Below are 46,920 nucleotides of genomic sequence, written 5' to 3' on the forward strand. Positions count from 1 at the left end.
GGGTGGGCCGGGCATTGGGCAGCCGGTAGCGGGCCTCCCAATGCCAGTCGCAGGCCGGGGTGGGCCGGGCATTGGGCAGCCGGTAGCGGGCCTCCCAGGACGTCAGTCCCATGGCCTCGAGATACTGCCGGCGCTGCGGCTCGGGAGTCACGAGTTGCTGCCGCCCCGGCAGTTCGGCGACGCCGGCCGCTCCTCGCCACGGGCCTGCCACTCGTCGGGCGTGTAGAGGTGCAGGGCCAGGGCATGGACCGGGCCCGCGAGCTCGTCGGCCAGCAGGGCATAGACCTGCTGGTGGCGCTTGACCGGCATCAGCCCCTGGAAACGCCCGGACACCAGGGTGACCTTGAAATGGGTCTCGGAATCGGCCGGCACGCTGTGCATATGGCTCTCGTTCTCCACCGTGAGGACGGTGGGATCGAGGGCCTGCAGCTTCTCTTCGATGATGGCCTGGGTGTGCATTGCGGCTCCTCGATGGCGAATGATGAGGCCATTGTACTCTCTCAGTCGGGCCGCGACGACGCCGCCCCGGCAGCGGATCCACGGCACCCGACCCGGGCCTTGCCCGCCGACGACACCCGCGCGAGGCTGGCGACGAGCGCCAGCAGGCAGGCGCCGCCGCCCACCCACAGCGTGGCTTGCACCGGGGCGCCGGCGGCGAGGAAGGCCCCGACCAGTGCCACCCCCAGCGACTGCCCCACGGTACGGGTGGTGCTGAGCACCCCCGAGGCGCTGGCACTCAGCTCGCGGGGCACACTGGACATCATCTCGCGGTTGTTGGGGGGCTGGAACAGGCCGAAGCCGAGCCCGCACAGGCCTGTCCGCCACAGGCCGTCGACCACCCCCGCCCCGGCATCGAGCAGCGCCAGCGAGACCAGCCCGAGCAGCAGCAGGACCAGCCCGGCACTGGCGAGCAGGCTCGGATTGACCCGGTCGGCGAGCCGGCCGGCCAGCGGCCCCACCAGCATGATCGCCAGTGGCCAGGGGGTGAACAGCCAGGCGGTCTCCAGGGGCGAGAATCCCTTCTCCTGCTGGTAGAGGAAGGAGAGCGCCACGAAGGCGAGCCCCTGGCCGATGAAGGCCAGCCCCGAGGCCGAGACCGCCATCGAGAAGCGCGGCTCGCGGAACAGCGACGGCGGCAGCAGCGGATGGCTGGCGCGGCGCTGGCGACGCAGGAAGAGCACACCGGCCACCAGGCTCGTCGCGAGCCAGGCGAGGACCTGCCAGACGGGCGTCCCATGGCCGACCCCGTCCATGGCGAGGAAGAAGGTGCCGAGCATGGCCACCGACAGCAGCGCTCCGCGGCCGTCGAAGCCGCCCACACGACGCGGCTCCCGCGGCAGCGCCCGCCAGGCCAGCACCAGGGCACAGAGCCCCAGCGGCACGTGCAGGGCGAACAACCAGGGCCAGTTCGCCACGGAGAGCACGAGGCCGCCGATGGTCGGGCCGGCGGCATAGCCGCCGGCGACCACCAGGGCACTCAGCCCCAGGGCGCTGCCCAGCAAGCGGGTGGGAAAGATCGAGCGGTAGAGCGAGGGCCCGATGGAGAGCGCCGCCGCCGCCCCCAGCCCCTGCAGGGCGCGAAAGACCAGCAGGACCTCCAGGCTCCGGGACACGGCGGCCCCCAGCGAGGCGAGCACGAACAGCGCCAGCCCGGCGACATAGAGCCGGCGCCGGCTGACCAGTTCGCTGACGGCGGCGAAGACCAGCAGGAAGGCGGCACAGACGATCTGGAAGAGGTTGGTCACCCAGACGGCACGCGCCGCGGAGACCTCCAGGTCACGGGCGATCGTGGGGAGCGCCAGGTTGATCATGGTAGTGTCCACCACCGCCGCCAGGGTGCCGAGAATCAGTGCCAGCACCGCCAGCCGCCGCTCGGGGCCCGGCAGGCCGTCGTCGCCGGGGCGTGTCGCGAAGAGTCGACTCATGTCAGGAATCCGGAACGAGGAAACCGGCCGTAGCCGGTTTCTCGAAGTCATCGCCGGGCAGCGGGACACTCAATCCTGGTCGGTCTCCAGGAGCAGGCTATCGTCGACCTCGGAGATCTCGAGGGCCGCCTCGTCGTCCAGGTCGATGGCGAGATAGCTGTGCTCGACCTGCAGGAAGCGCTGGAACAGCGCCCAGTCGAGGGCTTCGGGCCACTGGCGTTCGTCCTCCTCCCAGGCCCGCAGTTCGGTCTCGAGGATCTCGAGGTAGCGCTCGCGCACGAAGGCCTCGAGGGCCTCGGGCGTGTCCATCTCGGGAATCAGGTAGACGGTGCTTTCGCGTTCGACGTCGGCCAGGGTCAGGTCGTCATCCCCCATCGTGGGTTCCAGCGCATTGATCCATTCCACGAAATGCCGGGTCGGCCTGACGCTCAGGGCAGAGCGGTTGAGCAGTTTCATCGTGGTCTCCTCGACGTCGAAACGCTGACCATTATGGGCGCTCGGGGCGCCCCTTACCAACTATTCCACCGCCTCGGGCCGCATGGCCGGGAAGAGCAGCACATCGCGGATCGAGGCGCTGTCGGTGAACAGCATCACCAGCCGGTCGATGCCGATGCCCTCGCCGGCGGTCGGCGGCAGGCCGTACTCCAGGGCACGCACATAGTCGGCATCGTAGTACATCGCCTCGAGGTCGCCGGCCTCCTTCTCCGCCGCCTGGGCGCGGAAGCGTTCGGCCTGGTCCTCGGCGTCGTTGAGCTCCGAGAAGCCGTTGGCGATCTCGCGGCCCCCGACGAAGAACTCGAAGCGCTCGGTGACGAAGGGATCGCTGTCCTTGCGCCGCGCCAACGGGCTGACCTCGGCCGGGTACTCGACGATGAAGGTCGGCTGATCGAGCCGGTGCTCGGCGACTTCCTCGAAGATCTCGGTATGCAGCTTGCCCAGCCCCCAGCTCTCCTTGACCTGGATGCCCAGGCGCTCGGCCACCGCCACCGCCCCCTCGCGGCTATCGAGATCGGCGTCGTCGATGCCCTCGCCATGCTCGAGGATCGCCTGGCGCATGGTCAGCCGGCGGAACGGCTTGCCCAGCTCATAGGTGGTGCCCTGATAGACCAGCGTGGTGGTACCCAGGACCTCCTTGGCGACGTTGCGGATCATCTCCTCGGTGATATCGAGCAGGTCACGATAGTCCGCGTAGGCCCAGTAGAACTCGAGCATGGTGAATTCGGGGTTGTGGCGGGTCGAAAGCCCTTCGTTGCGGAAGTTGCGGTTGATCTCGAAGACCCGCTCGAAGCCCCCCACCACCAGGCGCTTGAGATAGAGCTCCGGGGCGATGCGCAGGTACATGTCCATGTCCAGCGCATTGTGGTGGGTGATGAACGGTCGCGCCGCGGCACCGCCGGGGATCTGCTGCAGCATCGGCGTCTCGACCTCCATGAAACCGCGCGCCTCGAAGAAGCGGCGGATCGAGGCGATCACGCCGGCGCGCACCTCGAAGGCCTGGCGCGATTCCGGGTTCATGATCAGGTCGACGTAGCGCTGCCGGTAGCGTGCCTCGAGGTCGGTCAGGCCGTGGAACTTGTCGGGCAGCGGCCGCAGGCTCTTGGTGAGCAGTGCGGCCTCGGTCATCATCACGTAGAGGTCGCCCTTGCCGGATTTGTGCACCGGGCCACGAGCGGCGACGATGTCGCCGATGTCCCAGCCCTTGATGTCCTCCAGCACGGCCGCCGGCAGCCCCTTCTTGTCGACGTAGAGCTGGATCTGCCCCGAGACGTCCTGGATGACGATGAAGGGGCCGCGCTTGCGCATGATGCGCCCCGCCACCGCCGCCTGGCGGTCGAGGCCTTCCAGCGCCTCCTTGTCGTGCTCGCCCAGCTCGGCATCGAGCTCGGCGGCCAGGCTGTCGCGGCGGAAATCGTTGGGAAAGGCGCTGCCGCCGCGCTGGGCGGCCAGCTCGCGGCGTGCCGCCAGCTTGGCACGCCGCTCGGCGATCAGATGGTTCTCGTCGTGTTGCGGGTGATTCGATGAGGCGTCGTGGTCGGCCATGTCGTTACCTGTAAAGAATTGGCTATGGGCTGCGAGCTACGAGCTGCGAGCGCAAGCGGGCTGGCTACCGCTCGCGGCCCGTGGCTCGAAGCTCGAGGCTACAATCCTTGCTTCAAGCTGGCTTCGATGAACTGGTCCAGATCGCCGTCGAGCACCTTGTCGCAGTTGCTGGTCTGCACGCCGGTGCGGAGGTCCTTGATGCGCTGGTCGTCGAGCACGTAGGAGCGGATCTGGCTGCCCCAGCCGATATCGGCCTTGGAGTCCTCGGCCTCCTGCTTGGCGGCATTGCGCTTCTGCATCTCGTGTTCCCACAGCTTCGCCTTGAGCTGCTTCATGGCGAAGTCGCGGTTGGCGTGCTGGCTGCGCTGGCTCTGGCAGGCCACCACGATGCCGGTCGGCTCGTGGGTGATCCGCACCGCCGAGTCGGTGGTGTTGACGTGCTGGCCACCGGCGCCGCTGGAGCGGTAGGTATCGGTGCGCAGATCCGCCGGATTGATCTCGACCTCGAAGCTGTCGTCGATCTCCGGCGAGAGGAACACCGAGGCGAACGACGTGTGACGACGACCGCCGGAATCGAAGGGGCTCTTGCGCACCAGGCGGTGTACGCCGGTCTCGGTGCGCAGCCAGCCGAAGGCGTAGTCGCCCTGGACGTGCACGGTGGCCGACTTGATGCCCGCCACCTCGCCGGCGGAGGCCTCGATGATCTCGGCCTTGAAGCCATGATGCTCGGCCCAGCGCAGGTACATGCGCAGCAGCATGTTGGCCCAGTCCTGGGCCTCGGTGCCGCCGGAGCCGGCCTGGATGTCCAGGTAGGCGTTGTTCTCGTCCATCTCGCCGGAGAACATGCGCCGGAACTCGAGCTTCTCGAGGCTCTCCTTGAGACCATCGAGCTCCTTCTGGACCTCGGCCACGGTCTCCGCGTCCTCCTCCATCTCGGCCAGCTCGAGCAGGTCGCGGCCATCCGCCAGGCCCTGGTCGAGTTCGTCGATGGTCTGGACCACCAGTTCCAGCGAGGCACGCTCGCGGCCGAGCTGCTGGGCGTAGTCCGGATCGTTCCAGACGTCCGGGTTCTCCAGCTCGCGGGAGACTTCCTCTAGCCGATCCTTGCGTTCGGCATAGTCAAAGATACCCCCTCAGGACGTCTGTCCGCTCGGACAGGTCCTTGATGAGGTTGTGGATGGGGTTGGTTTCCAGCATGGGGCTCGCCTGCGTCTGCAGTGGAAAATCGGCCGCCGGGGCGCTGGCAATCGAGCCAGCGCCCCGGCGGCGCGGAAAAGGCAATTATTGTAGCGAATGTGCTGCCTCGTCGCATCCATCGCGCGGCGCCAGACGAAGGAACCCGGCCAAGGCCGGGTCCCGGGCGGCCTGGCGACCAAGGGGTCGCCACGCTCAGAAGCGATAGGTCAGTTGGGCACCGAAGCCGTGGGCCTCGTTCTTGTAGTCGGCGGAGTAGGTCGCCCCACCGATGCCCTGCAGCTGGTCGCTACGCTCCTGGCTGACCCGGGTGCCACGCTCGGTGAGGTAGGAGTAGGCGACATCCACGGTCAGGTCGGGAATCGGCGTCCAACCGGCGCCGATGGAGAAGATGCGGCGATCGTCGGAGGGAATCCGCACGCTGCGGAACTCGTCGTCGGTCGGCGTGTTATCGATCGTCACCCCGGCGCGCAGCGCCAGCTGCGGGTTGAGCCGGTACTCGCCGCCCACGGCGAAGGCCCAGGCATTGGAGTAATTCTGCTCCTCCCGGGTGATGTCCTGCCCCTGACTGCCGGTGACCAGGATCCTTTCGAAGTGACTCCAGCGTGTCCAGGAGGCGCCGGCCATCAGCTTGAGGTTGTCGCTCATCTGCTGGGTGATCGAGAAGTTGACGGTCTCCGGCGTGGTCAGGTCCAGGCTGGCATCGTCGGCCATGACGACGTTGCCGGCCGGATCGGTGGCCCGAAAGTCGCCGGTCAGGGTGTAGTCCACCTTGGAGCGATAGGTGAGGCCCAGGCTGGTTTCGGGAACCGGTTGATAGATCACCCCCAGGTTGTACCCCCAGGCCTCGTCGTCACCCTCGACCCGGGCATCGATGTCATTCTCGGGATTGAACCCCGGCTCGGTGGGCAGTTGACGGCGCAGCTCGCCATCCACCCGGTTGTAGGTGATACCCGCGCCCACCGACCACTGGTCGTTGAAGCGATAGGAGAGGGTCGGCTGGGCACTGATCACCCGCACCTCGGTATAGTCGCCGAAGTAACGGCCCTGGAAGCCATCCTCATAGTCGGTCTTGGACCCGAAGGGGGCATAGACCCCGAAACCGAAGGCGAGCCGGTCGTTGAGGGGCTGGGCGTAGAAGGCGAAGGGCACTAAGGTACCCGGCACCATGTCGCCGTCGCTGGTGCCCGGAATGTCACCGATGGGTACCTGCATGCCAATGGGCGCCCCACCCTGGGCCACGCCGGCATCCAGGGTGCGCTGCGCCTCGACGTTCTTGATGTCGCTCTTGACGTTCAGGTAGGTGCCCCCCGCCGTCACCTGGGCCCGATCCAGAAACGACATCCCCGCCGGGTTGCCGAAGACGATGGTGGCATCATTGACGTTGGAGCTGCGCCCGGCGTGACCGTAGCCCTGACCGCTGACGCTCTGCTCGTTGACCTGGTACCCACCGGCGTTGGCCTGGCTGGCGAAGGCGGCAGCGGCGATGGCCACGGCGATGGAAAGCTTGTTGAACTTGTTGTGCATGGTCTCGACGTCCTTTTCCAGATTCGTGCTGGAGCTGGTTGTGTGGCGCACCCTCGCCGGGGTGCTGATGTGCTGCTCACGTTTTCGCCCATCGCGCGCCACGGTTCAAGGCCAAACGTTCGTTTTAATGCTAAAATTGCTAATACTTTGGTCGCACGAATGTTTGAAATCCTGAACTTTCATCGAGTTAAGCAACACATTGAGAGTGTCTCCAGGTGAGCCTCTCCCGGACTTTGCCCATGGCTATCCCAGGATCTTGCACCCGAGCAGCCGATGGTCCGGCACAGACGGCGACCTGCTAGGCTGAAGGCAAGGAAGCCATCGCCGGGAGGTGACCATGCCCAAGCTCAACGGCGTACTGGAGACCGCGCTCTACGTGGAGAACATGGATCGCGCCAGGGCCTTCTTCGAGGGGGTGATGGGGCTCGAGCCCTTCAACGCCGACCATCGCTTCACCGCCTATGACGCCGGCGCCGGCTCGGTACTGCTGCTGTTCCTGCGCGGCGAGACGCTGGAAACCGTGGTGCTGCCGAACGACATGGGTACCATCCCCCCCCATGACGGCGCCGGCCGGATGCACCTGGCCTTCGCCATCGCCGCTCGCGAGCTCGACGCCTGGGAGGCCCAGCTCCACGACCACGGCGTGATCATCGAAGGCCGCACCCACTGGCCCCGCGGGGGGAAAAGCATCTACTTCCGCGACCCCGACGGCCACCTGGTGGAGCTGGCCACCCCCGGCGTCTGGCCCAACTATTAGGGAGCGTCGGTGTCTTGCTGCACTTGCGACAGAAAGTGGCAGCCCTCGATCAGTGTTCCCGTTCGGCGTGCTCGATCATCAACTGCAGCGACTCCCGCCCCCGCCAGCGGTTGCGGTTGAGCTTGTAGGCACAGTGCAGCCGGTCGCCGACACCGAAGGCCGGTAACTCGCCGGGCGTGAGCGCCCGGAACCAGATCGCCCGGGTGGTGGCGGCACCGGCGGAGAGCTCGAGCATCAAGTGGCTGCCGTCGGCCCCGACCGGGCGCAGGGCCTCGATCAGGAACTCGCCCTCGAACAGCGGCGCCTCGAACTCCCGCCCGTAGGGGCCCAGCACCTCGAGCTCGTCGAGGGTGGCGAGGCTCAACTGGTGCGAAGCCAGCTCGCCGTCGGTGAAGACCCTGGGGTAGAGCTCGGTGTCACCGAGCTGCTCGGCCACCGCCTGCAGGAAGGCCGCGCGGAACTCTCCCAGCCTGTCCACCGGCACCCCGACCCCCGCCGCGCCACGGTGGCCGCCGAAACGCGGCAACGCCGCCGGGGCCAGCTCGGAGGTGCGTTGCAGGGCGTCACGCAGGTGCAGCCCCTCGATGGAGCGTCCGGAGCCGGTGAGCATGCCGGGCGCCGCGGCCGGCGTCAGCACCAGGGTCGCCCGGCCGAAGGCCTGCACCAGCCGTGAGGCGACGATCCCTTGTACGCCGGGGTGGCCGCTCTCGAGAAACACCACGACGGCCGGCTCATCGGCGGTGAGTGGTGCCAGGGCCAGGGCCCTGGCCTGCTCGGTCATCTCCGCCTCGATGGCCTTGCGCGACTGATTGTCCTGATCGAGCGTCTCCAGATGGCGATGGGCCATGGCGTCGTCTTCGGCGAGCATGAAGTGCAGCGCCGCATAGGGATCGTCGAGCCGCGAGCGGGCATTGATCCGTGGCCCCATCTGGAAGGCCAGGGTCTCGGCGTCGAAGGGCACACTGTCATCGCCCAGCCTGGCCGCCATGGCACGCCAGCAGGCGGCGTCCATGCGGTTGATCAGGGTCAGGCCGTGACTGACCACCGCCCGGTTGGCCGCACTGCCGCCCAGCGACACGCAGTCGGCCACGGTGCCCAGCGCCACGTAGGAGAGCCAGGGCGACAGCTTGGGCGTGGACGCCGCCAGCACGCCCCACTCGATCAGCACCTGCCGCGCCAGCGACATGACCAGCCAGGCCACCATGCAGCCGGCGATCGTCGGGTCGGGGTAGTCGCAGTCATCACGGGTGGGATTGACGGTGGCGTAGGCCGAGGGCGGCGGCCCCTCCACCGGCAGGGCGTGGTGGTCGCTGACCACCACCTCGATGCCGGCCGCCTTGAGCCGGGCAATACGCGGCTCGTCGCTGCTGCCGCAGTCGGCGGTGATCACCAGGCTCGGCCGCGGCGAGAGCGAGAGGGTGCGCTCGACCAGCGGCAGGCTGATGCCGTAGCCGTCATGGATGCGGTGACCGATCAGGCTGTGCAGCCTGGCCTCCGGCACCCCGAACAGCTCGACCAGGGTTCGCCGGATCACCACATGGGAAGTGATACCGTCGACATCGTAGTCGGTGAGGATGCCGATATGCTCGCCATCCACCACCGCCCGGGCGATACGCTCGGCGGCACGACGGGCATCCGCCAGGCGCTCGGGATGCGCCAGGTGGCGCAGGCTCGGCGAGACCAGCGGCGCGAGCTCCCCGCGGTAGCCGGCCAGCCGCCCGGCCAGCACCCGGGCCTGCAGCTCGGTCAAGCCCGCCTCGCGGGCGCGGGCGTAGAGAGACTCGTCGCGGGGGCGCGGCTGGATGCGTGGCTTCAGCCGCTCATGCAGGTCGGTGGGATCGGTCACGGCGCCCAAGCCTGGCTCCTCTTTATGACTTGCGACGACAATGAGGGCAGGTCCCTGTGGGGGCAGCCCCCTGAGGGAATTTCTCCCGACGCTGGCGGCTGCTGCGCTGGGGTCTGACCCCGTGCCCGACAGGAGCCGCCGACCCGGCCATGCTCGCCGACCTCGACGTCCTGGGGGTCAGACCCCTGGGGGGAGTTTCCTCCAGCGCTGGCGGCTGCCGCCTTGGGGTCTGCCCCTTGGGAGCGGCTTCGGCGCCTTTGTCGCCGAAAACCTCGCCTGCGCCAACCACCACCGCCAGGAGCCTCAGCGCCGATTTTCGGCGACGAACCGCTGCACCGCGGCCAGCTCGGCGGGCAGCACGGTATAGCGCTCCTCGCGCTCGAGCAGGTCGTCCATGTGCGGCGGCAGCGGCACGCCCGGGAACCCCGCCTTGACCACCGCCTCGGCGAACTTGGCCGGATGCGCCGTGGCCAGGGTGATCATCGGCGTCGCGGCATCGGCCCGCACCCGCTCGGCGGCACGGTAGCCGGTGGCGGTGTGGGGATCGAGAATCTCCTGGGTGCGATGATGCGCCTCGCGGATCACCTCGAGGATGGTGGCGTCATCCACGCTGTGGCTGGCGAACCTCTCGCGCAGACGCGCCAGGGGCGCGTCGGCCAGCGCCGCCGGCTCGGCCTGGAAACGCTCGAGCAGGGCGCGCACGGCCTCGCCGTCGCGCTCGTAGGCCTCGAACAGCAACCGCTCGAAATTGGACGACACCACGATGTCCATGGACGGCGCCAGGGTCGCGACGAGTTCCTTCTTCGAGAAGTCGTTGTCGGCGAGCGTCCGGTGCAGGATGTCGTTGGCGTTGGTGGCGATGATGAACTGCTTCACCGGCAGCCCCATGCGGTAGGCCATGAAGCCGGCGAAGACGTTGCCGAAGTTGGCCGACGGCACGCAGAAGCTCACCGGGCGGTGCGGCGCCCCGAGGGCCACGGCGGCGGCCACGTAGTAGACGATCTGGGCCATGATGCGCGCCCAGTTGATCGAGTTCACCGCCACCAGGCGAGTGCCGTTCAGGAACGCCTGATCGGCGAAGCTCGCCTTGACCATGGCCTGGGCGTCGTCGAAGTTGCCCTCGATGGCGATGTTGAAGACGTTGTCGGCGAGCACCGAGGTCATCTGGCGACGCTGCACCTCCGAGACCCGCTGGTAGGGGTGGAGGATGAAGATGTCGAGGTTGTCGCAGTGACGACAGCCCTCGATCGCCGCCGAGCCGGTATCGCCGGAGGTGGCGCCCATGATCACCGCACGCTCGCCGCGCTTCTGCAGGAAGTGGTCGAGCAGGCGACCGAGCAACTGCAGGGCCACGTCCTTGAAGGCCAGGGTCGGGCCGTGGAACAGCTCGAGCAGGAAGTGGTTGGCGTCGAGCTGGTTGAGCGGCACCACGGCATCGTGGCTGAAGGTGGCATAGGCATCGCGCACGATCCCGCGGAAGGTCTCGTCGTCGATCTCGCCGTTGACGTAGGGCCGCATGACCCGGAAGGCGATCTCGGCATAGGAGAGCCCGGCCATGGCGGCCAGGTCGTCATGGGAGAGCGTCGGGACCTCCTCCGGCACATAGAGGCCGCCGTCGCTGGCCATGCCGGTGAGCACGACCTCCTCGAAGGAGAGCGCGGGTGCCTGCCCGCGGGTACTGATATAGCGCATGGGATTCACTCCGTGAGCGTCGAGCAGCGCGCCACGGGCTTCGAGCATCCTCCTGCCCGTCGCCCGAGGCTCGCAGCCGATGTTATTCCTGCTCGTCCAGGCTTTCTACGCGAATGCGCGTCACCGGGCCGGCGATGTCGGCCAGCGACTCGATGTGCCGGATCGCCTCGTTCATCTGCTTCTCGCGGGTGCGGTGGGTCAGCAGGATGATCGGCACCAGCTCGCCCTCGGTGGCCTCCTTCTGGATCAGGGCCTCGATGGAGATGCCCTGCTCGGCGAGGATGGTCGCCACCCGGGCCAGCACCCCGGGGCGATCCACCGCCAGCAGGCGCAGGTAGTAGGCGGTGACGATGTCTTCCATGGGCATGATCGGCATGTCGCCGTCATCCTCGCCGATGCCACTGAAGGCCAGATAGGGCACCCGGTAGTGGTGGTCGGTGGCGATGTCGCGCGCCACGTCGAGCAGGTCGGCGACCACCGCCGAGGCGGTGGGCTCGGCGCCGGCACCGGCACCGTAGTAGAGGGTCGGGCCCACGGCGTCGCCCATGATGGCGATGGCGTTCTTGACCCCGTGCACATTGGCCAGCAGGCGCTCGGTGGGAATCAGGGTCGGATGCACGCGCAGCTCGAGCCCGCTGTCGGTGCGCTTGGAGATCCCCAGGTGCTTGATGGTGTAGCCCAGGTTCTCGGCCTGCTCGACGTCCTCGGCGGTGACCCGCGAGATGCCCTCGGTATAGGCCTTCTCGAACTGCAGCGGCACCCCGTAGGCGATGGAGGCGAGGATGGTCAGCTTGTGGGCGGCATCGATGCCCTCGACGTCGAAGGTCGGATCGGCCTCGGCGTAGCCCAGCGCCTGGGCCTCGGCCAGCACGTCCTCGAAGGCCCGCCCCTCGTCGCGCATGTGGGTGAGGATGTAGTTGCCGGTGCCGTTGATGATGCCGGCGACCCACTCGATGCGGTTGGCCCCCAGGCCCTCGCGCAGCGACTTGATCACCGGAATGCCGCCGGCCACGGCGGCCTCGAAGGCCACGATCACCCCCTTCTCGTGGGCCGCCTTGAAGATCTCGTTGCCGTGCACGGCGATCAGTGCCTTGTTGGCGGTGACCACGTGCTTGCCGTTCTCGATGGCGGTGAGCACCAGTTCGCGGGCCACTTCGTAACCGCCGATCAGCTCGACCACCACGTCGATGTCGGGGTTGGTGGCCACCTCGAAGACGTCGGAGGTGGTCTTGATGCCGGTGATGTCACACTCGGGATTGGAGCTGCGGTAGGCGACCTGCTCGATGACGATCGGACGCCCCGCGCGACGAGCGATCTCGTCGGCATTCCGCGTCAGCACATTGAAGGTCCCGCCACCGACGGTCCCCAGGCCACAGATTCCCACTCTCACCGGTTTCAATGTCTTTCCCCTCTTTGTCGTGCAAGTGTCGCAGCGTAGATCGAGCGGCCTTCGCCGGGCCGCCCGTGATGTGTCGTCGCGGGCCCGGTCACTCCTCCAGGCCCAGCATGGCGGCCAGGCGCTCCGCCGGCACGTAGCCAGGCACCAGGCGGCCGTCGGGCAGCACGATGGCCGGCGTGCCCTGGACGCCGAGCTCCATGCCCAGATGATACTGTGACTCGACCGGATTGTCGCAGTCGCCGGCACCCGAAAGGCGCTCCTCCCGCTTGGCCGTGCTCATCGCCTCGGTCGGGCTGTCGGCGCACCACACCTGACGCATCACCCGCGCGCCCTCGCCATTCATGCCGGTCCGCGGAAAGGCCAGGTAGTGTACCTCGATGCCCAGCTCGTTGAGCCGCGGCACCTCCTCGTGGAGCTGGCGGCAGTAGGGACAGGTGGTGTCGGTGAACACCGTGAGCGTGGCACGGCTCTCGCCAGCGCCGCGGAAGATCACCCGCTCGGCGTCGGGAATCTGCGCCAGGCGCTCGGCGCGCTCGGCATTGCGCCCCTGTTCGCTGATATTGACCAGGCCGCTCTCACCGTTCTCGTAGAGGTCGCCGACCAGGAAGTGACGCCCCTCGGCGTCGCTGTAGAAGCTCTCGCCGGTCTCCAGGCGCACCTCGTAGAACCCCTCCAGCGGCGTTTCCCGGACGCTCTCCACCGGCATCGGTTGGCCATTCACCGCCAGGCGCTCGGCCAGTCGGTCGGTCGGGTCGGCCTGGGCGAGCGGCAGGCCGGCCAGAGTCGCGGCAAGCAGGCCGCCAAGGAGTGTCTGGAAGCGTATTCTCATGATTCAGCCTCGCGGATGATGGTCGGCATGCAGGGCTTCCAATCGCACCTGCGCCACATGGGTATAGATCTGCGTGGTCGAGAGATCGCTGTGACCGAGCAGCAGCTGTACGACACGCAAGTTGGCCCCATGATTCAACAGATGGGTGGCGAAGGCATGGCGCAGGGTATGCGGCGAGAGCGGCCGGTCGATGCCGGCGGTCAGCGCATGAACCTTGATGCGGTGCCAGAATGTCTGGCGCGTCATCGCGCGATCGCCGCGCCCGGGAAACAGCGCCGGCCGCGTGACATCGGCCATCAGCGCCCCGCGGGCGGTGCGCAGGTAGCGCTCGAGCCAGGCCACCGCCTCCTCCCCCAGCGGCACCAGGCGATCCTTGTCACCCTTGCCGCGCACCCGTACCACGCCCTGACGCAGGTTCAGGGCATCGGTGGTCAAGCCCACCAGCTCCGAGACCCGCAGGCCGGCGCCGTAGAGCACCTCGAGCATGGCCCGATCGCGCACGCCCAGGTCGGTGGCCAGGTCCGGCGCCTCGAGCAGCCGCTCGACCTCGGCCTCCTCGAGGGTATTCGGCAGCGCCGGTCGCACCCTGGGCAGCCGCACCTCGGCCAGGGGGTCCGCCTCGATCATGCCCTCCGCCAGCGCCCAGCGATAGAAGCGCCGCAGGCTCGACAGCATCCGGGCATTGCTGCGCAGCTGGTACCCGGCCCCGCGCCGCTCGTCGATCCAGGCCGACAGGGTTCGGGGCCCCGGGGCCAGCAGGCGCTCGCCCTCTCCCTCGAGCCGCTTCCCCCAGGCCACCAGGTCGCGACGGTAGGCGGCCAGGGTGTTGTCGCTCGCCCCCTGCTCGAGCCAGAGGCCATCGAGGAAGGCGTCGATCAGTGTGCTCGCGTCATCGCCAGTCGGCATCCGACCTCCCGGGTGTCCGGCCCTCTACAACGAAACCCCGCCCCGCGACAGCGGTGACGGGGTTTCGCGATCGGCGCGGGGCGTCAACCCCGGCACCGCAAGCCGGCAGGCCTCTGCCTCAGGCCAGCTTTTCCTTGATGCGGGCGGACTTGCCGCTGCGCTCGCGGAGGTAGTACAGCTTGGCCTGGCGAACGTCGCCGCGGCGCTTGACGCTGACCGAGTCGACCAGCGGGCTGTAGGTCTGGAAGGTACGCTCGACGCCGACACCGTGGGAGATCTTGCGCACGGTGAAGGCGGAGTTCAGGCCGCGGTTGCGCTTGCCGATGACCACGCCCTCGAAGGCCTGCAGACGCTCACGGTTGCCTTCCTTGACCTTGACCTGCACGACCACGGTGTCGCCCGGGGCGAATTCCGGTACCTGCTTGCTCATCTGCTCGGCTTCGAGCGCCTGGATCACCTTGTTCTTGCTGCTCATGACAATGACTCCTCGATAACGTGACTCGCCGGATCCGGTTCGTTGCCGGCGAATCGTGATCCCGGCGCCCGAGCCGAGGCTCGATGGCGCGGGAGATTGATGGGTGACACAGGTCCGCCCCTCAGGGGTTGGCGTCCTGCACCTCCGCCCTGACCTACCTGGTGGACAGGGCGTATTCCTCGATGAACTCCGCGAGCAGCCGCTGCTGCTCGTCACTCAACGACCGGCCCTCGAGCAGGTCGGGGCGGCGCTGCCAGGTGCGCCCCAGGGCCTGCTTCAGCCGCCAGCGCCGGATGGCGCCGTGGTTGCCGCTGAGCAGGACGTCCGGCACTCGCCGCCCGTCGATCACCTCGGGGCGGGTATAGTGCGGGCAGTCCAGCAGCCCGTCGTTGAAGGAGTCCTCGACCGCGGAATCCTGATGACCCAGCACCCCGGGCACCAGCCTGGCCGCGGCATCGATCAGCACCATGGCCGGCAGCTCGCCGCCGCTGAGCACATAGTCGCCGATCGACCACTCCTCATCGATGTCGCCTTCCACCACGCGCTCATCGATGCCTTCATAGCGCCCGGCCACCACCACCAGGGGGGGGCCAGAGGCCAGTTCCCGCACCCCTGCCTGATCGAGCCGGCGGCCCTGAGGCGACAGGTAGACCACCCTCGGGCGCTCGCCGGTGGCGGCGCGGGCCCGCTCGCGGGCGGCATGGATGGCCGCGCGCAGGGTATCGACCTTCATCAGCATGCCGGGGCCGCCGCCGTAGGGGCGATCGTCCACGGTGCGGTGGCGGTCGGTGGCGTAGTCGCGGGGGTTCCAGAACTCCAGCGCGATACGCCCCTTCTCCACCGCCCTCCCGGTGACGCCGTGACGGGTGACCGCCTCGAACATCTCGGGAAACAGCGACACGACACCGATCCACATGCCCTGCTCACTCCCCGTCCCCGGGGCGTCCGAGGCCAGGCCGGGACTCAAAACTCGGGGTCCCAGTCGACGCTCATCACGCCGGCCTCGAGATCCACCTCCAGCACCACGTCATCGGGCAGGAAGGGCAGCAGCCGCTCGCGATCGTCGACGGCGCCCTCGCCCTGTCCCTTCACGACCATGACGTCGTTGGCGCCGGTCTCGAACAGGTAGGCGATGTACCCGAGCACCACGCCCTCGCGGGTCACCACTCTCAACCCTTCCAACTGATGCCAGTAGTAGTCATCGCCGGAGAGTTCGGGCAGTGCCGCCTTGGGCAGCAGGACCTCGGCACCGGTCAGGGCCTCGGCCGCCTCGCGGCTGTCGACGCCCTCGAGCTGGGCCACCAGGCCCTTGCCGTGCCGGCGCCCCTGGACCAGCCGCCGGCGAACGAGCCGGCCGTCGTGGCGCAGGACCCACTCGGCATAGTCGAGGATGCCCTCCATCGGGCCGGTGTACGAATACACCTTGAGCCAGCCCTTGACACCATAGGGGCTGGTCAACTTGCCCAGCACCACATGATCGTCGCTCGGCTGCGCTTGCGCGTTATCGCTCATCGACGACCCCGTGACGGACCTTCAGGCAGACAAGTCAGGCCCTTCAGGCCTGCTTGCGCGCTTCCTTGACCAGCTCGGCGACGCGGCCGGAGAGCTGTGCACCCTGGCCCTGCCAGTGGGCGATGCGATCCAGGTCGACGCGCAGGCGCTCTTCCTGACCACGGGCGATCGGGTTGAAGAAGCCCAGGCGCTCGATGAAGCGGCCATCGCGGGCGTTGCGTGAATCGGTCACGGTCAGGTGGTAGAAGGGACGCTTCTTGGCGCCACCACGTGCCAGACGAATGGTAACCATGGCGTAGTCTGTCCTTCGTTGCGGTTAGGGTTTTAGCTGCTCGGGAAGCCGGGCATGGGCCCCGCTTCGGGCATTCGGTCATGGCGGCGGCCGCGACGAGTCGCGGTCCTGCCAGTGAAGACGCAGCATTCTACGGAAATCAGCCTCGCTTGGAAACCTTTTTCCGGGGCTTGGCTCAACGCCAGGGGAAGCCGCCGGGCCCTCCCATGCCACCCGGGCCACCGGGACCGCCTCCGCCCATCATGCCGGACATGCCGCGCATCATGTTCTGCATGCCGCCCTTCTTGCCCGCCTTCTTCATCATCTTCTGCATCTGCTTGTGCTGCTTGAGCAGGCGGTTGAGGTCGGGCACCTGGAGGCCGGCACCGGCGGCGATGCGGCGCTTGCGCGAGCCGTTGATGATCTCCGGCTTGCGCCGCTCCTGGGGCGTCATGGAGTTGATCAGCGCCTCGAGCTTGCCCAGCTCCTTCTCGGGGCCGGGCCCCTGGGCCATCTCGGCCATCTGGCCCATGCCGGGCAGCTTGCCGAGCAGGCCGCCCATGCCGCCCATCTTCTTGAGCTGCTGGAGCTGGTCGCGGAAGTCCTCGAGGTCGAAGCCCTGGCCCTTCTTGACCTTCTTGGCCAGCTTCTCGGCCTTCTTCTTGTCGACGGTACGCTCGGCCTCCTCGATCAGCGACAACACGTCACCCATGCCGAGGATGCGCGAGGCCACGCGATCGGGGTGGAAGGGCTCGAGGGCATCGACCTTCTCGCCCACCCCCATGAACCTGATCGGCTTGCCGGTGACGTGGCGCACCGAGAGCGCCGCCCCGCCACGGGCGTCGCCATCGGCCTTGGTCAGGATCACCCCGGTCAGCGGCAGGGCATCGGCGAAGGCCTTGGCGGTATTGGCGGCGTCCTGGCCGGTCATGGCGTCGACGACGAACAGCGTCTCCTGGGGGACCACGGCCTTATGCAACGCCTGGATCTCGGCCATCATCGCCTCGTCGATGGCCAGGCGGCCGGCGGTGTCGACGAGGACCACGTCATGGAACTGGATCCTGGCGTGCTTGATCGCTGCCTCGGCGATAGCCACCGGCTGCTGGTCGCTGCGCGACGGGAAGAAGTCGACGCCCACCTCGGCGGCCAGGGTCTCGAGCTGATCGATGGCCGCGGGGCGATAGACGTCCGCCGAAACCACCAGCACCTTCTTCTTCTCGCGCTCCTTGAGGTAGCGCGCCAGCTTGGCCACGGAGGTGGTCTTGCCCGCGCCCTGCAGCCCGGCCATCAGCACCACCGCGGGCGAGCCCTTGAGCGAGAGCCCCTCGTTGGCCTCGCCCATGACCGCCTCGAGCTCCTGCTGGACGATCTTGACGAACTGCTGACCCGGCGAGAGGCTCTGCGACACCTCCTGCCCCACGGCGCGCTCGCGCACCCGGTCGATGAACGCCTTGACCACCGGCAGCGCGACGTCGGCCTCGAGCAGCGCCCGGCGCACCTCGCGCAGGGTGTCCCTGACGTTCTCCTCGGTCAGGCGTGCCTGACCCTTGATCGACTTGAGCGTCTGCGACAGACGCTCGCTGAGATTCTGGAACATTGGCCTCTCCAGTGACGACGGCCCGAATATGGGCAACGATTATACGCGCTGTGGCCGCGAGTCTCCATGCGCGACACCGGCAAGCGGCGCGGTCTGTGCGCAACCCGGGGGATTGGGTATAGTAGCGGCACGCTGTTCAACCACCATCAGGCGCTCGCGAAGGCGCATGGAAAGCAATCGATGCAGGCGCTTCCCCTGGCCATCCTGGCCTTCATCCTCTATGTCGCCGCGGCCTCCTGGCAGGCGCTGACCCTGGCGCGCCGGGTGCCGTCGCGTCCCGAGCTGGTCCGCGGCCTGGGCGTGCTGGGGCTGCTCTGCCATCTGCCGCTGGCCGCCGGGCTCTTCGGCCAGGGCCAGGCATTGCTGCCGGGGCTCTCCACCAGCGCCATCGTGGCCGGTGCGGTGGCGGTACTGCTGCTGATCGTGGTCAGCCTCTTCAAGCCGGTGCTCAACGCCGCCGTGGGCCTCTTCCCGCTGGCCGGCGCGGCACTGCTGCTGGCCACGGGCCTGCCCAGCCCCGAACGCACGGGCGGCCTGACGCCGGGCATCGCCCTGCACGCCCTGAGTTCGGTGCTGGCCTTCGCCGTGCTGGCGATCGCCGCCGCCCAGGCGGTGCTGCTGGGCCTGCAGAACCAGGCATTGCGCCATCACCATACCCGCGGCATCGTCCAGGCACTGCCACCACTGACCACCATGGAGCGGATCCTCTTCGAGCTGATCTGGGCCGGCCTCGCCCTGCTGACGATGTCGATCGCCAGCGGCTTCCTGTTCGTCGACAACATGTTTGCCCAGCACCTGGCTCACAAGACGATTCTCTCGCTCGCCGCCTGGGTGATCTTCTCGGTGCTGCTGTTCAGCCATCACCGGCTGGGCTGGCGAGGCATGCGCGCGGTGCGCTGGACCCTGGGCGGCTGCGCCGTACTGCTGCTGGCCTACTTCGGCAGCAAGTTCGTACTCGAGGTCGTGCTGAACCGGGGCTGAGGCAGGACGTGCCGCCTTGACACTGCCTGGCCGCGTCTCGTCAAATCGAGCCTGATACGTCATTGAGGATCCTTCGACTTGAGCGACGACTTCCCGCTGGGATTGCTGTTCGGCCTGCTGTTCCTGCTCATCTGTCTCTCCGCCTTCTTCTCCAGCTCCGAGACCGGCATGATGTCGATCAACCGCTATCGCCTGAGCCATCAGGCAAGCAGCGGCGAGACCCGTGCCCAGCGCGTCCTCCGGCTGCTGTCCCGGCCGGACCGCCTGATCGGGGTGATCCTGATCGGCAACAACTTCGTCAACAACCTGGCGGCCTCCATCGCCACCATCATCGCCATCCACTATTTCGGCGAGGTCACCGGCCCGGCGGTGGCGACCTCCCTGCTGACCATCACCATCCTGATCTTCGCCGAAGTCACGCCCAAGACCTACGCCGCGGTGAAGCCCGAGCGCATCGCCTACCCCGCGTCCGTGGTGCTCGAACCACTGCTCAGGCTGCTCTACCCACTGGTATGGCTGGTCAACATCATCTCCAACGGCCTGCTGCGCCTGCTCGGCGTCAAGAACATCGACGGGAATACCGACAACCTGACCCGCGACGAGCTGCGCACCGTGGTCCACGAGGCCGGCACCCTGATCCCCCACCGCCACCAGGCGATGCTGCTGTCGATTCTCGACCTCGAGAACGTCACCGTGAACGACATCATGGTGCCTCGCCACGAGGTGGCGGGCATCGACCTCGACGATGAGCTGGAGGAGATCCTGACCCGGATCCGCACCAGCCAGCACACCCGGGTGCCGGTCTACAAGGGCGACATCAACAACATCATCGGCATGCTGCACCTGCGCAACGCGGCGCGCTTCCTCTCCCGCGACGAAGTGACCAAGGCCGCCATCGTGCAGGAGGCCAGGGAGCCCTACTTCATCCCCGAGTCGACCCCGCTGCACACCCAGTTGCTCAACTTCCAGAAACAGAAGCGGCGGATCGGCATCGTGGTCGACGAGTACGGCGATGTAGAGGGCCTGGTGACCCTGGAGGACATCCTCGAGGAGATCGTCGGCGAGTTCACCACCGACGTGGCGGGACAGGACCAGGAGATCCACCCGCAGGACGACGGCAGCCATGTCATCGACGGCACCGCCAACATCCGCGACATCAACAAGGCACTGGGCTGGCAGCTCCCCACCGACGGCCCCAAGACACTCAACGGCCTGATCCTCGAGCACCTGGAGTCCTTTCCCGACGGCGCCGCCTGCCTGCAGGTCGGCAACGTGCGAATGGAGATCCTCGAAGTGCGCGACAACCTGATCACCGCCGCCCGCTGCTGGGCACTGCCGCGCCGCCCCGCCAGACAGCGCTGACAACCTCGGCGCCGCCATCAACGCCGTTGGACGGCTTCCCGCGACCGGCGCTCGGCCCACTGGTCGGCCTGCGCCTTGAGCGCGCGCACCCTCGCCTCGACCCGGGGACGGCTGGCCTCGTGGGGCGCCAGGGGTTCACCGAAGTAGAGCGCCACCCGGGCCCGGAACCGCCGTGGCGGCTTGCTCAGGGCGCGGCCACCGTGATGCGAGGTCCAGGAGCCCCACAAGCCGGACAGCCCGGCGGGAATCACCGGCACCGGGTCCCGGGCCAGGATCAGCTCCAGGCCGCGCCGGAAGGGCTGCACCTCGCCGTTCGGGGTCAGGCGCCCCTCGGGGAACAGCATCACCACCTCGCCCTCGGCCAGCGCCCGGCTGACCTCCTCCAGGGCGCGGCGGATATTGCCCGGGTCGCGCCGCTCCGACTCCACGGGAATCGCGCCCACCAGGCGGAACAGCCAGTTGAGCCAGGGCGAGTCGTAGATCGGCTTGTCCATCAGGAAACGCAGCGGTCGTCGGCTGGCGCCACCGATCACCATGGCGTCCATGAAGCTGACATGGTTGCAGACCACTACCGCAGGGCCGCGAGGGGGAATATGCCCTTGGCCACGCAGTCGCAGTCGATAGAGCAGGAAGACCGCCAGGAAGACCAGCCGCCGGATGAGCGATCTCGGCTTCCGGACCAGCCACCAGCTCCCCGCCAGCAGGGCACCGGCGACCAACAGCCACAACAGGATCGTCACGTCACGTCGGATCTGTGCTTCAGGCCGGCCAGGGTGGTGTGGAGCAGTTGATCGAGCAGCTCGCCGACCTCCAGCTGCTGCCCCTGCCAGTAACCGAGGCGCTCGTTGAGACCGAGCTGTACCAGGCCATGGACGCTGCCCCATAGCGTGCGGCCCAGCCGGCGCGCCTCCAGGTCGTCCAGCGCCGGCTGGTACTCCCTGAGGGTGGCCTCGACGCGCAGGAACAGCGCCTCGATCATGTCGCTCTGGCGCTGGTCGAGCTCGCCCTCCTGGGCCAGCGGATAGTCGAACAGCAACTGCCAGCGGTAGGCGTCGCGCTGGGCGAACTGCCAGTAGGCCCTGGCCAGGGCCTTGAGGCGCTGTTCCGGGGCAGCGCTCTCGGTCAGCGGCTCGATCACGGCACGCAACTGTGCCAGGGTCTCGATGTTGACGTGCTGGAGCAGGTTGCCGAAGCTGCCGTAGAGCTTGAGCAGGGTACTGGGGGCGCAACCGACCTCACGCGCCAGGGCACGCAGCGACAGCGTGTGCGCAGGATGCTCCTGCAGCCAGGCATCACATGCCGCCATGACCTGGGCATGTAGCGCCTCGGGCGCATGCTGTCTGGGACGGGCCATCGGTTTCCTCGCAAGATGATGACGGACGGTACTCGGCACGGGGGCGCGCCGCCCGGGCACAGCACGATGTCCACCTAGGATAGCGCAGATCGAACACTGTTTTCGACAGCTTATCCATCCCGCGGGCAAACGCAACCCCGGGGCGGAGTCGCCACCGATCCGGCGCTTTTCTCGCCCGTTCGACTTGGGTACCCTGTTGCCCCATTGACCGCGGAGCGCCCATGGCCGGCCGACTGCACATCGCCTCCCTCGACCTCGAGCGCCTGCTGCCCGACCTGGTGATCGACTCCCCCCTGGTGACCAGCCCCAACCTGGCGCCGCGCCGGCCGCTCTCGGCGATCCGCCTGGAGGCCGACCGGCCATGCCTCTCCCGGCTGTTCTGGGGCCTGACACCGCCCTGGCTCGAGGTGCTGGACCGTGCGCCCCACTGCGCCCGGGCGGAATCGCTGGAGGCCCGTCCCATGTTCCGCGAGGCCTTCCGGGCCCGGCGCTGCCTGGTCCCGGTCAGCGGCGTCTACGTCTGGCGCGCCCAGGCGCGCTTCAAGCAACCCTTCCTGGTGACCCGGGTCGACCGGGGCCCGCTGCTGCTGGCGGGACTCTGGTGCCGCTTCCATACCAGCCTGGCCGAGCACACGGACTCCCTCGCGCTGATCACGGTACCGGCCAACGCCTTGCTCGGCCCCCTCACCGACCGCCTGCCGGGGGTGATCGCGCCCGCCGACAGCCAGCGCTGGCTCGAGCCACGGACGCCTCCCGAGGAAGCGCGGTCGCTGCTGACCACCGCGCCGATGGAACTGTTGGGCGCCTTTCCGGTATCAAGACGTGTCAATGATCCCGCGCACCAGGACCCGGCCTGCGCCTACCCCACCGGCCCCATGCTGTGCCGGAACCCCCGATAAGGAGAGACGATGCCCATCGCCGCCCTCAGCGCCATTGTCGATTGCCGTCGGCCAGCACGCCCGCTGGCCCTCGCCGTCGCCCTGCTGCTCGCCCTGCCCTTCCCCTCGGCCGTGGCACGTGAGCCGGCCCCCGGGCAGGAGGCCGTCGCCGAGGTCACCACGCCCCTGACCAGCCCCCACGATGCGCGGGAGTATCGCGCGCTGACCCTGGAGAACGGCCTCACCGCCCTGCTGGTCAGCGACCCCGAGGCCGACAAGGCCGCCGCCTCGATGAACGTCGGCGTCGGCAGCGCCCAGGACCCGGCAGACCTGGCCGGCCTGGCCCACTTCCTCGAGCACATGCTGTTCCTGGGCACCGACACCTTCCCGGAGCCGGACGCCTACCAGGGTTATATCTCGCGCCATGGCGGCAGCCACAACGCCTTCACCGCCCCGCTGGACACCAACTACTTCTTCGACATCGAACCCGAGGCACTGCCCGGCGCCCTGGACCGCTTCAGCCGCTTCTTCGTCGCGCCGCTGTTCAACGCCGACCAGCTCGAGAGCGAGCGCAATATCGTCCACTCCGAGTACATGGCACGCATCCGGGACGATAGCCGCCGCGAGAACGACGTGCTCAATCAACTGCTCAACCCGGAGAACCCCACCACCGGCTTCGCCGTGGGCAGCCGCGACACCCTGGCCAGCCCCCCCGAGGGCGAGCCGTCCCTGCGCGAGCGGGTGATCGATTTCTATGCACGCCACTACGACGCCAACGTGATGCACCTGGCCCTGATCGCCCCGCGGCCCCTGGACGAGCTGGAGGCACTGGTGACCGAGCGCTTCGCCGAGATCCCCGACCGCGGCCTGTCGCGCCCGGTGATCGAGGCGCCGCTGGTGACGGCAGACAGCCTGCCGCGACGCGTCGAGGTGCAGTCGGTGCGCGACAGCCGTCAACTGCGCTTCCTGTTCCCGGTGCCGGACCCGATTCAGGAGTACCGTCACAAGCCCGCCGACCTGCTGGCTCACCTGCTCGGCCACGAGGGCGACGGCAGCCTGCTCGCCGTGCTGCGCGAGGCGGGCTGGGCGGACGGCCTGTCCGCCGGCGTCGCCCCCGGCGACGGCCAGCACGCCCTGTTCAGCGTGGGCATCAGCCTGACCCCGGCCGGGGCCGAGCGGCTCGACGAGATCGAGGCGACCCTGTTCGCCGCCATCGACCAGATCCGCGACTCGGGCCTCGAGGCCTGGCGCTACGACGAGCAGGCCCGGCTGGCCGAGCAGCAGTTCCGCTTCCAGCAGCACGGCTCGCCGCTCAACGGCGCCATGCGGCTGGCCATGAACCTGACCCGCTTCCCGGTGGAGGACGTGCAGTACGCGCCCTACCGCATGGACGGCTTCGACCGCGAGCGGACCGAGCGCTATCTCGACGCCCTGCGCCCCGACCGGCTGATTCGCCTCTACAGCGCCCCGGACGTGGAGGGTGACCGGGTTTCGCCCTGGTTCGAGACCCCCTGGCGCGAGCTCGACGACGAGCCGACCGAGGCCCGCCCCCTGGCCGGCCTGGCACTCCCCGAACCCAACCCCTATATCGCCGAGGACGTGACGCTGCTCGAGGAGCAGCACGACAAGCCCAGCCTGGTGATCGACGAACCGGGGGTCACGCTCTGGCACATGAGTGACGCCACCTTCGACACGCCCAAAGTGGAGTGGCGCTTCAGCCTGCAGCATCCACAGGCCTCGGCGACCCCTCGTGACGCCGCCCTGGCCCGGGTACTGGCGGGCTGGCTCGACGACAGCCTCAACGAGGCCTTCTACCCGGCCCGCCTCGCCGGCCAGCACTTCGAGGCCTATGCCCATGCCCGCGGCATCACACTGTCGTTCTCCGGCTGGCGCGACCGCCAGGACCAGTTGATGCACCGCGTGCTGGAACAGCTGCAGAGTGGCGAGATCGCCCCCGCGACCTTCGAGCGCGTGCGTTACCGCCTGCAGCGCGAATGGCGCAACGCCCCCCAGGCCGCCCTGCACCGCCAGGGCCATCGCACCCTCGCCGAGGCCCTGGTGCGCCCCCAGTGGCCCACCGACGCCCTGCTCGAGGCGAGTCGGGAACTCGAGGTCGACGACCTGCGCGACTACCGCGAGGCCTTCCTCGCCGAGCTGCGCCTCGAGGCCATGGCGGTAGGCAACCTGGATGTCGAGCTGGCGACCCGCGAGGCCCGGCTGGTGGCCGACGCCCTCTCGCCCCGCCTGACCGAGGAACAGATTCCCGACCTGGTGCCACTGCGCGCCGATTCAGGCCTGCCACCGCTGGTGCCGGTCACCACTCGCCAGGAGTCGCTGGTGCTGCGCTACCTGCAGGGCCCGGATCGGTCGCTGGAGAGCCAGGCACGGCTGGCCGTGCTCGGTCAGTTGCTCGAGACGCCCTTCTACCAGCGACTGCGCACCGAGGAGCAGCTCGGTTATGTGGTCAGCGCCGGCTACTCGCCGCTGATGGATGCGCCGGGCCTCGGCCTGCTGGTGCAGTCACCGGATACCGAAAGCGAGATGATCCAGGCCCGCATCGATGCCTTCCTCGACGACTTCGCGGAGCGGCTCACCGCCCTCGACGACGACGACCTGGCGCCCTATCGCCAGGCCGTACACGACGGCCTGTTGCGGCGCGATACCAGCCTCTCGGGCCGCGCCACCCGGCTGTGGCAGGCGATGTCCTTCGGCGACACCGGGTTCGATCGCCGCGAGCGGCTCGCCGAACGGGCGTTGTCGGTCACCGCCCGCGACCTGCGCGAGTCCTGGTCGCGGCTGCGCGAGGCCGCCGTGGCCAACGTCACCTTCGACCCGGGCGACGAACCCAGCGACGTGGCCGAGTTGACCCAGCACCTGGCGCCCCTGCCGGAAGCCGACGACTGACTCATCCCGGCGGCATCCAGCCGCCACACCAACGACAGCGCCCGGCCATTGGCCGGGCGCTCGTCCCCCTACCCTTCAGTCGAAGGCCTGGGGGGGCATGATCGCCTCCACATGCATCACCAGCTCCTCGAGAATCTGCCTGTCGCGGTCACGCAACGCCTCCCCGTTGAGCCGCTCGATCTCCCGGGCGAAATCCTTCAGCGTCAGGCTCGAGAGGGCCGGATCGTTCATCCGCGCCCAGCGGAAGGCCTCCCACTGGACCTGCTCCTCGCTCTCGAGGGTTTCCGGATAGCTGCGCGCCCGGTAGCGGAACAGCATCTCCTCGAGGCGCGGGTCCTGGAAGGCGAAACGCGCCCCGACCAGGTCCCAGGGATCGGTCTCGCGAACCCGCTGCATCTGCTGGCGATCCGAGGGCGAGAAGAAGCCGCCGGCATAGAGCATCAGGTCGGGATCCCGGGGGCCTTCCGGGGGGGGCGCGGCGAACACCTCGGCGACCCGAGCGGCGACCTCGGGCCGGGCAGAGAGGAGCTTCCAGTGCTCGCGGCAGGCGGCCAGGTCCAGGCCCAGGCGTGCCACGATCTCGCCGTAGTCGCCCTTGCTGGGCCCTTCCACGTCCTTCAGGGCGCTGGCCGGGAAGAGCACCGGGCACTTGTTGATATGGATCACCTTGAGCGGGATACGCTCGGTCCCCTCGGCCAGGTCGTCGTTGCTGACGAAGACCCGCTGGCGGATCTGCTCGGCACTGAGGTCGAACAGCGGGGAGGGATCCATCGAGAGATCATAGACGATCACCCCATTGGGGTTGCTCGGGTGCTCGGCCAGCGGCATCACCAGGGCACTGCAGGCGCGGCTCGCCGGGTAGCGGCGCGAGATGTGCAGCACCGGCTTGCGGCCCGGCACATCGAGCAGCCTGGCCACCTGGCGCTTGCCGCGCAGCCCCAGCAGGAAGTCGAAGAGCTTGGGGTTGCGGGATCTCAGCAGCCGCGCCAGGGCGATGGTGGCACGTACGTCGGCCAGGGCATCGTGGGCGCCGGCGTGCTCGATGCCGTTGGCGGCGGTAAGCGCCTCCAGCTTGAAGCTGGGGGTGCCCTCGTCGCGCCGCGGCCACTCGATGCCGGCCGGGCGCAGGGCGTGGAAGGCCCGCACCACATCGATCAGGTCCCAGCGGGAGTTGCCGTTCTGCCACTCCCGGGCATAGGGGTCGAGCAGGTTGCGGTAGAAGAGGTGGCGGCTCACCTCGTCATCGAAGCGCAGGCTGTTGTAGCCCAGGGCACAGGTGCCCGGCTCGCTCAGCAGCGCCTGGATCCGTCCGGCGAACTCGGCCTCGGGCAAGCCACGACGACTGGCCTGCTGGGGCGTGATACCGGTGATCAGGCAGGCCTGAGGATGGGGCAGGAAGTCATCGGCCGGCTTGCAGAACCACTCCACCGGCTCGCCGATCTCGTTGAACTCGGCATCGGTGCGGATCGCTGCGAACTGGGAGGGGCGATCCCGGCGCGGGTCGGCACCGAAGGTCTCGTAGTCGTGCCACAGGAAGGTCAGCGGGGCGGCATGAGGCGGCGCCATGGGCGAGGTCTCTCCAACGGTGCAGGCATGAAGGGAACAGCCTAGCACAGCCTCGCACGCCTCTCAGCCGGCTCGATGCTCAGGCCCGGGGCAGGGTGACGTTCAGCTCCAGCACCGAGCAGTTGTCCTCGCTGTCGAGACTGATGTTGATGGCATCGTCATCGACCTGGACATAACGGCGGATCACTTCCAGCAGTTCCTTCTCCAGCATCGGCATGTAGTCCGGCTGCCCGCGCTGGCTGCGCTGGTGGGCGACGATGATCTGCAACCGCTCCTTGGCGACCGACGCGGACTTCTTGCGTTCTCTCTTCAGGAACTCGAGCAACTTCACCGGCGACCTCCTCCGAACATTCGGCTCAACAGGCTCTTCTTCTGGTACTCGTGGAAGCGCAGCGGGACCTCCTCGCCGAGCAGGCGGGCCACGGTATCGGTATAGGCCTGGCCGGCGTCGCTGTCGGCATCGTGGGTGACCGGCACCCCCTGGTTCGAGGCGCGCAGCACCGCCTCGGACTCGGGGATCAAGCCGAGCAGGTCGATGGCCAGGATCTCGCGGATGTCCTCGAGGTTGAGCATGTCCCCCAGGTCGACCCGCGACGGGTTGTAGCGGGTGATCAGCAGGTGCTCGCGGATCGGGTCCTCGCCGCGTTCGGCGCGACGCGTCTTGGACGACAGCAGCCCCAGGATGCGGTCGGAATCGCGCACCGAGGAGACCTCCGGGTTGGTCACCACGACCGCCTCGTCGGCGAAGTACATCGCCAACTGGGCGCCGCGCTCGATGCCCGCCGGGGAGTCGCAGAGAATGTAGTCGAAGTCCTTGCCCAGGGTATCGAGCACCTTCTCGACCCCCTCCTGGGTCAGGGCATCCTTGTCGCGGGTCTGGGAGGCCGGCAGGATATGCAGGTTGTCGACCCGCTTGTCGCGGATCAACGCCTGGTTGAGCCCCGCCTCGCCCTGGATGACGTTGACCAGGTCGTAGACCACGCGCCGCTCGCACCCCATGATCAGGTCGAGGTTGCGCAGCCCCACGTCGAAGTCGATGACCACGGTCTTGTTGCCTCGCAGCGCCAGGCCGGTGGCAATGGCTGCCGCACTTGTTGTCTTGCCGACCCCCCCCTTGCCGGAGGTCACAACGATGATCTTGGCCAAGTTACGCTTCCTGTCAGTCATGGTGGAATAAGGAGATAAGAGACGGCGATACGCCGCCGGCCGGACGCCGCGGAGCGGGCTCAGGCCAGCGTCGTGATGCCCAGCTGGTTGTCGGTCAGGCGCACCTGGACGGACGTGCCCAGCAGGCGAGGATCGATGTCCTCGAGCCGCTTGTAGTTGCCGGCCACCGAGAGCAGCTCGGCGTGCAGCTCGCGACAGAAGATGCCGGCCTGGAGGTCGCCGTGGATACCCGCCAGGGCGCGGCCGCGCAGGGCACCGTAGACATGCACGCTGCCGGCGGCGAGCACCTCGGCACCGGCATTGACGGCCCCGATCACCACCAGGTCGCCCTCCGGTGCCGTCACCTGCTGGCCGGAGCGTACCGTGCCACGGTAGATACGGCCGCTGCGCCCCCCCGCCGGGGGCGTCGCCTGCCCCGCCTCAGGTTCGGCGGGCGTCGGCTCGTCGGGTGCCACGCTCTCCAGCGAACGGGGCCGACTCGCCTCCTGGGGCGGGAACCAGCCCAGCCCCAGCGCCCAGGCCGACTGCTTGACCGGATCGGGACCGCCGCGTACCGCCACGGGCAGCAGCTTGTGGGCCCGGCAGACCGCGCAGATGCGCTCCAGTGCCAGGTGCGGCTCGTCGAGCTTCTCGACGTTGAGTACCACCGGGGTATGCTGGAAGAAGGCCGGGGACTGGCTGAGCTTGCCGGCGAGCTGTTCACGGATGCGTTCGGGGTCGGCGCTGGCCAACTCCATGACCGTCATCGGCAGCATGCCGCCCTTGAAGGTGAATGCCATGCTGTCCCTGTCCACTTTGAGACTCATTGCCGGACTCCACGTCGGGTGATGGTCGGGATACCTGGTCAAAGCTAAGCGAGTGACTCGGCCCCTGCAACTGATCATAAGCTCAGCGACCACCGGTTGTCAGTGTCTCCAGTCGGCCACACCCGGCCTCCGCGGCGGGCTTTTCCGCAGGCGCGACGCATGCTTAGATACGTCCATGCCTGCGGCCACGCGCCGCCACCGACGCCAACAACAAGATTGCGCGCCTGCCGTTGCCGGCGCTTCCACGTCAGGATGGTCAATGTCTGGACTCCTTCGTCGCTTCTTTTCTCCTCGCTGGCAACACCCCGACCCCGGGGTCCGCCGCCAGGCGGCTGCCCGCCTCGACCCGGCGCGCCCCGAACAGCGCCTGGCCCTCGAACGGCTGGCCCGGGATGCCGACCCCGGCGTCCGCCGGACCGCCCTGGCGCGTCTCGACGACCCCGAACGCCTGCTGGCCCTACTCGACGAGGACGCCTCTGCCGAGCTGCATGCCCATCTCGTCGCCCTGCTGACGGGCCGCCAGGGCGAGCTAGAGCTGGCGGCCCGCATCGCCCTGACCGAGCGCCTCGCCGCCCCCGCCCTGCTGGCCGAGATCGCCCTGCAGGGCGACAACCAGCAGCTGCGCCTGGCTGCCCTGGCCCGCCTCGAGGACGAGGACGCCCTGATCCGCCAGGCCTGCGACAACGGCATCGCCGCCGTGCGCCACGCCGCCGCGGCCCGGGTCACCAGCGAGGCCGGCCTGGCCAGGCTGGTCCAGTCGTCCCGGCGCGACCGCCAGGTGATGCGCCAGGCGCGGGAGCGCCTCAACCGACTGCGGGCCGACACCGCCTCGCTGGCCGCCGCCCGGGAACGCCGCGAGACACTGCTCGAGACGCTGGAGCGGCACGCCCAGGCCGCCTGGGAACCGCTCTATGCCGGCCGCTTTCGTCACCTGGTACGCGAATGGAGCGCGCTGGAAGAACTGCCCGACGCCAGCCAGGAGCAGCGCTACCAGGACGCCTGCCTGCGCTGTCGCAAGGTGATCGGCGACCACGAGGCCCGGCAGCTCTCCCGGGCAGCCGACCACCAGCGTCGCGAGGATGCCGACCAGAACCGCGAGGCCCTGGTGGAAGCGCTGGAGGAGAGCCTCGACGCCCTCACCCGCAGCGAGCGCCTCACCGAACAGGACATCGCCAGCCTGCGCGCCCAGAAGCAGCTGCTGGCCAACCGCTGGCAGACCCTCTCCGACCAGCACCTGGCCGACGAGGGCCTGCGCCACCGCTACGACACGGCACTGGCCGGCTACGAGCGCATCGCCCAGGCCTGGGTCAGGCTCGAGGAGCGGGCCGCGGCCATCGGTCAGGCCCTGACCGATGGCGACAATGAACGCCTGGCCGCCCTGATCGACGCCAGCGGCTGGCCCGACGACCTGGCCCCCGCCCCGCTGCTGCAGCGGGCTCGCCAGCGGCTCGCCACCGAGGCCGCCGAGGCCACCGATGACGACCTGGAGAGTCGCCTGGCCCGCTTCGCCGACGACCTGGCCCAGCTCGAGCGCCTGCTCGAGAGCGGTGCCTTCAAGGGTGCCAGTCGTCTCCATCAGCGCCTGCGCCAGCAGGCCGACCGCCTGCCCGAGGCACGCCTTCGGCCCCAACTCGCGACCCTCAAGCGGCTCGCCGCCCGGCTGGCCGAGCTGCGCGACTGGCGGGGCTTCGTCGCCGGTCCCAAGCGCGACCAGCTGTGCCAGGCCATCGATGCCCTGGCCGAGGACGCCTCGCTGGCCGACGCCGAACTCGACCGCCGCCATCGTCAACTGGTCAAGGAGTGGAAGTCTCTGGGCGACGCCGCCGCCAACCGCCAGCAAGCCGCCAGCTTTCGCGCCGCCTCGGACCGCATCCATGAGCGCCTGGCGCCCTGGCGCCAGCGCCTGGACGCCGAGCGGGCCCGCAACCTGGCAACCCGCGAGGCACTCTGCGAGCAGCTCGAGTCGCTGCTCGCGCAACCCGCCAGCGAGGCCGACCCGGACGCACTGCGCGAGATCCGTGACAAGGCGCGGGAGCAGTGGCGCCTCAGCTCTCCCGTCCCGCGCGACCGCGCCGAGGCCATCGGACGCCGCTTCGCCCGCATCCGTCACGAGTTGCAGGCACTGATCGATCGCCGGGCCGAAGGGGTCGCCGAGGCCAAGCGTCAACTGATCGAACAGGCCCGGGCCCTGCTCGAGGGCGACCAACCCGCCAGCCGTCGTGCCGAGCAGGCCAAGGCGCTGCAGCGGCGATGGCGAGAACTGGGCCGTGCCCCACGCGGCGAGGAGCAGGCGCTGTGGCGAGAGTTCCGCGGCCTGTGTGACGGCATCTTCGCCAGCCGCGAGGCCGAACGGGACGACCGCGCCCGACACGCCCGGGAGCGCCTGGACGCGATGCAGGCCCTGATCGACCGCCTCGACGCCTGGCACCCGGCCGACAGCCGTGACGCCCAGGCGCTGGAGCGTGCCATCCAGGAGGCAGCCGCCCTGGAGCCCCTGCCCTCCGGCCGCCGCACCGAAGGCATGCGCCGGCGCTGGTCGGGCATCATCCGGGCGCGCCGCGAGCGCCTGGCTCGCCTGGCGGTGCTCGAGGAGGTGAACCGCTGGCGTGACGTCCAGCCGCTGCTGGCGCGCCACCTGGAGGCCGATGCCGCCGGCCTGGCCGGGTCGGGATACCACGACGTCGAGCCGCCGGCGGAGGTGACCCTGCCCGAGGACATGCGCCTGGCCCACGCCCGGCGCAATGCCGCCCGCCGCCACCCCGGCGACCCGGCGGAAATCGAGGAGCGACTCGCCCGCCTGCGGGTGCATCTCTCACTGCTCGCGGTCGGCCGGGTCAGCCACCGCGACGACCCGCTGCGCCTGGCGATCCAGGTCGAGCGCCTCAACGAGAACCTGGGGCGGGAACCGTCCCGGGCGGAGGAACTCCACGGCGTGCTGCGCGACCTGCTGGCCACCGGACCGGTTCCTCCGGCGCTCTGGGCCCGGGAGGTCGGTGAATTCGACCGCATGCTGGAGAACCTGGCCCGCCTGCCCCCGCCCTGAGCCTCCCGGCCGGGGCCATGAACACGAAAGCGCGAGGCGGCGGCCTCGCGCTTTCTGCTAGTCCACGCTGCCCGCCGCCGGGATCGCCGGGGGCGGGCTCGGCGATCGGGCGATCAGCCCATGAACTGGCCACCGTTGATGTCGATGTTGGCACCGGTGATGAAGCCGGCTTCCCGGTCGGCGAGGAAGGCGACCAGGCGGCCGATCTCCTCGGGAGTCCCGTAACGCTTGACCGGGATGGTCTCGCGGATCGCTTCACGCACCTTCTCGGGGATCTTCATGATCATGTCGGTGGCGATATAGCCGGGTGACACCGTGTTCACGGTGATCCCCTTGGTGGCGGTCTCCTGCGCCAGCGACATGGTCAGGCCGTGCATGCCCGCCTTGGCGGCGGCGTAGTTGACCTGGCCGAACTGCCCCTTCCGGCCATTGATCGAAGAGATGTTGACGATGCGGCCGTAGCCCTCCTCCAGCATGTCCTCGATCACGCTCCGGCAAGTGTTGAAGACACTGTTGAGGTTGGTGTCGATGACCTCGTGCCACTGCTCGGCGGTCATCTTCTTCAGGGTGCCGTCCCGGGTGATGCCGGCACAATTGACCAGCACACTGACGGGGCCATGGGTTTCGCGAATCTCCTTTACCCCTGCCATGCAGGAATCGTAATCGGTGAGGTCGATGCCGGACAGCGCGATATTCTCGTAGCCGTCGGCCTTCTGGGTCTCGAGCCAGGCTCTGGCCTTGTCCGGGTTGTGATACCCGGCGACCACCGTGAAGCCTTCGGCAGCCAGCGAACGACAGATTGCAGTCCCGATACCACCGGTACCACCGGTGACCCAGGCGACGGGTGCTTGGTTGGTCATTGACTACCTCCCTGAAATTCATGACGCTTGACCTGGCCATGGCCGGGAACGGCCCAAGGCCAGTATTGTTCTCCCGATTGTCGTCTTCATGACAATCACCGGCAGTATGGACCACGAGCAGCGCCACGGACGAGCGTTTGAAATCGCCTCTTGACCCCCATCAAAAAAAGCGTAGAATGCGCCTCACGTTGATGCGGGGTGGAGCAGTCTGGTAGCTCGTCGGGCTCATAACCCGAAGGTCATCGGTTCAAATCCGGTCCCCGCTACCATCTTCGAAGAGAAAGGCCAGAACCAACCGGTTCTGGCCTTTTTCATGCCTGCGGTAGACCTTCCGGTAGCTCGTCGGGCTCGGCTCACTACAACCCCGGGAAGGTCATCGGTTCAAATCCGGTCCCCGCTACCAAATATCATCGAGAAAGCCGATTCCCACGGGAGTCGGCTTTTTCGTATGTGATATGACCCTCGGTCATCGGTTCGCTTCCTAATCAACTTCAGCGGTCCCCGCTACCCTTCCCCCTCCCCCCTTGATGACGGGCGCCACGCCCAGCCGGCCGACCCCCGGCAGCTTGAGCGCGGGGCGCCGCACGTCGATACCCAGCGACAGTCCCAGCAGGTTGAGCTCGAGCCCCTCGTCACGCCCCAGGGTCAATCCCAGCATCCCCCTCAGCGAGACCGTCGCACCACGCCCGCCCGGCGCCGCGGCCAGCACACCATCGAACAGGTAGTCCTTGCCCACCGCGGTCACCGGCAGCACCACCTCGAGCCCCGGCACCTCGCGGGCCACCCAGGCGGTGAAGGTGTTGCTGTTGGGGCCAGGCCAGGCACGATAGCTCGACGGCGCCGGATAGGCCGCCACGGCCGCCTCGATATCGGCGATCATCGCCGCGACGGCCTCGCCGCGATAGTCGGCCAGCAGCGCCGGGGCATTGCCGTACCAGGCGCGGTCGGGATCGGTGGATGACTGCGACACCAGGGCAGGCCGGCGCCAGCTCATCACGTGATGCATGCGCCAGGCCTCGGCGTTCGCCTCCCGCGTGGAGATCCAGGTGTGCACGCCGAAGGCGCCGCGCCAGCCCCAGGCGCGCGCCGCATAGACCTGCACCACCGCCTCGGGGGCCTCGGCCACCGTCGGGGCCAGCCCCGCCGGCTCCCGGCTCGCCGAGGCCCAGTGGCCACCGCCATCGCCCCGCTCGGTGGCCAGCATCCACAGGGGACCCGCCAGCAGCAGCGCCACTGCCAGCCCCAGGCCGGCCACCAGGCACAGGATTCGTCCCATCGATGGCATGCTCCCCTTGAAGTCCCGGCCCGTCACCCGCATCTCCGGAGTAAATTCACTCTGACCCAAGGCCACTGACCATGTCCATCGTCGACCCCCGCACCGGTGAGCCGCTCGCCGGCGCCTCCGCCCCCGGCGACACCCCAGCCCCGGCACCGGGCCTTCCGGATGACGAGGTGATCATCGACGTCGACCGCGAGAACATCCAGCAGCTGCTCGAGCTCTCCATGCAGGTGCCGGTGCTGCTCGACTGCTGGGCCCCCTGGTGCGAGCCCTGCAAGAACCTGATGCCGGTGCTCGAGAAACTGGCCCGTGAGTACCAGGGCACCTTCATCCTCGCCAAGCTGAACATCGACGAGAACCAGGAGATCGCCGCCCAACTCGGCGTGCGCTCGGTGCCGGACGTCAAGCTGATCAGCCAGGGCGGCCTGGTCGACCACTTCCAGGGCGCCCTGCCCGAGAAGCAGATCCGCGAATGGCTCGCCCGCTACTTTCCGGCCCCGGAGGATGCGCCGCCGAGTCCCGAGGAACAGGCCGCCGAGGCACTCGCCGCCGGCGACGCCGCCACCGCCCGCGCGCTCTACGAACAATTGGTGCAACAGGCTCCCCAGCACTACCCCTATCAGGTCGAACTCGCCCGCGCCCTGGTGGCCGAGGGCAAGGCCGAGGATGCCAAGGCGCTGCTCGACAACCTGCCGCCGGAGGAGCGGGACGCCGCCCCGGCCCGCGGGGTGCGTGCCAGCATCGAGTTCGGCGAAGAGGCTCCCTCGGCGACGGAGCTGGCGGCGCTCGAGGGCCGCGACGACAGCGAGGCACGTTTCAAGCGCGCCCTGCGCCAGGTCGCCGATGGCGACTACGAGGTCGGCCTGGAGTCACTGCTGACGCTGATGAAGACCGACCGCGCCTACGGCGACGACGCCGCACGCAAGACCCTGCTGCGGGTCTTCGACGCCCTGGGCGCCGATCACCCACTGACGGTCACCTATCGCCGCAGGCTCTTCGCACAGCTCTACTGAGCACCCGCAGGGCACGTCCCGGGGGTCAGTCCCTCAGCACCCGGTCGAGGCGCTCCAGTGCCGTGTCCAGCTGGGAGGCGGTGGTACCGAAGTTGAGCCGCACGAAGCCCGGCCAGCCGAAGGCCGCCCCCTCCGAGAGCGCCACCCCGGCCCGCTCCAGCAGCGCCTGCTTGGGCGAGCCCTCATGCCCGGCCAGGCCGTGCGCCCGGCGCAGGTCGAGCCAGGCCAGGTAGGTCGATTCCGGCGGGCTCATGGCCACGCCGGGCCACTGCGCTACCCGCTCCACCAGGGTCCGGCGATGGCCGCGCAGCACCCCGAGCAGCGCCCGCCGCCAGGGGTCGCCCCGGGCATAGGCCGCCTCGGCGGCCACCAGCCCCAGGACGTTGCCATCCGGCTGCAGGCCGCGCACCATGGCGGCAAAGCGCCGCCGCAGGCCGGCGTCGGGAATCACCGCACAGGCGGTGGTGAGCCCCGCCAGGTTGAAGGTCTTCGACGGCGCCCACAACGTCAGGATGCGCGAGGCGAGTTCCGGGAAGGCCGCCGCCAGCGGACGGTGGCGAGCCCCCTCGTCGAGCAGCAGATCGCAGTGCAGTTCGTCGGAGACCACCAGCAGGTCGTGGCGCGCGACCAGCGCGGCGAGCCCGGCCAGCTCCTCCCGCGTCCAGATCCGCCCGGTGGGGTTGTGGGGCTGGCACCAGAGCAGCAGCCGTGTCGCGGGGGTGATGGCCGCCTCCAGCGCCTCGAGATCGAGGCACCAGGGCTCGCCCGGCGCGGCGGGCGCACGCATCGCCGCCCGCTGGGGCAGTCGGCCGGTGCGCTCGGCCACCTTGAGAAAGGGGGGATAGATGGGCGTCACCGTCAGCACGCCGTCGCCCGGCTCGGTCAGCGCCAGGCTCGCCAGGTGCAGGGCGGGTACCACGCCGGGCAACCACAACTGCCACTCCGGCTCGATCGTCCAGCCGTAGTGCGTGGCGCTCCAGGCACACAGGGTGTGGCGCAGCGAGTCGGGCACCAGGCCGTAGCCGTAGACGCCATGGTCGACCCGGGCACGCAGCGCCTCGACCACCGCCGGGGGCGAGACGAAATCCATGTCGGCGACCCACAGCGGCAGCACCTCGTCGCCGTAGTGATGCCACTTCTGCGACGGCCAGTCACCGCCCTGCGGGTGGCGACGCTCCACAGGCGTGGCAAAATCATATTCCATGCGTACTCTCTCCAGTCGCAACGCCCCAGTCAGGACAGCCAAATCGGGACAACCAAATCGGGACAACCATCAGATGAACGAGACCATGCCGCAAAGCGGCTTCTATGCCAAGGTACGCCGCGGATTGCCGGCGCTGGTCGGCCAGTGGCTGCGTTTGGGCCAGGCCGACACCGACCGCCTGGCGCTGATCCTCGCCGAGACCGCCAGGGTGGCCAAGCTCGGCGACCCCGAGGCCACCCCGAGCGGTGCCACCCTGGTCGCCTGGAGCGAACCCGATGCCGGCGACGCCATTCCGCTGTGGGCGGCCCGCACCGCCACCTTCCTGCTGGTGCAGATGCCGGCGCGGCCGGTGCCCGAGAGCGACGACGAGGCCTGCGCCTGGGCCTACTGCTGGCTGCGCAACCGCGACTTCGACGGTTTCGAGGCCGCCGAACGCGCCCTGCCCGAGCATCTGCACCAGCCCCTGGCGGCCGCCCTCAAGGCGGCATGGACCGACCGGCAGGGCCTGCGCCTGGTCTGATCGGGCCATGGTGCCTCCGGGGCAAGTCCCCCGAACGATAAGGAATCCCCCATGGATGTTCCCCTGAGCTGGCAGCTGGCCAAGCTGCTGGTCTCCATCGGCATGGTGCTGGGGCTCGGCGCCATCGCCGTGCGCGTCAGCCCCCGCGTCGCCGGGCTGCTCGCCGGCTACCCGCTGGGCACCGCCATCGCGCTGTTCTTCATCGGCCTGGAGCTCTCGCCGGCCTTCGCCGCCGAGAGCGCCGTGCATACCCTGGCGGGCTTCACCGCCACCCTCGCGCTGGGCGGCGGCTACCTGCTGTGCGGCCGCCGTGACGGCCTGCCCGGCGTGCTCGCCGGCACCGCCGGGGGGCTGGCCGCCTTCCTCGCCACCAGCCTGCTGCTGACCCAGGTGGAGTTCACCCGGCTCGGCGGCACCCTGACCACCCTGGTGGCCATCGTCGCCTTTCTCCGCCTCTACCGCCGGGTTCCCGATGCCCGGGTGGCGGCGCGCTGCACGGTCGCCTGGCCGGCCCTGGTGCTGCGCGCCCTGCTCGCCGCAGCGATCATCTTCACCATCACCGGCCTGGCCCACGTGTTGCCGGCGGCCTGGGCAGGCGTGATGGCGGCCTTCCCGGTCACCATGTACCCCTTCCTGGTGATTCTCCACCTGACCCACGGCGCCGCACCGGTGGCCACGGTGATCAAGCACTACCCGGCCGGGCTCGGCTCGCTGCTCGCCTATGCGTTGTGCGTCTCGCTGACCTACGACACCCTGGGGTTGGTGCTCGGCACCCTGAGCGGCTTCCTGGTCGCCACCCTCTGGCTGCTCGGCTGGACCCGCCTGCAGGCATGGCGGACCGCGCGGCTCACCGCCAGCACTTGACCGAGCGCTTGCTAGGGATAAAGCTGTCCTACGGATCAGACGACGATCACCAGACAAGGACTCCCCGATGTTCGTACGCACCATCGAGCCCGCCTTCTACGACACCGATGCCCTCGGCCACGTCAACAACACCCGGCTGCCGGCCTGGTTCGAGCTGGCCCGCAACGATCTCTTCCGGCTCTTCACCCCGGACCTGGACCCCCGCAAGTGGCGCCTGATCATGGCGCGGATGGAGGTCGACTATCGGGCCGAGCTGCAGTACGGCAGCGAGATCGAGATCCGCACCTACGTCTCGCGACTCGGCAACAGCTCCTTCACGGTGAGCCAGGAGGCGCGGCAGAACGGTCGCTTGACCAACCTGGGCCATACGGTGATGGTGCACTTCGACCACCAGGCCAAGTGTGCCATCCCCATCGAGGGTGAGCTGCGCGAGGCGCTGCAAGCCCACCTGCAGGAAGAGCCCGCAGACGCATGACACCAGCAGTGAAGGCATTGGAGAAGGCCGGGGTCGCCTTCTCGCTCGCCAGCTACGCACACGACCCGCGCACCCCCGCCTACGGGGAGGAGGCCGCTCGCGCACTCGGCCTGTCGCCCGACGCGGTGTTCAAGACCCTGCTCGCCCGCCTCGACGACGGTCGGCTGGTGGTGGCCATCGTCCCGGTCTCCGCCCAGCTTGACCTCAAGGCACTGGCGCGCGCCGCCGGCGCCCGCAAGGCCGTCATGGCCGAGGCCGAGGCCGCCGAACGCGCCACCGGCTACGTGCTGGGTGGCATCAGCCCGCTGGGGCAGAAGAAGCGCCTGGCCACCTTCCTCGACGCCAGCGCCGAGCGTTTCGAGGCGATCCATGTCAGCGGCGGACGCCGCGGGCTCGAGATCCGCCTGGTACCACAGGACCTGATGCAGCTCACCGGGGCTCGCCTCGCCACGCTCGCCAGGGCCTGATCGCCGGCGAGCCGAATGGTGCCCTGCGCTGTCTCATTGATACCCCCCGGCCCGGCCGGGACACTCTCACCACAGGAGCCGGTCATGGCCATCCGCTACGACCTCTGGCTGGATCCCGACAACGTCGCCCGGCACCGCGCCGTGGAGGCGGACCTGATCCGCTTCTTCATGGAGCGTTTCGCCGACTACCCGCACATCCGCTTGTTCGGCGCCGACCCTTACGATTATGATGCGCCGTTCAATCGCCTCCATGACGTGTTGATGGCCCGGGCGGGTGAGTATTGCGAGCGGCAGTGGAACTATGTACCGGCGCCCGAGCAGCTCACCCGTGCCTTCTTCCTGGCCGTCGGCCGTTCGAACAAGTTTGTACGGGACCCCGACGATGGTGATCCGCACCGACCAGACTCCTGACGAGCGCCAGTTGGCCATCATCGCCGAGCAACTGGGCCGCCCCCCGCGGGGCATCGAGGCCGTCTCGGCCACCGATGGCGAGGGCACCCCGCTGGTGCTGCGCATGGCCCCCATCGTCGACGGCAAGCCCTTCCCGACCCTCTACTGGCTCAGCTCCGAGCGCCTCAAGGTCGAGCTCTCGCATATCGAGGCCGCCGGGGTGATCAAGCGGCTCGAGACCCGGTTGCAGGACGACCCCGACTTCCTCGCCGCCTATCACCAGAGCCACCGCGCCTATGTCGAGGCACGCTGGCGCTTCATGAGCGAGGCGCAGCGGGCCGAGGTGTTCCGCCTGGGCTACGACGGCGTGCTCAGGGAGCGCGGCATCGGCGGCATCGGCAACTGGGACCAGGTCCGCTGCCTGCACACCCAGTATGCCCACCACCTCTGCGGTGACAATGTCATCGGCCGGTGGCTGGACGCCGAGTACGGGGTCGCCGACTGCCTGCCCTGAACCGGACCCGCCTTACCCCAACAATCCGAAAGCCCCACTCCCAGATGAAGGAGCCCCTGATGTACGTCGATACCCATGTGATTGCCAGTCTCGTCCTGATCGCCAGCATGGTGGTGATCACCGGCGTGGGCATCAAGCTGCTGCGCCAGGCCATGAAGCGCGACGCGGCCAGCGGCTCACGCTGATCGGCCATCACACCACGAGGGGCGCCATGACGGCGCCCCTCGCGTCTTCGGGGTACGCGGGAGGTCATGGGCTTTCGAGACCCTCGCCACGGCGCTAGGATGGTGGCCTTGCCAAGGAGAAGAGCATGTCGAGATTCTGCGTCTACCTGGGCTCACGGGACGGCCGTGACCCGCAATTCCTCGAAGCCACCCGCCGGCTCGGCGCCGAGCTCGCCCGTCGCGGCCACACCCTGGTCTACGGCGGTGCCCGCATCGGCCTGATGGGGGCCCTGGCCGATGCCGTCATGGCCGAGGGCGGCGAGGCGGTCGGCGTGATGCCCGATCACCTGGTGGAGCGCGAGCAGGCCCATCATGGCCTCAGCGAGCTGATCCGGGTGCGCAACATGCACGAGCGCAAGGCGAACATGGCCGCCCATGCCGACGCCTTCATCGTGTTGCCCGGGGGCATCGGCACCCTGGAGGAGTTCTTCGAGGCCTGGACCTGGCACTACCTGGGCCTGCACGACAAGCCGATCGGCGTGCTCGATACCGCTGGCTTCTATGCGCCGCTGCTGGCCTTCCTCGACAGCACCGTGGAACACGGCTTCCTCAATGGCCGTACCCGGGCCGAACTGATCGACGCCACCGAACCGGCGGTGCTGCTGGACGCCCTGGAGGCCCAGTTGGCGACCACCGCCTGATTCACCGCCTTCGTTCGCCACCCCGAGGAGCTTGCACCATGCATGCCATCACCATCGACGGAGAACGCCTGCGCTGGCAGGAGGTCACCGGGCCGGGGCCGCTGGAGAGCGGCCAGGTCCGCCTCCGCGTGGCCTGGGCCGGGGTCAACCGTGCCGACCTGATGCAGCGCGCGGGTCACTATCCCCCGCCACCCGGGGAAAGCGAGATCCTCGGGCTCGAGGTCAGCGGCACCGTGACCGAGGCCGGCCCCGGCGTCGAGCACCTGCACGCGGGTGACAAGGTCTGCGCACTGCTCGCCGGAGGCGGCTATGCCGAGGAGGTGGTGGTGGACGCCCGCCAGGTGCTACCGGTGCCCGAGGGCCTCGGCCTGCGCCAGGCCGCGGCACTGCCCGAGGTCTACGCCACCGCCTGGCTCAACCTGTTCATGGAAGGCGCCCTGGCGGCGGGGGAGCGGGTGTTGCTGCACGCCGGCGCCAGCGGCGTGGGCACCGCCGCCATCCAGCTGTGCCGGGCCTTCGGGCACCCCTGCTTCGTCACCGTGGGCAGCGAGGAGAAGCTCGCCGCGTGTCGCGCCCTGGGGGCCGAGGCCGGCTGGAACCGCCACGACGGCAGCTTCGTCGAGGCGGTGAAGGCCTGGGGCGGCGCCGACATGATCCTCGACCCGGTGGGCGCGAGCTACCTCGCCGACAACCAGCAGGTGCTCAATGCCGATGGCCGCCTGGTACTGATCGGGCTGATGGGTGGCCGCACGTCCGAGCTGGACCTGGGGCGGCTGCTGATGAAGCGCCAGCGGCTGATCGGCTCGACCCTGCGCGCCAAGCCGCCGGCGGCCAAGGGCGCCATTCTCGACGCCCTGCTGACCCATGTCTGGCCGCGCCTGGTCAGCGGCGCGCTGATGCCGCTGGTCGACCGCACCTGGCCGATCGCCGAGGCCGAGGCGGCCCATGAACACATGAAGCGGGATGCCAATATCGGCAAGGTGCTGCTGTCGGTCAGCGGCGAGGACTGAGTCAGGCGTCGCCGGCGAGCTCGCGGGTCCGCTGGTAGGTGAGCTGCAGCAGGCGGGCGTCGTCGCCGGCCCGATGGCGATGGATACCCAGCTCGCGCACCAGCGCTTCCTTGGTCGTGCTCCACAGCGCCAGTTGTCCCTCGCTGAGCAGCATGCGCAGCGCCTCGAGGCGGAACGCCGGCAGCGTGCCGGCATGGTGGAAGAGCAGGGACAGCCAGGAGTTGTCGTAGCCCCAGCTGTCGCTGTAGGCGATACCCAGGTCGGCCAGTTCATCGTTGAGCCAGTGCGCCACCTGGCGCACCGGATAGCCTTCGCGCTCCAACCGGCCGCGACTGATCCCGTGAAGCAGCTCCGCCTTGGGATCCCAATGGCTCCACTCGGGAAGGGGCTGCACGAGGAAGGCGCAGGTACTGCCGTCGGGCCGGGCCAGACCGACCTCGATGGGGTAGCTGCCACGCCCGAATCCGGACGCTTCGATATCCAGCAGTGTCGGTAGCGTCACGGGGAGGCGGGTCCTCGATGAAGGGGCTCCAGGTCGGAGAAGGGCCGGAACATGTTTCCGGCCTTCGGATGACCTAGTGTCGCGTCTCGGCTTCGCCACTGTCCAGTTGGCCGGCGCACTCGACCTGGCGATCGGCCAGCCGCTGCCAGTACTCGGCACGCTCGGCGTCCACCGGCAGGCCGAGCTCGCCCAGGCGATAGGCCCTGGCCAGGCGGCCGGCGGCCAGGGGGTGGCCGGCCTCACCGGCACGGGCGTACCAGGTCACGGCATGGTCATCGCGGCGGGGATAGAGGGCGCAACCATGTTCATGGATCTGTCCGGCCTGGTACTGGGCACGGGCATCCCCGGCATGGGCGGCCTCGAGCACGTAACGCGCCCCGCGTGCCTTGTCCTGGGGGCTGACGCCGCGATGGAAGAGCATGTGCCCGTAGAGCGACAGCGCCGCCGGGTGACCGGCATCGGCACAGCGCTGGAAGAGGTGCATGGTCAACTTCTGGGTACGCGGCGAACGAGGCAGCCAGCGGGTATGGAACAGCTGCTCCGCCAGACGATACTCGAGCCGAGTGAACAGTGATGATGCCTGAGGCATGGCAAGCAACCCTGGTCCTGTGGTGCCGAAGACGTCATCGCCCACTACCCTGTGCGCGGCGTCATTCGCATACTGTGACGGCTGCCCTTCGGACTCCGCCGGGGCAACGGGGCCGCAAGCATACGCTCGCCTCGGCGGCGACTCAACCCCTGGCATTTGCTGCCTTGGTCGGCCAGCCGCTACCATGCCGATTCCAGAATCAGGTTATCCTTGCAAGGGGAATGACGGATGCAGACGCGACCGCTTGGCAATACCGGCATCGAGGTCAGCCGACTCTGCCTGGGTACCATGACCTTCGGCGAGCAGAACAGCGAGGCCGACGCCCACGAGCAGCTCGACCGTGCCGTGGCCTTCGGCATCAACTTCATCGACACGGCCGAGATGTACCCGGTGCCGCCGAAGGCAGAGACCCAGGGACGCACCGAGGCCTACATCGGCAGCTGGCTGAAGCGCCGCAGTTCCCGCGACGACGTGATCATCGCCACCAAGGCCGCCGGCCCCGGCCTGGAGCATGTGCGTGGCGGGCCGCGCCTGACCCGCGCGCACCTGCACCAGGCCATCGACGAGAGCCTCTCCCGCCTGCAGACCGACTACGTCGATCTCTACCAGTTGCACTGGCCGGATCGTCGTACCAACTTCTTCGGCCGGCTCGGCTACGAGCATGACGAGGAGGAGGACAGCACCCCTCTGGAGGAGACGCTCGCGGCACTCAAGGAGCTGGTGGACGCCGGCAAGGTCCGCGCCATCGGCCTGTCCAACGACACGCCCTGGGGGGTCATGCGCGCCCTGCACCTCGCCGAGACCCTCGGCCTGCCGCGGGTAGCCTCCATCCAGAACCCCTACAACCTGCTCAACCGCACCTTCGAGGTGGGGCTCGCCGAGATCGCCCATCGCGAGAACGTGGGACTACTAGCCTATTCGCCACTGGCCTTCGGCGTGCTCTCGGGCAAGTACCTCGACGGCGTCCGCCCGGAAGGCGCCCGCCTCACCCTCTTCGAGCGCTTCCAGCGCTACACCAACCCGCTGGCCGAGGAGGCGACACGGGCCTACGTGCAGATCGCCCGTGACCATGACCTCGATCCGGCACAGATGGCCCTGGCCTTCGTCAACTCCCGCAGCTTCCTGACCAGCAACATCGTCGGTGCCACCACCATGGAGCAACTCGAGGACGACCTGACGAGCGAGTCGCTACGGCTCGAGCAGAGCGTGCTCGACGCCATCGAGGAGGTACATCGGCGACTCCCCAACCCCGCGCCCTGAGCCCCTCCCGGCAAGGCAGTGGACTATCGAGGCGATAGCCCACTGCCGGCGGGCGGCTTGGTATACTCGGGGGCATCGCCGTCAGGCCCATCTTCCAGGTACAGGAGCGCCCCCATGCTGAGCGTGATCTCGCCCGCCAAGTCGCTGGACTTCGAGACGCCGGCCACCACGGCCCGGCATTCCCAGCCGGACTTCCTCGATCGCAGCCATGAATTGATCGAGATCCTGCGCGACTACTCGCCACAGCGACTCAGCGAGCTCATGGGCATCAGCGACAAGCTGGCCGGCCTCAATGCCGCCCGATACGCCGAGTGGCACACGCCCTTCACCCCGGACAACGCCAAGGCCGCGGCCCAGGCCTTCAAGGGGGACGTCTACGTGGGGCTGGCAGCCGATACCTTCAGCGACGACGACAACGCCTTCGCCCAGGACCACCTGCGCATCCTCTCCGGGCTCTACGGCCTGCTGCGCCCGCTGGACCTGATCCAGCCCTACCGGCTGGAGATGGGCACCCGGCTCGAGAACCACGCCGGGCGCGACCTCTACGCCTTCTGGAGGGAGACCCTGACCGCGGAGCTGGACCGTGTCGTGGCCGCCAGCGGGAGCCCGGTGCTGGTCAACCTCGCCTCCAACGAGTACTTCAAGGCGATCGACCCCAAGCGGCTATCGGCCCGGGTGATCACCCCGGTATTCAAGGACGAGAAGAACGGCAAGTTCAAGATCATCAGCTTCTATGCCAAGAAGGCACGCGGCCTGATGGCCGCCTGGATGATCCGGCAGCGGCTGAACGACCCGGATGGACTCAAGGCGTTCGATGTGGCCGGCTATCGCTTCAGTGACGCCATGTCGGACGGCGACACCCTGGTCTTCACCCGCGAGGAAGGCGCGAGCTGAGCGCGGCTCAAAACCGCAGGGGCCGTGGGGAGCGGCCCTTGAGGAAGCGGCGATGGGCCTGCTTGAAGCGTTCGTCGTCGCAGCGATGCAGCCACTCGTAGGCCACCATGTCGGCGCTTACCGCCACGGCACCGGCCTGTACCATGCGCTCCCTGGCCAAGCGCGCCTCGGCGGCACGTCGGCTCGCCGTGGCCTCCACCAGCCAGAAGACCTCATAGCCCGCCTCCAGCAGGCCGAGACCGGTCTGCATCACGCAGATATGCGCCTCGGTGCCGCACAGCACCACCTGTCGTTTCCCGCTCTCGGCCAGCGCCGCGGCAAACGCCGGCTCCTCATGGGCGCCGAAGTGGACCTTCTGCCACAGGCGATGCCCCGGCAGCGCCTCCAGCAGCCATGGCTCGCTGCCACCGAGCCCTTGTGGATACTGCTCGGTGACCCACACCGGGACATCCAGTGACTCGGCCAGCCCCCCCAGCCAGGCCGCTTCCGTCACCGCCTGATCGCCATTCTCGATTACCGGCAGCAGAGCGGCCTGCAGGTCGACGATCAACATCAGGCTCTTTTCGCGTGTCAGGCGCATGGACGTGACTCCCGGGTCTTTGTGGTCGTGAGTGACCAGCATAGCCGCTAGAATGGATCGACCTGAAGCTTCCCCTGCTGCACATCCCTGAATGGAGACCTCTGAATGCGCCATCTTCTCGTCATGCTGGTGGTCGGTATACTGGGCTTCGGCCTCGCCGTGGACCATGCCGACGCCCGCCGCCTCGGTGGCGGCAAGAGTTTCGGCACCCAGTCCCGTACCGTGGAGCGCCCCGCCGCCGCGCCCAATCAGGCGGCACCCGCCCGCCAGGGCGCGGCCGCCGGTTCACGCATGCCCGGCATGCTCGGCGGCCTGCTCGCCGGCGGTCTGCTCGCCGCGCTGTTCTTCGGCGGCGCCTTCGACGAGTTGCGTCTGATGGATATCCTGCTGGTCGCCGGCGTGGCCTTCCTGCTGTTCCGCCTGCTGGCGCGCCGCCGCCCCGCCCTGGCCGCCGGCCAATCCGGCCACCCGGAAACTCGTGTGCAACCCCAGGCCTTCCAGGCCGACAGCGCTCCCCTGGGCGGCAGCGCCTTTGCCGGCGCGCCGGAGTGGTTCGACCGTGAGCGCTTCCTGGGCGGCGCCAAGGAACACTTCATGACCCTGCAACGGGCCTGGGACAACAATGATTTCGACGGCATCCAGGAGTACGTGACGCCCGAGCTCTACAACCTGCTGCGCGAGGAGCGGGCCAGGCACCCGGCCAACAACCGCACCGACATCGTGCGTTTGTTCGCCGAACTGGGCGACGTGCGCGAGGAGGGACAGCGCGCCGAAGCCACGGTGATCTTCCATGGCATTCTCGACGAGAACGGGGAGCACAACGAGTTCAACGAGACCTGGCACCTGATCCGCGAGCTGCGCGACGATGCCCCCTGGTATGTGCAAGGCATCGAGCAGAACGGCTGAGCGTGCCCCCTTCTCCCCCCTGAACGACAGGAGGCCGGGCAGTCGCCCGGCCTCCTGCATCTCCGCCGCCCTTCGGTCAGTTCCCTTCGGCGGAATCCTGAATCTCCTCGCCCATCTCCTCGACACCTTCGCCGGCATCCTCCATCGCCTCATCGATGTTCTGTCCGGCTTCCTCGGCCGGGCCCGGGTCATCCTGGCAGGCCATCAACCCACCCGCCATCATGGCGATCAGCAGTGCCAGGCCAAGCCTCTTGAGCATATCGGTCTTCATGGTCGTCTCCTCCTGAGAATTCTCTGTCCACAAGGTCTTTGCGCGTGGGCAACCCCTTGAGGACCCTAACCCACTGAGCGAGACATGACCACTACACCCTGCAACTCCCTGTAACCGCTACGCTACACACCCGAACCCCATCGCGCAGGAATGAAAAAACCCCGAGCTCTTTCGAACTCGGGGTTTTCTCTGAATAGATGCCTGACGATGACTCGGGCGGCGCTCCGCTGCTCTCGCATGGGGGTGAGACCGCCCGGCCCTTCGCGGCACCGCCGCGAGGGCGGTCGAACGCCCCGAGCCGGCGAGGGGCCGGACCGCGAAGCGGCCCCACGATATAAAGAGCGGGTCTCCCCATGCCCATGAAAAAACCCCGGACATGGAATGCCCGGGGTTTTCTCTGAATAGATGCCTGACGATGACCTACTC

At 68.7% G+C, this 46,920-nt stretch carries 48 protein-coding genes and 1 tRNA gene; 20 read left to right on the forward strand and 29 right to left on the reverse strand.

What is annotated here, in order from left to right; all coding sequences use genetic code 11:
* Positions 1 to 147 precede the first annotated feature (147 nt).
* From C1H66_RS04020 to C1H66_RS04045, 6 genes are all read right to left on the reverse strand, one after another.
* A complete protein-coding gene (locus C1H66_RS04020) occupies positions 148 to 459 on the reverse strand; it encodes a BolA family protein (RefSeq protein WP_102626629.1) in 312 nt (103 codons plus the stop codon).
* Between the two features lie 41 nt (positions 460 to 500).
* On the reverse strand, positions 501 to 1,925 hold the full coding sequence (locus tag C1H66_RS04025) for an MFS transporter (protein WP_102626630.1): 1,425 nt from the start codon (positions 1,923 to 1,925) through the stop codon (positions 501 to 503).
* A gap of 69 nt (positions 1,926 to 1,994) precedes the next feature.
* The gene (locus C1H66_RS04030; protein WP_102626631.1) at positions 1,995 to 2,381 is read right to left on the reverse strand and encodes a hypothetical protein; all 387 of its coding nucleotides are present in this window, start codon (positions 2,379 to 2,381) and stop codon (positions 1,995 to 1,997) included.
* A 60-nt stretch (positions 2,382 to 2,441) separates the two neighbouring features.
* Positions 2,442 to 3,965 (reverse strand): lysine--tRNA ligase, encoded by a 1,524-nt coding sequence (lysS, locus tag C1H66_RS04035; RefSeq protein ID WP_102626632.1) that lies wholly within the window; start codon positions 3,963 to 3,965, stop codon positions 2,442 to 2,444.
* 98 nt (positions 3,966 to 4,063) lie between these two features.
* A protein-coding gene (gene prfB / locus C1H66_RS04040; RefSeq protein WP_338066451.1) for a peptide chain release factor 2 occupies positions 4,064 to 5,162 on the reverse strand; the annotation gives its coding sequence in 2 pieces (ribosomal slippage) (positions 4,064 to 5,086 and positions 5,088 to 5,162; 1,098 coding nt in all).
* A gap of 192 nt (positions 5,163 to 5,354) precedes the next feature.
* Positions 5,355 to 6,686, reverse strand: a complete 1,332-nt coding sequence (locus C1H66_RS04045; protein WP_102626633.1) for an OmpP1/FadL family transporter — start codon at positions 6,684 to 6,686, stop codon at positions 5,355 to 5,357.
* Positions 6,687 to 7,023: 337 nt separating this feature from the next.
* Here C1H66_RS04045 and C1H66_RS04050 point away from each other — a divergent pair, with 337 nt between their 5' ends.
* Entirely contained in the window at positions 7,024 to 7,443 is a 420-nt protein-coding gene (locus C1H66_RS04050) for a VOC family protein (RefSeq protein WP_102626634.1), read from the forward strand.
* Between the two features lie 49 nt (positions 7,444 to 7,492).
* On the opposite strand, the gene C1H66_RS04055 is transcribed toward C1H66_RS04050, so the two are convergent.
* The 10 genes from C1H66_RS04055 to ffh all read right to left on the reverse strand — a co-directional run bounded on the left by C1H66_RS04055 (position 7,493) and on the right by ffh (position 17,970).
* Positions 7,493 to 9,289, reverse strand: coding sequence for a single-stranded-DNA-specific exonuclease RecJ (locus C1H66_RS04055; RefSeq protein WP_102626671.1), 1,797 nt, complete (start codon positions 9,287 to 9,289; stop codon positions 7,493 to 7,495).
* A gap of 303 nt (positions 9,290 to 9,592) precedes the next feature.
* Positions 9,593 to 10,981 (reverse strand): threonine synthase, encoded by a 1,389-nt coding sequence (gene thrC / locus C1H66_RS04060; RefSeq protein WP_102626672.1) that lies wholly within the window; start codon positions 10,979 to 10,981, stop codon positions 9,593 to 9,595.
* Positions 10,982 to 11,063: 82 nt separating this feature from the next.
* Positions 11,064 to 12,380 (reverse strand): homoserine dehydrogenase, encoded by a 1,317-nt coding sequence (locus C1H66_RS04065; RefSeq protein WP_102626635.1) that lies wholly within the window; start codon positions 12,378 to 12,380, stop codon positions 11,064 to 11,066.
* An 88-nt stretch (positions 12,381 to 12,468) separates the two neighbouring features.
* The gene (locus tag C1H66_RS04070; protein ID WP_102626636.1) at positions 12,469 to 13,209 is read right to left on the reverse strand and encodes a DsbC family protein; all 741 of its coding nucleotides are present in this window, start codon (positions 13,207 to 13,209) and stop codon (positions 12,469 to 12,471) included.
* A 3-nt stretch (positions 13,210 to 13,212) separates the two neighbouring features.
* Entirely contained in the window at positions 13,213 to 14,115 is a 903-nt protein-coding gene (gene xerD / locus C1H66_RS04075) for a site-specific tyrosine recombinase XerD (protein ID WP_102626637.1), read from the reverse strand.
* 118 nt (positions 14,116 to 14,233) lie between these two features.
* A complete protein-coding gene (gene rplS, locus C1H66_RS04080; RefSeq protein ID WP_102626638.1) occupies positions 14,234 to 14,590 on the reverse strand; it encodes a 50S ribosomal protein L19 in 357 nt (118 codons plus the stop codon).
* Positions 14,591 to 14,744: 154 nt separating this feature from the next.
* Entirely contained in the window at positions 14,745 to 15,506 is a 762-nt protein-coding gene (trmD, locus tag C1H66_RS04085) for a tRNA (guanosine(37)-N1)-methyltransferase TrmD (protein WP_102626639.1), read from the reverse strand.
* Between the two features lie 47 nt (positions 15,507 to 15,553).
* Entirely contained in the window at positions 15,554 to 16,102 is a 549-nt protein-coding gene (gene rimM, locus C1H66_RS04090) for a ribosome maturation factor RimM (RefSeq protein WP_102626640.1), read from the reverse strand.
* A gap of 43 nt (positions 16,103 to 16,145) precedes the next feature.
* Entirely contained in the window at positions 16,146 to 16,394 is a 249-nt protein-coding gene (rpsP, locus tag C1H66_RS04095; RefSeq protein ID WP_102626641.1) for a 30S ribosomal protein S16, read from the reverse strand.
* A 175-nt stretch (positions 16,395 to 16,569) separates the two neighbouring features.
* Entirely contained in the window at positions 16,570 to 17,970 is a 1,401-nt protein-coding gene (gene ffh, locus C1H66_RS04100; RefSeq protein WP_102626642.1) for a signal recognition particle protein, read from the reverse strand.
* A 180-nt stretch (positions 17,971 to 18,150) separates the two neighbouring features.
* Here ffh and C1H66_RS04105 point away from each other — a divergent pair, with 180 nt between their 5' ends.
* A complete protein-coding gene (locus C1H66_RS04105) occupies positions 18,151 to 18,951 on the forward strand; it encodes a cytochrome C assembly family protein (RefSeq protein ID WP_102626643.1) in 801 nt (266 codons plus the stop codon).
* Positions 18,952 to 19,029: 78 nt separating this feature from the next.
* A complete protein-coding gene (locus C1H66_RS04110; protein ID WP_102626644.1) occupies positions 19,030 to 20,313 on the forward strand; it encodes an HlyC/CorC family transporter in 1,284 nt (427 codons plus the stop codon).
* Positions 20,314 to 20,330: 17 nt separating this feature from the next.
* Here the strand turns inward: C1H66_RS04110 and C1H66_RS04115 are convergent, their stop codons facing one another.
* Positions 20,331 to 21,053, reverse strand: coding sequence for a 1-acyl-sn-glycerol-3-phosphate acyltransferase (locus C1H66_RS04115; protein WP_102626645.1), 723 nt, complete (start codon positions 21,051 to 21,053; stop codon positions 20,331 to 20,333).
* On the reverse strand, positions 21,050 to 21,667 hold the full coding sequence (locus C1H66_RS04120) for a TetR/AcrR family transcriptional regulator (RefSeq protein WP_102626646.1): 618 nt from the start codon (positions 21,665 to 21,667) through the stop codon (positions 21,050 to 21,052). The genes C1H66_RS04115 and C1H66_RS04120 overlap by 4 nt, the downstream gene beginning before the upstream one ends.
* 221 nt (positions 21,668 to 21,888) lie before the next feature.
* Between C1H66_RS04120 and C1H66_RS04125 the strand changes: the two genes are divergently transcribed.
* The gene (locus tag C1H66_RS04125) at positions 21,889 to 22,566 is read left to right on the forward strand and encodes an SOS response-associated peptidase (RefSeq protein WP_102626647.1); all 678 of its coding nucleotides are present in this window, start codon (positions 21,889 to 21,891) and stop codon (positions 22,564 to 22,566) included.
* 9 nt (positions 22,567 to 22,575) lie between these two features.
* Entirely contained in the window at positions 22,576 to 25,449 is a 2,874-nt protein-coding gene (locus tag C1H66_RS04130) for an insulinase family protein (protein WP_102626648.1), read from the forward strand.
* 75 nt (positions 25,450 to 25,524) lie between these two features.
* Here C1H66_RS04130 and sbcB read toward each other — a convergent pair whose 3' ends face one another.
* From sbcB to minC, 4 genes are all read right to left on the reverse strand, one after another.
* Positions 25,525 to 27,015, reverse strand: a complete 1,491-nt coding sequence (gene sbcB / locus C1H66_RS04135) for an exodeoxyribonuclease I (protein ID WP_102626649.1) — start codon at positions 27,013 to 27,015, stop codon at positions 25,525 to 25,527.
* A gap of 79 nt (positions 27,016 to 27,094) precedes the next feature.
* Positions 27,095 to 27,346, reverse strand: a complete 252-nt coding sequence (gene minE / locus C1H66_RS04140) for a cell division topological specificity factor MinE (protein WP_102588074.1) — start codon at positions 27,344 to 27,346, stop codon at positions 27,095 to 27,097.
* Positions 27,343 to 28,161, reverse strand: a complete 819-nt coding sequence (gene minD / locus C1H66_RS04145; RefSeq protein WP_102626650.1) for a septum site-determining protein MinD — start codon at positions 28,159 to 28,161, stop codon at positions 27,343 to 27,345. The genes minE and minD overlap by 4 nt, the downstream gene beginning before the upstream one ends.
* A gap of 80 nt (positions 28,162 to 28,241) precedes the next feature.
* Complete coding sequence (gene minC / locus C1H66_RS04150; protein WP_102626651.1) at positions 28,242 to 28,988, reverse strand: septum site-determining protein MinC; 747 nt, start codon at positions 28,986 to 28,988, stop codon at positions 28,242 to 28,244.
* 259 nt (positions 28,989 to 29,247) lie between these two features.
* Between minC and C1H66_RS04155 the strand changes: the two genes are divergently transcribed.
* Entirely contained in the window at positions 29,248 to 32,031 is a 2,784-nt protein-coding gene (locus C1H66_RS04155; RefSeq protein ID WP_102626652.1) for a DUF349 domain-containing protein, read from the forward strand.
* Positions 32,032 to 32,144: 113 nt separating this feature from the next.
* Here the strand turns inward: C1H66_RS04155 and phbB are convergent, their stop codons facing one another.
* Positions 32,145 to 32,891 (reverse strand): acetoacetyl-CoA reductase, encoded by a 747-nt coding sequence (phbB, locus tag C1H66_RS04160; protein WP_102626653.1) that lies wholly within the window; start codon positions 32,889 to 32,891, stop codon positions 32,145 to 32,147.
* 192 nt (positions 32,892 to 33,083) lie between these two features.
* Here phbB and C1H66_RS04165 point away from each other — a divergent pair.
* Positions 33,084 to 33,160: transfer RNA gene (locus C1H66_RS04165), tRNA-Met, on the forward strand.
* A 212-nt stretch (positions 33,161 to 33,372) separates the two neighbouring features.
* Here C1H66_RS04165 and C1H66_RS04170 read toward each other — a convergent pair.
* Entirely contained in the window at positions 33,373 to 34,167 is a 795-nt protein-coding gene (locus C1H66_RS04170) for a DUF3750 domain-containing protein (RefSeq protein WP_102626654.1), read from the reverse strand.
* A gap of 80 nt (positions 34,168 to 34,247) precedes the next feature.
* On the opposite strand from C1H66_RS04170, the gene C1H66_RS04175 reads away from it, so the two are divergent.
* Entirely contained in the window at positions 34,248 to 35,183 is a 936-nt protein-coding gene (locus C1H66_RS04175) for a tetratricopeptide repeat protein (RefSeq protein WP_102626655.1), read from the forward strand.
* Positions 35,184 to 35,208: 25 nt separating this feature from the next.
* Here C1H66_RS04175 and C1H66_RS04180 read toward each other — a convergent pair whose 3' ends face one another.
* On the reverse strand, positions 35,209 to 36,387 hold the full coding sequence (locus C1H66_RS04180) for a MalY/PatB family protein (RefSeq protein ID WP_102626656.1): 1,179 nt from the start codon (positions 36,385 to 36,387) through the stop codon (positions 35,209 to 35,211).
* An 85-nt stretch (positions 36,388 to 36,472) separates the two neighbouring features.
* Here C1H66_RS04180 and C1H66_RS04185 point away from each other — a divergent pair, with 85 nt between their 5' ends.
* The 9 genes from C1H66_RS04185 (at position 36,473) to C1H66_RS04220 (ending at position 41,492) form a co-directional block, all read left to right on the forward strand.
* Positions 36,473 to 36,907, forward strand: a complete 435-nt coding sequence (locus tag C1H66_RS04185) for a hypothetical protein (protein WP_102626673.1) — start codon at positions 36,473 to 36,475, stop codon at positions 36,905 to 36,907.
* A gap of 51 nt (positions 36,908 to 36,958) precedes the next feature.
* Positions 36,959 to 37,771, forward strand: coding sequence for a hypothetical protein (locus C1H66_RS23020; protein WP_102626657.1), 813 nt, complete (start codon positions 36,959 to 36,961; stop codon positions 37,769 to 37,771).
* Positions 37,772 to 37,838: 67 nt separating this feature from the next.
* Positions 37,839 to 38,246 carry an acyl-CoA thioesterase gene (locus tag C1H66_RS04195; protein WP_102626658.1) on the forward strand — a complete coding sequence of 136 codons (408 nt, stop codon included), beginning with the start codon at positions 37,839 to 37,841 and terminating at the stop codon, positions 38,244 to 38,246.
* Positions 38,243 to 38,713 carry a Cys-tRNA(Pro) deacylase gene (ybaK, locus tag C1H66_RS04200; RefSeq protein ID WP_102626659.1) on the forward strand — a complete coding sequence of 157 codons (471 nt, stop codon included), beginning with the start codon at positions 38,243 to 38,245 and terminating at the stop codon, positions 38,711 to 38,713. Before C1H66_RS04195 ends, ybaK begins: the two co-directional genes overlap by 4 nt.
* Before the next feature lie 84 nt (positions 38,714 to 38,797).
* Entirely contained in the window at positions 38,798 to 39,124 is a 327-nt protein-coding gene (locus tag C1H66_RS04205; RefSeq protein ID WP_102626660.1) for a hypothetical protein, read from the forward strand.
* Positions 39,096 to 39,617 carry a DUF501 domain-containing protein gene (locus tag C1H66_RS04210; RefSeq protein ID WP_102626674.1) on the forward strand — a complete coding sequence of 174 codons (522 nt, stop codon included), beginning with the start codon at positions 39,096 to 39,098 and terminating at the stop codon, positions 39,615 to 39,617. The genes C1H66_RS04205 and C1H66_RS04210 overlap by 29 nt, the downstream gene beginning before the upstream one ends.
* Before the next feature lie 59 nt (positions 39,618 to 39,676).
* Positions 39,677 to 39,802, forward strand: a complete 126-nt coding sequence (locus C1H66_RS23370) for a hypothetical protein (protein ID WP_276308822.1) — start codon at positions 39,677 to 39,679, stop codon at positions 39,800 to 39,802.
* 125 nt (positions 39,803 to 39,927) lie between these two features.
* On the forward strand, positions 39,928 to 40,482 hold the full coding sequence (locus C1H66_RS04215; protein ID WP_102626661.1) for an LOG family protein: 555 nt from the start codon (positions 39,928 to 39,930) through the stop codon (positions 40,480 to 40,482).
* A gap of 38 nt (positions 40,483 to 40,520) precedes the next feature.
* Positions 40,521 to 41,492, forward strand: coding sequence for an NAD(P)H-quinone oxidoreductase (locus C1H66_RS04220; RefSeq protein WP_102626662.1), 972 nt, complete (start codon positions 40,521 to 40,523; stop codon positions 41,490 to 41,492).
* Position 41,493: 1 nt separating this feature from the next.
* On the opposite strand, the gene C1H66_RS04225 is transcribed toward C1H66_RS04220, so the two are convergent.
* Both C1H66_RS04225 and C1H66_RS04230 read right to left on the reverse strand, forming a co-directional pair.
* Positions 41,494 to 41,994 carry a hypothetical protein gene (locus C1H66_RS04225; RefSeq protein ID WP_102626663.1) on the reverse strand — a complete coding sequence of 167 codons (501 nt, stop codon included), beginning with the start codon at positions 41,992 to 41,994 and terminating at the stop codon, positions 41,494 to 41,496.
* 73 nt (positions 41,995 to 42,067) lie between these two features.
* Positions 42,068 to 42,583, reverse strand: coding sequence for a tetratricopeptide repeat protein (locus C1H66_RS04230; RefSeq protein ID WP_102626664.1), 516 nt, complete (start codon positions 42,581 to 42,583; stop codon positions 42,068 to 42,070).
* Positions 42,584 to 42,811: 228 nt separating this feature from the next.
* Between C1H66_RS04230 and C1H66_RS04235 the strand changes: the two genes are divergently transcribed.
* A complete protein-coding gene (locus tag C1H66_RS04235; RefSeq protein ID WP_102626665.1) occupies positions 42,812 to 43,843 on the forward strand; it encodes an NADP(H)-dependent aldo-keto reductase in 1,032 nt (343 codons plus the stop codon).
* Positions 43,844 to 43,957: 114 nt separating this feature from the next.
* Positions 43,958 to 44,737, forward strand: coding sequence for a peroxide stress protein YaaA (yaaA, locus tag C1H66_RS04240; protein ID WP_102626666.1), 780 nt, complete (start codon positions 43,958 to 43,960; stop codon positions 44,735 to 44,737).
* Between the two features lie 7 nt (positions 44,738 to 44,744).
* Here the strand turns inward: yaaA and C1H66_RS04245 are convergent, their stop codons facing one another.
* On the reverse strand, positions 44,745 to 45,317 hold the full coding sequence (locus C1H66_RS04245; RefSeq protein WP_102626667.1) for an isochorismatase family protein: 573 nt from the start codon (positions 45,315 to 45,317) through the stop codon (positions 44,745 to 44,747).
* A 105-nt stretch (positions 45,318 to 45,422) separates the two neighbouring features.
* Here C1H66_RS04245 and C1H66_RS04250 point away from each other — a divergent pair, with 105 nt between their 5' ends.
* Positions 45,423 to 46,223 (forward strand): Tim44 domain-containing protein, encoded by an 801-nt coding sequence (locus C1H66_RS04250; RefSeq protein WP_102626668.1) that lies wholly within the window; start codon positions 45,423 to 45,425, stop codon positions 46,221 to 46,223.
* Between the two features lie 76 nt (positions 46,224 to 46,299).
* Here the strand turns inward: C1H66_RS04250 and C1H66_RS04255 are convergent, their stop codons facing one another.
* The gene (locus C1H66_RS04255; protein ID WP_102626669.1) at positions 46,300 to 46,494 is read right to left on the reverse strand and encodes a hypothetical protein; all 195 of its coding nucleotides are present in this window, start codon (positions 46,492 to 46,494) and stop codon (positions 46,300 to 46,302) included.
* Positions 46,495 to 46,920 lie beyond the last annotated feature (426 nt).

The sequence above is a fragment of the Halomonas heilongjiangensis genome, from assembly GCF_002879645.1.
Taxonomy (GTDB): Bacteria; Pseudomonadota; Gammaproteobacteria; order Pseudomonadales; family Halomonadaceae; genus Halomonas; species Halomonas heilongjiangensis.

Coding starts and splice junctions, on each gene's coding strand:
- ybaK (WP_102626659.1), top strand. CDS start 38,243: ATGACACCAGCAGTGAAGGCATTGGAGAAGGCCGGGGTCGCCTTCTCG.
- C1H66_RS04255 (WP_102626669.1), bottom strand. CDS start 46,494: ATGAAGACCGATATGCTCAAGAGGCTTGGCCTGGCACTGCTGATCGCC.
- C1H66_RS04125 (WP_102626647.1), top strand. CDS start 21,889: ATGGCCGGCCGACTGCACATCGCCTCCCTCGACCTCGAGCGCCTGCTG.
- C1H66_RS04030 (WP_102626631.1), bottom strand. CDS start 2,381: ATGAAACTGCTCAACCGCTCTGCCCTGAGCGTCAGGCCGACCCGGCAT.
- ffh (WP_102626642.1), bottom strand. CDS start 17,970: ATGTTCCAGAATCTCAGCGAGCGTCTGTCGCAGACGCTCAAGTCGATC.
- C1H66_RS04045 (WP_102626633.1), bottom strand. CDS start 6,686: ATGCACAACAAGTTCAACAAGCTTTCCATCGCCGTGGCCATCGCCGCT.
- C1H66_RS04025 (WP_102626630.1), bottom strand. CDS start 1,925: ATGAGTCGACTCTTCGCGACACGCCCCGGCGACGACGGCCTGCCGGGC.
- thrC (WP_102626672.1), bottom strand. CDS start 10,981: ATGCGCTATATCAGTACCCGCGGGCAGGCACCCGCGCTCTCCTTCGAG.
- C1H66_RS04215 (WP_102626661.1), top strand. CDS start 39,928: ATGTCGAGATTCTGCGTCTACCTGGGCTCACGGGACGGCCGTGACCCG.
- phbB (WP_102626653.1), bottom strand. CDS start 32,891: ATGACCAACCAAGCACCCGTCGCCTGGGTCACCGGTGGTACCGGTGGT.
- C1H66_RS04130 (WP_102626648.1), top strand. CDS start 22,576: ATGCCCATCGCCGCCCTCAGCGCCATTGTCGATTGCCGTCGGCCAGCA.
- C1H66_RS04180 (WP_102626656.1), bottom strand. CDS start 36,387: ATGGAATATGATTTTGCCACGCCTGTGGAGCGTCGCCACCCGCAGGGC.
- C1H66_RS04250 (WP_102626668.1), top strand. CDS start 45,423: ATGCGCCATCTTCTCGTCATGCTGGTGGTCGGTATACTGGGCTTCGGC.
- sbcB (WP_102626649.1), bottom strand. CDS start 27,015: ATGGCGCCGCCTCATGCCGCCCCGCTGACCTTCCTGTGGCACGACTAC.
- lysS (WP_102626632.1), bottom strand. CDS start 3,965: ATGGCCGACCACGACGCCTCATCGAATCACCCGCAACACGACGAGAAC.
- C1H66_RS04185 (WP_102626673.1), top strand. CDS start 36,473: ATGCCGCAAAGCGGCTTCTATGCCAAGGTACGCCGCGGATTGCCGGCG.
- C1H66_RS04220 (WP_102626662.1), top strand. CDS start 40,521: ATGCATGCCATCACCATCGACGGAGAACGCCTGCGCTGGCAGGAGGTC.
- C1H66_RS04070 (WP_102626636.1), bottom strand. CDS start 13,209: ATGAGAATACGCTTCCAGACACTCCTTGGCGGCCTGCTTGCCGCGACT.
- C1H66_RS04245 (WP_102626667.1), bottom strand. CDS start 45,317: ATGCGCCTGACACGCGAAAAGAGCCTGATGTTGATCGTCGACCTGCAG.
- C1H66_RS04155 (WP_102626652.1), top strand. CDS start 29,248: ATGTCTGGACTCCTTCGTCGCTTCTTTTCTCCTCGCTGGCAACACCCC.
- C1H66_RS04235 (WP_102626665.1), top strand. CDS start 42,812: ATGCAGACGCGACCGCTTGGCAATACCGGCATCGAGGTCAGCCGACTC.
- C1H66_RS23370 (WP_276308822.1), top strand. CDS start 39,677: ATGTACGTCGATACCCATGTGATTGCCAGTCTCGTCCTGATCGCCAGC.
- C1H66_RS04170 (WP_102626654.1), bottom strand. CDS start 34,167: ATGGGACGAATCCTGTGCCTGGTGGCCGGCCTGGGGCTGGCAGTGGCG.
- xerD (WP_102626637.1), bottom strand. CDS start 14,115: ATGCCGACTGGCGATGACGCGAGCACACTGATCGACGCCTTCCTCGAT.
- C1H66_RS04230 (WP_102626664.1), bottom strand. CDS start 42,583: ATGCCTCAGGCATCATCACTGTTCACTCGGCTCGAGTATCGTCTGGCG.
- C1H66_RS04020 (WP_102626629.1), bottom strand. CDS start 459: ATGCACACCCAGGCCATCATCGAAGAGAAGCTGCAGGCCCTCGATCCC.
- C1H66_RS04175 (WP_102626655.1), top strand. CDS start 34,248: ATGTCCATCGTCGACCCCCGCACCGGTGAGCCGCTCGCCGGCGCCTCC.
- yaaA (WP_102626666.1), top strand. CDS start 43,958: ATGCTGAGCGTGATCTCGCCCGCCAAGTCGCTGGACTTCGAGACGCCG.
- C1H66_RS04205 (WP_102626660.1), top strand. CDS start 38,798: ATGGCCATCCGCTACGACCTCTGGCTGGATCCCGACAACGTCGCCCGG.
- C1H66_RS04120 (WP_102626646.1), bottom strand. CDS start 21,667: ATGGCCCGTCCCAGACAGCATGCGCCCGAGGCGCTACATGCCCAGGTC.
- C1H66_RS04210 (WP_102626674.1), top strand. CDS start 39,096: ATGGTGATCCGCACCGACCAGACTCCTGACGAGCGCCAGTTGGCCATC.
- C1H66_RS04195 (WP_102626658.1), top strand. CDS start 37,839: ATGTTCGTACGCACCATCGAGCCCGCCTTCTACGACACCGATGCCCTC.
- rimM (WP_102626640.1), bottom strand. CDS start 16,102: ATGAGCGATAACGCGCAAGCGCAGCCGAGCGACGATCATGTGGTGCTG.
- C1H66_RS04105 (WP_102626643.1), top strand. CDS start 18,151: ATGCAGGCGCTTCCCCTGGCCATCCTGGCCTTCATCCTCTATGTCGCC.
- trmD (WP_102626639.1), bottom strand. CDS start 15,506: ATGTGGATCGGTGTCGTGTCGCTGTTTCCCGAGATGTTCGAGGCGGTC.
- C1H66_RS23020 (WP_102626657.1), top strand. CDS start 36,959: ATGGATGTTCCCCTGAGCTGGCAGCTGGCCAAGCTGCTGGTCTCCATC.
- C1H66_RS04050 (WP_102626634.1), top strand. CDS start 7,024: ATGCCCAAGCTCAACGGCGTACTGGAGACCGCGCTCTACGTGGAGAAC.
- minC (WP_102626651.1), bottom strand. CDS start 28,988: ATGAGTCTCAAAGTGGACAGGGACAGCATGGCATTCACCTTCAAGGGC.
- rpsP (WP_102626641.1), bottom strand. CDS start 16,394: ATGGTTACCATTCGTCTGGCACGTGGTGGCGCCAAGAAGCGTCCCTTC.
- rplS (WP_102626638.1), bottom strand. CDS start 14,590: ATGAGCAGCAAGAACAAGGTGATCCAGGCGCTCGAAGCCGAGCAGATG.